Origin of the sequence: Streptomyces vastus, from assembly GCF_039532825.1 — a bacterium.
Taxonomy (GTDB): Bacteria; Actinomycetota; Actinomycetes; order Streptomycetales; family Streptomycetaceae; genus Streptomyces; species Streptomyces vastus.
Genome location: NZ_BAAASJ010000113.1, coordinates 171,193 through 228,863, shown reverse-complemented (window position 1 = coordinate 228,863; position 57,671 = coordinate 171,193). Strand labels below are relative to the sequence as shown.

Here is a 57,671-nt window from a genome sequence, read left to right as displayed (position 1 = left end):
TCCGCGCCGTCGAGCACCTCCGCCTGGTCTTCGCCGAACTTCACGCCGTCACCGTCCGCGACACGGTCTCCTTCCACAACGCGGGCGCCCACTTCGACGACGAGGGCCGCCACAGGGATCCGGCGGCCCCGGAAGCCGCAGCGAAAGGGATGCTGGACCAACTGGTGTGGTGGGGAAGGACGTTGAAAGAGGCGAAGGGGGCGCGGCCGTACGCGGGGTGACGAGTTTCCGCCCCTCGCGCCAGGGGATAGGCAAGTGCGCCTTGACAGTTCGGGATTGTCAAGGCGTACTTGCCTCATGGCTCTTCCAGACCTGGACGAACTCATCGCGGAAGTCGACCGCACCTGCGACACCGCACACCGGCCCGGCGGCGCAGCGGAGCAGCCCGACTGGCTCGCCCTGCTGACCGTGGCCGCGCAGCTTTCCGGCCAACTGCAGGCCCTGGCAGACGACTTGGTCGAGGACTATGTCGAGCACTGCCGGATGCACGGCTGCTCGTGGACCGACATCGGCGCCGCCCTGGGCGTCACCCGGCAGGCGGTGCAGCAGCGCTTTCACGCACCCCACAAGCGATACGCCCCCGAGACGATGACCGACGACCTTCGTGAGGCGATGACCCACGTCAAGCGGGCCGCGGTACAGCACCGCAACAACTACATAGGCACCGAGCACCTGTTGTGGGGCCTCACCGCGAAGCCCAACAACGCCACCCGGCTCCTCGATGCGTCCGGTGTCGCCCCCGACGTCGTGCACCGCTCGGTCGAGGCCCACTTGAGCATGGGCGCCTCACAAGCCGCCGAACGGATCGCCTGGACTCCCTACTCCCGCAAGGCCATCGCCCTGGCAGAAGAACAAGCGGGCTCCGCCCTCATCGACTGCGACCACCTGCTGACAGGCCTCAGTCGGGTCGGCCGCGGGGTGGCGGCGACGGTACTGACGGAGGCGGGCTTCACGATGGCGGCACGGGACGAAGGATAGTCAACGGGCTTGAAAACGCTGGACTGTTGGGCGCCGTTTTCCCATCCTCGTGGGGACACCCGTACTGACCGCCGTCCCCTCCTCGGAAGGTGACATTCGTGAAGTTCAGTTACGCGATGCTCCCCGACTATCCGCTCACGGAGTCACTGGAGTCCATCGCCCTCGCCGACGAACTCGGCTTCCACGCCTGCTATGCCGCCGACGAGACCTGGCACAAGGATCTGTGGCTGCTCTTCGCGGCGGCCGCCGGCCGGACCAGCCGAATCCGCCTGGGCCCGAGCGTCTCCCCGGTAACCCTCCGCGAACCGACCCTGATCGCGCAGGCCGTGGCCACACTCGACGAACTGTCCGACGGACGCGCGGAGGCCGTGCTCTCCAGCGGCAACTTCGGACTGCTGGCCCAGTACAAGATCGACTGGGCCCGCACCCGCCCGCTGTCCCGGGTCAAGGAAGCGCTGCATGTGGTGCGCACGCTGCTGGACGAGGGGGCGGTCTCGTACGACGGTGAATTCTTCTCGTACGAAGGGCTGTTCACGTTCGCGCGACCCGTCCAGCGCCGGGTGCCGCTGAAGCTCGGTGCGATGCGCGGGCCCAAGTCCTTCGAAGCGGCGGGGGAGTTGTCCGACGGCTGCCATCATGCGCTGAGCTACACCCGCGAGGCGTACGAGTACGCGGTGCGGCACATCCGGGCCGGAGCGGAGCGCGCGGGCAAGGACTGGCAGTCCCTGGACATCGGCGCCTGGGTCGTCTTCGCGACCGGCCCCGACTCCGCCGCCGCCAAGGACGCGGCGCGCAGCATGGTCGGCATCTACGCCTCCTCGATGCCCGAGGAACAGCTACGCCGCAACGGCGTCGACCCGGCCGAACTCAAACCGGTCATCGACGCCATCGCCGCCGGTGACCTGGCCCGCGGCATCGAGCTGACGACCCCGGAGCTCGCCGAACGCCTCTCCATCGCGGGCACCCCCGAGGAATGCCTGCAGAAAATCCAGCGAGAGATCGCCCCCACCGGCGTGAACCACATGATCTGCGCCATCACCGACCGCACCCTCGTCAAGGCCTTCACCGGCCGCGACCTCACGGACGTGGCTGACGTGAACACGCAGCTCCGCCTCATTCAGGAGCGGATCATGCCGGCGTTCGCGTGACCGGGCACGGTTGCCGAGCTGCTGATCCAGGCTCCCGGGACGGCTCACTCATAGGGGACGGAGTCGGTCTGGTTCGATTTCGCAGCCGAATGCCCCGCGCGATCATCACCGTGCTCCATGGACTCGTCCGTTTTGACCGGGAGGAGGCCGCACGGGCGGGAAAGAACAAGCGCCCCTCTGCGCATCACAACAGCCCATGAACATCCCTGCTCGGCGTCGTCAAGGCTGGAATTCCTGTCGATTTCTTATCAATAATCATGCGGCAGTTGGCATAAAAATTTACCAGCGGCTTCGCCTTGTCAACGAGTGATCGCGGGGGGAATGCTGATGCGTGGCAGAGCTTGAAAGTTATACGACCATCGCTTTTCGGGCAGAGGCGACGGGATGCAGTGGCTCGGCTTTCCGTAATATTTCGCTCGAAGTCGCTGCCGGACCTTGCCGTGCGGCCGCTGGGCCGGGAAAGGCGCATTACTCATGCTGAAAACTGGCCAACTATTTCGTTTGATGCGGGTCGCCACTCCCCTCTCTACCGATACGGAGGACTGAACCATGCGTATTCTCGTCGCCGGGGCCACCGGAGTGATCGGGCACCCCCTGGTGGGCGCGCTGCGGGCACGGGGCCACGAGGTGAGCGCGCTGGTACGCCAGGAATCGCGGGAGCGGACCCCGGAGGCGGACAGCATCGTGGTCGCGGACGCCCTCGACCGTGAGGCCCTGCTGGCGGCGGTGTCGGCCGCCCGGCCCGAGGTGGTCGTCCATCAGATGTCGGCGTTGCGGCTGCTGGGCGACGACCCCGTGGCGGCCTTCGCGCTGACCGCGCGGCTGCGTACCGAGGGCACCGCCAACCTCATCGAGGCGGCCCGGGCGGCCGGTGCGCGGCGGCTGGTCGCGCAGTCCATCGCCTTCGCCGCCGCCCCGGCCGGGGATCCGGTCCTCGACGAGGACGCGCCGCTGTACGTGGACGCCCCCGACCCGGGCTGGGCCGCCACCGTACGGGCCGTCGCGGAGCTGGAGCGGCTGGTTCTGGACAGCGGGCCGCTCGCCGGCGTGGTGCTGCGGTACGGCACGCTGTACGGCCCCGGCACCATGTATGCCCGTACTGGCGGGGCTGCCCAGGCAGTGCTGGCCGGACAGCTTCCGCTGCCCGGGGACGGCACCGGGATCACGTCGTACCTGCACGTAGAGGACGCCGTGGGGGCCACGGTCGCTGCCGTCGAATCGGAGGTCATCGGGGTGTTCCATGTGACGGACGACGACCCGGCCCCGGCCGCGCAGTGGCTGCCTCACTACGCCCAGGTGCTGGCCGGCCCGTCCCCTCGTACGATCCCGGCGGACCTCGCGCCCCGGCTGCTCGGCTGGTTCATGGCCCATCAGCTCACCGCGGCGCGCGGCGCGGCCAACGACCGGGCCCGTACGGCGCTGGGCTGGAAGCCGCTGCGGCCGAGCTGGCGCGACGGGCTGGGCCGGGAATGACCGGCCCCAGTCCGAGGCGGCACGCTCGCTGGCCCGTTCACTGCGACTGCCGCAACTGGCGAAGGATGCCAACCGCGCCTTCCGTTCGGTGCGATGTGACGGACGGTCAGCAGGTGGACCAGGCATTCAAGGAGGCCGAGTCGGCCCACGGTCCGGTCACCGTCCTGGTCGTTAACGCGGGCACCGCCCAGGACCGGCCGCTGGTACGGAGGCGCCGGACCGGGGCACTAAGGGCTGCTCCGACGGAATAAAACGGAATATATATATTGGAAGTGAAAATTGTGAACCCGATCACCACGTTACGCCCATCCGCCACCACCGTGGAGCAGTACCGCAAGGAGGACCTCTGGCGCGCCGGCACCATCCTGGACGACCTGGCGCGGTGGCGTGCCGAGACTCCCGACGCCCCCGCCCTTCTTGTGTCGGAGGCCGGCCGGGGCCTCCTACAGCTGAGCTACGCGCAGTACGCCGAGTATGTGGACCGCTTCGCCGGCGCATTGCACGCGCTGGGGGTGCGCAGCGGTCAGGTCGTCGCGATGCAGTTGCCGAACCTCTGGCAGGTCGGACCGCTGGTACTGGCCTGCGCCCGGCTCGGGGCCGTCGCCGCGCCGATCATGTGCGCGTTCCGCCCCCGTGAGCTGGAGCGGATGCTCCGCCGACTGGATGCCGTCGTCTGCGTGACCATCGATCGGTGGGACAACTTCGAGCACGCCGCAGCGCTGGCCGAGATGGCACCCCGGCTGCCCGCACTGCGCCACCGTGTGGTGCTCGGCGAGCGGACCGCGGACGGGGAAGTCGACTTCCGCGAGTACTTCGAGCACACAGAGCACGGCACCCTGCCGGATCCGTCCGTCGTGGACCCGGACCGGGTCTCCCTGGTGCTGTTCACCTCGGGTACCTCCGGCGAGCCGAAGGCCGTGCTGCACACCATGAACACCTGCTACGCCTGGTACGCCCCCGTCGCAGCCGCCGACGGCATCGGCCCCGACAGCCGCGTCTACTCACCGAACGCGGCGACGCACATCGTCGGCCTCACCATGGGCATCTTCATGCCGCTGCACCGCGGGGCCTGCGCGGTCGTGACGGACCGCTGGGAGCCGGAGGCCGTCATTCCCTTCCTGGCCGAGGCCCACGTCAGCTGGATAGTCATCGTCCCCGTCTTCCTCTCCACCCTGATCGACGCGATGGAACGCACCTCGCTGCGGCTGCCCACCGTGCGGCTCATCCGCGCGGGAGGCACCACGGTCCCGCAGCCGCTGCTCAGGCGGGTGACCGAGACCTTCGGAATCCCGCTGGACGTGGGGTGGGGTATGACTGAGGGCGCCAATGTCTTCACCCGCTCCGGAGAACACCCGGACCTGGCTGGACGCACCGTCGGGCGCCCCGCCCCGGGCCACGAGATCGACCTGCGGGCCGACCACCCGATCAGCGACGACCAACCCGGGCGTCTCTTCGTCCGCGGCCCTTCGCTGTGTCTGGCCACCTGGGGCCGGGACGACGGTCGACTGACCGTGCTCGCCGAGCACAACGACGGCTGGTACGACACCGGTGACCTCGCGGCACCGGACGGCCACGGCGGCATCCGGCTGCACGGCCGTGCCGAAGACCGGATCGGCGTCATCATGATCCCGGTCAGTGACGTCGAGTCGGCACTGCTGGACCACCCCGACGTACGGGATGTCGCCCTGGTCGGCTACCCGGACGGCCACGGCGGCGAGCTGGCCTGCGCGGTCGTCGTCCCGGGGGAGCGGACGCCCACCCTCGAGGGCCTGCGCGACTGGCTCGGCGGGCTCGGCATGAGCGAATGGTGCCTGCCATCCCGCCTGGAACTCCTGCCCGAACTGCCGCGCAACGAGACCGGCAAGGTGCGGAAAAACCTGCTCCGGGAGCGGCTTCAGCTCCGCTCAGCTGACTAAGAGGTTCGGGTCGCCCGGGAGAATCATCCCCGGGCGACTTGACTACCAGGCCCTGTTCCGACCCTACATAGGTCCGTATCCGTGAGAGGAACGTCGAGGCGGGGTCGACCAAGGTGACAGGGGAAATGCGTCCAGCCCTCCGGACTCGCCGTCAACTCCCGTAAGCTGATTTGGCTCATCGACAAGCGCCACCTGCACTGAAGCATCAGGCACCCCCTGACGGGAGACAGCAGCACGTGGACACCACCGGACCACGCACCGCCGAAAGCCTTGCCGCACGCTTCCACGACGTCGACTCGTCCGGCGTCCCCGACGACTTCATCGCCTATCTGCGGAAGATGGAGGAGAGCGAGAGCGGCCGCGCAGTGCGGGAAGTCACCTACCGCGCCCTGGAGGCCGCCGAGGGCAAGGGAGCGGACATCGGGTGCGGCGCCGGCCGCGCCGTCGCGGATCTCGTACGGCTCGGAAAGGACGCCGTGGGGGTCGACAGCAGCCAGGCCATGGTTGACGCGGCCCTGGCCAGGTTCCCGCACTGTCGCGTCGTCAGGGGCAGCGCCTTCGAGCTGCCGTTCGAGGACGGTGAACTGTCGTGGTACCGGTCCGAGCGGACCTTCCTCCACTTCGGCGATCCCGCCGAGGCACTGGCCGAGGCCCGCAGGGTGCTGAGGCCGGGCGGGACAATCGTTCTCGCGGATCCTGATCTCGGGTCGATGGTGCTGAGTTCGCGGATCTCGGAGACGACCGACGCGGTCAAGGACGCGTTCTGCTCAGCCGTCCCGAATCCCCACGCCGGCACCCGCAGCGCCTACCACCTCGCCGACGCGGGATTCACCGACATCGAGGTCGTTCCCGTCATGGCGGCCCTGAACGACCACGCGTCCGCGTTCGACGTGGTACTGGAGCCGGCCCTGACGGCGGCTCTCGCCCAAGGCGCCGTCAGCGAGGAGGCGGCGGCGCGCTGGAAGGACGACCTGAGCGATATCTCTCGCCGGAACGCCTTCACCGCGACGGCGACCTTCTTCGTCACCACGGCCCGCCTGGCGTCGTAGGGTTTGAACTGTTCGGTCGGGGGTGCATGCGAGGCCGGTTTAGCTCGATCGTGTGATGGTCGGCTCCTGGGCTTGCGGTGGCACCTGCCGTGAGGGCATCCGGCCACCGGCTCCAGGGTGACTCACCCCGGCACCCCTGGCGAGGTTGGAAAAGCTCAGTGTGAGGGGTCCTGTCGTCAACTGCTTGGTGAGCAGGGCGGTTTGGAAGGCGGTCCAGGTGGTGGGGTGGAGGTGGAGGGACGGGCCGGTGGGGTTCTTCACCTACGCGCCGCCCGCCGACGACACCCTGGCCAAGATGCGGAATGCCGAAGCGTTCAGGGATGCCATGGGGCGGACTATCGGCCGAGATCCGTACGGCCACGGATCGACCGCCGTCAGAGGCGAACGAGACCGGCGGGAGGCGACCGTCCTCGGTGCCATCGTTCTCTACTACGTCTCGGGATCCGTACTGACCGTGACCGTGGTCAGGCTCGTTCCCGGGCTGTGAGCGAGTCAGCAAGGTCATGGAGTACGCAGGGACGGACACCCGTGTGACGCCCGCGTCGCCCGACGTACGGCCGTCGCCCGGACGCAAGCCCGAAGCGACCGTACGTGTGAGGAGTGAGAATCGTTCTGCGAAGGTCTGCAAAGGAGATCGATCATGGCCATGCCCGACTGGCTCACCGTCCTGACCACGACGGACGCCCCGGAGAAGGCGGACGCGCTCGCGCGGGGCGCGGTCGCGGCGCGAGTCGCCGCCTGCGCGCAGGTCTCCGGGCCGGTGACGTCCGTCTACCGGTGGAAGGGCGAGATCGAGACCGCCTCCGAGTGGCAGGTGCTCTTCAAGACCACGGAAACGCGGTACGCGGAGCTGGAGGTGTATCTGCGCGAGGCGCACGACTACGACACGCCGGAGATCATCGCCACGCCGATCGTGCGGGGGAGCGCGGCGTATCTGGAGTGGCTGGAGCAGGAGACGGCGGGGTGAGCCGTCTGCCCTTCTTCGTGTACGGGACGCTGCGGCCCGGCGAGCCCAACCACGATCTCTTCCTCCTCGGGCGCACCGTTTCCGAGGTGCCCGGGCGGTTGGTGGGGGCGGTGCTGTACGAAGGGCCCGGTTATCCGTACGTCGTCGAGGAGCCCGGGGGCGTGGTGTGCGGCGAGCTGATCACTCCCTCGCCGCAGCGGTACGGCCAACTCCTGCTCGTCCTCGACCGGTTGGAGGACTACGCGCCGGGAGATCCAGCCAACCTGTACGAACGCGTGGCCCGGGAGGTGAGGGTCGGGGACGGTACGCGTGTCGAGACCGCCTGGGTGTACGTGGCCGCACCTGCCGTGGCAGCTCGACTTCGAGCGCGCGGCAAGCTCATCGAAGGCGGGGACTGGCGAGGGCGGGGCTGTTGACGTCGGGTTTCTCGCCCCGAGCCCACCGCTTCTCAAAAGTCCGCCCGTCACCGCTCAGTTCTGTGGCGCTCCTCGGTCTACACCCATGAAAGGCACACCAACCCCCGTACGACAAACAGGAGCCCGAGCCATGACCGCGACCACGCCCCAGACCATCGCCCAGTCCTCCCCCTCCTCGACCCGGTCCCTTTCCACACGGCCCGTATGGCTGGTCGGAGTCCTGGCCACCCTCGCCGGTGCCGTCGTCACCGAAGTGTTCGCGCTGATCGCTCGCGCCGTCGGCGTACCGATGGAGGCGGCCAGTCCAGGGGCCAAGGAGGCCGCGGAGATTCCGGTCGGCGGCTTCGCCGGAGGCGTGGTGTTCTGGTCGATCGCCGGGATCATCCTCGCGGTGGCCCTCGCCCGCTGGGCCAAGCGCCCCGCCCGTACGTTCGTGGTGGTCACCGTCGCGCTCACCGCCCTGTCCCTCGCCGGGCCGGCCGTGGCTCCGCACACCGCCACGTCCACGCAGGTCGTCCTGGCCGTGTCCCACGTGGTCGCCGCCGCCGTGATCATTCCCGTACTGGCCCGGCGACTTGCCCAGCACCGCCGGTGACGGAGGGGACGGCCCACCCGCCCGTAGTCGCACCCTCTGCTGATTCCGAGGGTGCGACTACGGGCGGGTGGGGTAGGGGCGCATGGACGCGTTTCAATCAGCCTTCGGGTGACCGGCGACCGGCCTTCAGGATCTGCTCGACGTTGAGGGTGACTTCGGCGCCGACTTCCTCAGGCAGGGTGACGACCTCCCCGGGGGAGTACGGGCGGTGGTTCTCGTACTCGTCCCCGGCGGGCTCGGTCAGCACGTGAAGGCGCTGGTGCTTGCGGTCGGCGATCACGTAGACCGGGATCTTGGCGCTTGCGTAGGCCTTCACCTTGTCGCGCAGGTCGGTTCGATAGTTGCTGGACGTGACTTCCAGGACCAGGCGGAAGCAGACGGGGTCGTAGCAGTTGTTCTCGACGTAATGGTCCTGGAAGTCGGCGTCCACCAGAGAGAGATCGGGGATCGCGTAGTCCTCGGTGCCGGTCGGCAGCCACAGGCAGATTCCCTGTACCACCCTCGACTCCGTCCCGTGGAGACCGGCGCCCAGGAAGGGCAACATGAGATCGGTCAGGGCTACGGCGTGCGGGCCGTCCGGTGGCCGGCTCACGAGGATCTGGCCTCCGATGATCTCGACGCGGTAGCCCGGATTGCGGTCCATGAGCCGGTTGGCCTCCGCGGTCAGAGGGCGGTGCTCATGGGGCCGCTCGACGGATGCTGCAGACATCACGTTCCTCCCGTGGGCTGGTGTCGAGAGCATCATCGTAGGCAGGCCGCAGGCACAGTGTCCCGTTCCGGCCCGTTCACCCGAAAGTGATCACCTGGTCCAGCGCCCTCGCATCCGGTCGAAGATGCAGTACAGCCACAGGCCCCGAGAAGCCCGTACCACCACGCTCCCGCAGTCTCCCACCGGCGGGAGGGAACGTGGGCCGGCGCGTCGTGTGCCCGTCGCTCAGGTTCTGTCTCAGGTCACCCGCACCGTGTACCAGCAAAGGGCCGTACGCCCGGCCTGCGACGGGCTGACGCGCCGGCCCACGGCCCCGACCCACCACGCACCTAAGGGGCGCGGGGCTGTGACATCAGCGGCTCCGTCGCGGGGCGCGAGCAACCACACACGAACCCGCGGCTTACGAACAACCGGGGGAAGCAACCCGGATCAACAGCACCCCCGGAGCCACCGGCAACACCACCCGCAGTGCCCCCGCCTCCCCGTCCCACTCCGCCGTACCAACCGACGCCGACGGATGCAGGACCTCCACCCGCACGCCGTCGCGGCCGGCGAGGTGCGGCAAGGGCAGCGTCCGTTCGCCTTCCCCACCCCTGCGCCACACCGACAGATACATCACCGCCGCATCCGGCACCCGCATCCCCAACGCCACCCACTCGTCCGTCCACCCCGGCAACCCGACCGGCCAGAACGGCAACGCCGACCGCAGGTCACCCCGGATCGACTTGTAGGTCGCCACAGCGTCCCGTACCAGCGACAGCTGCTCCGCCGACATCCGGTCAAGATGCCCCGACAGATGCACCCGCCCGAGCAACGCCGTACCCAACGTGAAGTTGATCTCGTCATCCGAGAACTCGGCCTGCGGATACGCCCACACCGCCCCTTGTTCCGGCGGCACAGCCGTCGGCGCCGCAGCCGCGATGGGGGGATAGCGGAGCAGATCCTGCTGGTCCGACGTGGACTGCAGCTGGGCGACGGCGAGGGAAGCGCCATCCATGCGCATACCGCCGGACGCGCAGTTCTCGATCACCAGCGACGGGTGGCGGTCCAGCACCGACGACAGCCAGGACAGCCACGCCCGCGTATGCGAGAGCAGCCCCGGCACGGACGTGGTGATGTTGTAGTCCAGCTTCAGATAGCCCACACCCCACTCGCCGACGATCCGGTCCACCGCCTCGTCGAGGTGGGCGCGGGCCGCAGTATGCGTCAGGTCCAGCTGGTGGCGGCCCTGTTCGGTGACCCGGGCACCGCCGTCGTGGCGCAGGAACGCCTCGTCCGGCAGCTCGCGCGCGACGGCGCTGCGGACGCCCACGACCTCCGGCTCCAGCCACAGCCCCGGCACCATCCCGCGCGAGCGGATACGGTCGAGCACCGCTCCGAGCCCCCCGCCGGGAAAGCGCCCGGAGGACGGCAGCCAGGCGCCGACGCTGTCCCACCAGCCCGCGGAGTCGTCGTACCAGCCGGCGTCGATGCAGAAGTACTCCGCCCCGGCCGAGGCCGCCGCGTCGATCAGCGGCAGCAGCTTCTCGGTGGTCGGGTCGCCCATCAACGTGTTCATGTAGTCGTTGAAGATGACGGGGAGCCGTTCGTGATCGGGGTGCGGACGGCGGACGAGTCTCCGGTACGTAGTCAGCGCGGCCAGCGCTCCGTCGAAGCAGGTGCCGAGGGCCAGCGCCCCCCACTCGCTGCTGAACTCCCCGCCGGGCTCCAGGACTTCACGCCAGCCGTGCTCGTCCGAGGCCGGCCCGCCGAGCGTCAGGTACGTGTGCCCGCCGGCTTCCCCCGCCTCCCAGGACCAGCTCGCCGCGGACTCGATCTGCCACAGCCAACTGCGTTCGTCCGTACGGTGGTTGAGGGCGCCCATCGCCAGGTGCCCGTCGGTGGGCCAGCTGCCCCGCCCGGCGAGGCGTACCGAGGCCCGGCTGTCGTGCTCGTGGACGTCCCGGCCGATGTCGGGCACGGACGCCCGCAGCGGCTCGGCGTACCAACGGCACTCGGCGAGCCAGTCGTTGCGCGCCCGGAACACGAGCAGGTCGTCGGGGGACGGCAGGGCGCCCAGCAGCAGACTGCTGACCGAGCGCAGGGTGACCGGCGCGGAGCCGTCGTTGCGGAGCCGTACCCGGGAGCGCAGCACAGATACCCCGTCGGGCGAGGCATACTCCGCGAAGACCACCAACTCGCTTGCCGGGTCGTGGAGTTCGACGATCAGACGATGCCAGCCGTCGTCGTACGCAGCCTCGTGCGCCCGGTACCTCAGCCGCTGTCCGAGCGCCGTCCCCGTGAACCGCGGCCCCGAGAATCCCGTGCCCTCACCGGCCGGCACGACGTCGACCAGTGGCAACGCGGCGTGGACCTCGGCATCCTCATCCTTCGGCTCCGGATCGCCGGGCCGCGCCACCCGCAGCAGCCGAGGCGAGATCCCGCCGACACCAGCGGCCCAAGCGGCACCGCTGGGCCCGCCGGTCTCATCTGCCCCACCAGCCCCGCCGAAATCGAAGTCGACGGTGAGATCCGAATGCCCCCAGCGATAGTGCCGTACGCCGTTGCCGTGCTCCTGCGTCACTCAATCCCCCCGCGACAGCCCTGATGACTCATGCCCTGATGCGCTGTTCCCGATGTCAACAAGTCAACCGCTACCTGTGCCACCCGGCCCCGAACTCTCCCGCACGATCAGCTCCGGCTCCGCACACGGCTCCTGCCCCGGAGCCGACGGATCCAGCAGACGATGCAGCAGGCCGAAACTCGTACGCCCGAGCCCCTCGAAGTCCAGCCGTACCGTGGTCAGCGCCGGAGCGAGATACGCGGACGCGGGCGTGTCGTCGAAGCCCACGACGCTCAGCTCGTCCGGCACCCGGCGCCCCGCCTCCCGTGCCGCCCGCAGCATCCCGAGCGCCAGGTCGTCGTTGCCGCACAGGACGGCGGTGGCGTCGGGGTGGCGATCCAGCAGCGTGCGCGCCGCCAGGTGACCGGAGCGCGGCGTCCAGCCGCCCTCGACCGGCGCGGGCGCGTCAACTCCCGCTTCCCGCAAGGCGTCCAGCCAGCCTTCCGTCCGCTGGGCCGTGCGTGCCGTGGACGACGGAAGTGCGAGGCAGTGCACGGTGCGATGGCCCAGGCCGAGCAGATGGCGGGTGGCGCGGGTGGCGGCGAGGCGGTCGTCGAGCCATACGTGCCGGGGGTCCGGGTCGTCGCCCGGTGGCCGCTCGACCAGCGCCGTCACCGGTACGTCCGCAGGCAGCAGCTCCAGCGCGCGGGCGCCCGCCGCGTCGAAGGCGATGACGATCATGGGCTCGCCCGGGCGTACCAGCCGGGCCCGCAACTCCTCGGCGTCCGGGGCCGCGTGCCGGTCGAGCACGCTGATCGACACCGCGAACCCCGCCGTGCGCGCGGCCTCCTCGATGCCACGCAGGGCCGTCGCGTTGCCGTACAGGGAGGTGTCGGAGGTGAGCACGGTCAGCGAGCGGACCGCCTTGCCGGCGAGTTCACGCGCGGCCCGGTTGGGCCGGTAGCCGAGTTCGCCGATCGCGGTCTGCACCCGCCGGCGGGTGGCTTCGGCGACGCGTTCGTTGCCGTTGATGACGCGCGAGACGGTCTGGTACGAGACGCCGGCCGCGCGGGCGACATCCCGGATGGTCGGCTCCTGAACGCTCCTCATGTGAACGGTCACTCCATGAATCAAGTGCTGTGACAGGTGTTGACAGATGGTACGGCTGCGGGAGAATCATGCGCTGATGTGACCGTTCACACAAGAGTCCGGGAGTCGTGAATTGACTCGGAGAACGCGCACCAGACGATGGGCCGCAACGGCCCTCACGCTCGCACTGATGGGAGGGGCCATGTCGGCGGCCCAGATGTCCACGGCCCAGGGGGCGGAACGGGCGGCCCCCCGCCTCTCCGTCGACCTCGCCGCCTCCGAGGGGCCGGTGATGCGCGGCGCGAACGGCGCGCTGTACGGGCTCAGCGACGACGGCGTGCCCAGCGACGCCGCGCTGGAACCCCTGAAGATCACCAGCATCTCGCAGAAGCCGGAGGGCGGTGCCCAGCACCCCAACGGCGACGCCATCACCGTCTCCAAGTCCTTCTTCCGCAACGGCGGCGGCGAGATCAACGTGATGATGCAGGACATCTACGCCAAGTGGCCGTACGAGGACCTCGGCATCGACGACTACCTCCCCAAGGTCGACAAGATCGTCAAGGAGGTGTCGGCCGCCCCGAACAGCGACCGCTTCGTCTACATCCCGTTCAACGAGCCCGACCAGATCTGGTACAACCTGGGCGTCTCCGACCAGGCGACGTACGAGAAGAACCGCGACCGGTTCTTCCAGGACTGGAAGACGGTGTACCAGCGGATCCGCGCGATCGACCCCGATGCCAGGATCGCGGGCCCGAACGAAGCCGCGTACCACACACGCCTGTTGACGGACTTCCTCGCCTTCGCCAAGCGCGAGAACGTACTGCCCCAGATCATGACCTGGCACGAGCTCGGCTCCGGATCGCTGCGGGACTTCCAGGGGCACTACGACAACTACCGGGCGATCGAGCGCGAGTTGGACATCGCACCGCTGAAGATCAACATCGATGAGTACGCCAACCGCCGCGACCTGTCCGTGCCGGGGCAACTCGTGCAGTGGGTCTCGATGTTCGAGCGGAACAAGGTGTATGCCAACCAGGCCTACTGGGACGCCGCCGGCAACATGGACGGCAACGTCGTGCGTACGAACATCCCCAACGGCGGCTGGTGGCTGTTCCGTTGGTACGCGGGTCTGACCGGCGACACCGTCGAGGTGACCCCGCCGCAGGCCAACACCATCGACACGCTCCAGGGTCTCGCCTCGTACGACACGAATCGCCGGCAGGCGCAGGTGGTGCTCGGCGGCGCGGCGGGCGACGCGGACGTCGTCGTCAAGAGCGTCGACCGGCGGGTCTTCGGCCGCTCGGTCACCGCGACCGTGGCGGAGGCGGCCTGGTCGGGGTACGAGGGCGGGCACCCGGCACCTCGGGTACTCAAGCGCGTGAAGCTGAACGTGGCCTCCGACGGCACGGTCACCGTTCCGCTCACCGGCATGCGGAAGATGTCGGCGTACCGCGTCGTCCTCACCCCGGCAGGGTCCGGCACGCCGGCCGCGCCGTCCGTCCCCTGGTCGGCGTCGTACGAGGCGGAGGACGCGGCGATCACCGGCGGCCAGGTCTACACCCAGGGCACGGTCTCCAACGCCAACGGGTACGCCGCCTCCGGCACCAAGGACGTCGGCTCGCTCAACACCGCCTCCAGCAAGGTGGACTTCACGGTCTCGGTGCCGCGCACGGGGACGTACGACCTGGGGATCCTGTACGGCAACCAGAGCGGGACGCCGTCCACCCAGAAGCTCTCCGTGGACGGCGGCACGACGACGACAGTGACGTATCCCTCCACGGAGAACTGGACGTACCGCGCCCTGAAGACCGTCCCCGTCTCCCTCACCGCGGGCAGCCACACGCTGACGCTGGCCAAGGACAGCAAGGAGGTGACGCTGGACCGCGTCGACCTGACGGCGAGCAGCACGCCTTCGGTGCAGTACGAGGCGACGCTCGCGGACATCTCGGGCAAGCCGGTGTACGACTACGGGAGTTCGGCCGGCACCGGAACGGGAACCCTGCGGCTCGGCTCCGGCGACAAGGCGGTCTTCGACGTGTACGCGCCGCGTGACGGCTACTACACGCTGACCTCGCGGGCCTCGGCGGCCGTGAAGCTGTCCCTGCACGGCCAGTCGGTGACTGCACCGCCCGACCGGGCGCTCCGGCTGTACCTGGTCGCGGGCAACAACCGTGTGACGGCGACCGGTTCGGGCGTCGGACTGCGCTCGCTGGACGTGTCGGGGACGGGCTCGTCCTCGGGCACGCTTGCATACGAGGGCGCCGACGCGACCCTGGCCGGGGGAGCACGCCTCGAGTCCTCGTCGTACGCCTCGGCGGGCTCGTACATCGGCTGGCTGGGCAACTCCGCGGCCAGTACGGCCCAGTTCACGGTCGACGCCCCCGAAGGGGGCCGCTACATCCTGCTCATCTCGTACGCCAACAACGACCGCCGCGACAACGGCCACGCCTACAACACGGACATCATGTCCCGCACGGCGGACGTCACGGTCGGCGGTACGACCAGGAAGGTGACCTTCAAGAACACCTGGAGCTGGGACGACTACTGGACGCTCGGCGTCCCGGTCGACCTGACGAAGGGCACGAACACGGTGACGTTCGGCAACGCGTCGGCTTGGGCACCGAACATCGACAGGGTCGAACTGGCGCCGGTGCTGGGCTAGTTGATGCGGTATCGCGCCCCTGAGGAGCCGTAGGCCGCTTAGGGGCGCGGGGCTGTGACATATGCGGCTCCGCCGCGATGGGGGTCCCCCCCGCTCGAGCGAAGTCGAGAGTGGGGGAGCGACCAGCCACGACGCACCCGCAGCTTCAAACCACCCTTCCGGCGGAGCGCTCAGGCCCGCTCCACACGTACCGCGCACGCCTTGAACTCCGGCATGCGGGAAGTCGGGTCGAGGGCAGGATTGGTCAGTGTGTTGGCCCGGCCCTCGCCCGGCCAGTGGAAGGGCATGAAGACCGTGTCCGGGCGGATGGAGGTGGTGATCCGCGCGGGTGCGGTCGCGCGTCCGCGCCGGGAGACGACGGCCAGGGCGTCGCCCTCCTTGGCACCCAGCCGCTCGGCGAGCCTCGGGTGCAGTTCCACGAAGGGGCCGGGGGCGGCGGCGTTCAGCTCGTCGACCCGACGCGTCTGGGCCCCGGACTGGTACTGGGCCACGACCCGCCCGGTGGTCAGAAGCACCGGGTACTCGTCATCGGGCTCCTCGGCGAGCGGCCGATGCGTCACGGTGACGAAGCGGCCGCGGCCGTCGGGGGTGGCGAAACGGTCGAGGAAGAGGCGGGGGGTGCCGGGGTGGGCGGCGGCTGCGGCCCCCGGCTCGGCGTCGCCCTGCCGGGCGCCTGCCGGGGCCGTTGGTCCGGCGTCGCCCGCAGGGTCGTCCGGCAGGAGGTCGAGCGCCGCGTCCTCGCCGTCCTGGGCCGCGGCGCTCGCGGTGCCGCTCGCGGTGCCGGGCAGTGGCTTTCGTGCCGGAGGTGCGGGGGCGTCGGCGCCCCCCTGCTGGGGCTCGGGAGCCTCCGCCGGGCACGGCCAGAACACCCCGTTCTCCTCCGCCAGGCGGCGGTACGTGATGCCCGAGTAGTCGGCGGGACCGCCCGCGCTCGCCCGGCGGAGCTCCTCGAAGACCTCCTCGGGGTCGGTCGGGAAGCCCTTCTCCACGCCCAGGCGGGCAGCCAGTTCGTGCATGACCTCCAGGTCGCTGCGGATGCCCTCCGGCGGAGTGATCGCCCGGCGGCGGAGCAGGACGCGGCCCTCCAGGTTCGTCAGCGTGCCCGTTTCCTCCGCCCACTGGGTGACCGGGAGGACCACGTCCGCCAGGGCTGCCGTCTCAGACAGCACCACGTCACAAACGGCCAGGAAATCAAGCGACTTGATGCGTTCCTCGATGTGCGCGGCACGCGGTGCCGACACCACCGGGTTCGAGGCCATGAGCAGCAGGGCGCGGATGTCCGTGCCGAGGGCGTCCAGCAACTCGTACGCGCTGCGTCCCGGACCCGGCAGTGAGTCCGGGTCCACGCCCCAGACGTCGGCCACATGGCGGCGGGCCGCCGGGTCGTCGAGCTTGCGGTAGCCGGGCAACTGGTCGGCCTTCTGGCCGTGTTCACGGCCGCCCTGCCCGTTGCCCTGCCCGGTCAGACAGCCGTAGCCGGACAGCGGACGCCCCGCGCGGCCCGTCGCCAGGCACAGGTTGATCCACGCGCCCACCGTGTCCGTACCCTTCGACTGCTGCTCGGGTCCGCGCGCGGTGAGCACCATCGCGGACTCCGGCTCACAGAACAGCCGTACCGTCTCCCGGAGTTGAGGCACGGACACGCCCGTGATCCGCTCCACGAGCTCCGGCCAGTGCGCCATGGCCGCGGCCCGCGCCTCCTCCCAGCCGCTCGTGCGCTCCTGGATGTACGCCTCGTCCGTACGCCCCTCCGCAACGACCAGGTGAAGCAGGCCGAGGGCCAGGGCGAGATCCGTACCGGGGCGGGGGGCGAGGTGCACGTCCGCCTGCTCGGCGGTGCGGGTGCGTCGCGGGTCGATGACGATCAGCTTGCCGCCGTTGGCCTTGAGCTCGGTGAGATAGCGCAGCGCGGGCGGCATCGTCTCGGCGAGGTTCGAGCCGACGAGGATGACGCAGCCGGTCTTCGGGATGTCCTCCAGCGGGAACGGCAGCCCCCGGTCCAGGCCGAACGCCTTGATTCCGCCGGCCGCCGCGGACGACATGCAGAAGCGTCCGTTGTAGTCGATCTGCGAGGTGCCGAGCACGACGCGGGCGAACTTCCCGAGCGTGTACGCCTTCTCGTTGGTCAGCCCGCCGCCGCCGAACACCCCGCACGCGTCCGGGCCATGCTCCGTACGCGTGCGGGACAGCGCCTCGGTGATCCGGCCGAGCGCTTCGTCCCAGGTGGCGGGCTCCAGGACACCGTTGTTGCGGACGAGGGGTGAGGTCAGGCGGACGCTCGATGACAGCACCGCGGGCGCGGTACGGCCCTTGCCGCACAGCGCGCCACGGTTCACCGGGAAGTCCGGCCGCTCGACCACCGCGACGCCCCCGTCCTGCTCGGGCGTGAGATTCATTCCGCACTGCAGGGCGCAGTACGGGCAGTGGGTGGGCGTCACGGTGTTCTGCATACCGTCCAGCGTGCGTCGCACGTGTTACGCACCGCAACGCCTCTCGTTACGCGGCAGGCACGGGGACCTCCCCGTGGGGGCTCAGGCGGCGTGAGGGGCTGGAAGCGCTGCACGTGAGGTTCCTGTCGTGTGCCTGTTCGGAAGCTGTCGATGTGCTGTCAGTCCAGCCATGTGACTTGTTTTGCCAGTGACGCGGACCACATTGAACGTTGAAGCTATTGGAGCCGCTACCGCGCACAGACGTTGTGCGGCCATGCACCTCCGCACGGTGTTCGACATTTCAACGCAAAGTAAGCGTTCAGTCGCCCGAGGCACCTTCTCCCCACACAGCCAGGAGGTCTGTGAAGCATGCCCCTGAGCCATCTGTCCCCCCAAGACAGGGCCCTGTTCTGGCAGTTCGGCCAAGGTCCTGAAGTCCCCGTCCCCGACCCCCTCGTCCACCACGCGGTCGAACGGCGGGCCGCCGCCGCGCCGCGCGCAGTCGCCGCCGAGCACCAGGGCGCGACGATCACGTACGGCGAGCTGAACCGTCGTGCCGACCGGCTCGCGGCCAGACTCGTACGGGAGGGCGTACGGCCCGGCGATCACGTCGGCCTCTTCGTACGCCGCTCCATCCCGATGCTCGTCGGACTGCTCGCCACGCTGAAGGCCGGCGCCGCGTACGTCCCGCAGGACATCGGCCTCACCCCCGCCGCCCAGTTGCGGCACGTCATCCGCACCGCCGGAACCCGGGTCGTCCTCACTCAGTCGGAGCACACGCTGCGGGTGCCTCTGCCTGACACCGGACACCGGCTGATCACGCTCGACGACGACGATCTCGCCAACCTCTCCGTGGAAGGGCCGGTCCGTCTCGAGCGGCCCTTACGCCCCGACGACGGGTGCTACGTCCTGTTCACCTCCGGCACGACCGGCAAGCCCAACGGCGTGAAGGTCACCCACCGCAACGTCGCGAACATCCTCCTCACCGAGCCCGGTGACCTGGGCATCCGCCCCGGCGACCGGGTCACCCAGCTCCTCAACATCGCCTTCGACATGGCCGCCTGGGAGATCCTCGGCTGCCTCGCCCACGGCGGCACGCTCGTCGTCCGCGGCAAGGACGTCGCGGCGGCGGCCCGTACGGCGGACGTGCTGATCGCGACGCCGACCGTGCTGTCCGGGATCGACCCGGCGGGCTGCCCCCGGGTGCGGACGGTGGCGGTCGCGGGGGAGCCGTGCCCGCGCCCGCTCGCGGACGCCTGGGCCCGGCGGTCCGCCTTCCACAACTCCTGCGGGCCCACGGAGACGACGATCGTCAACACGATGCGCCACCACCGCGTGGACGACCCACTGCTCACGATCGGCCGCCCCACCCCCAACAACACGGTGTACGTCCTCGACGAGCACCGGCGTGCGCTGCCCATCGGGGAGATCGGCGAGATGTGGGCCGGCGGTGACTGCGTGTCGGCGGGCTACCTGAACAACGAGGCGCTGAACGCCGAGCGGTACGCCCCCGACCCCTTCCTCGGCGGCGGACACCGGATGTTCCGTACTCGCGACCTCGGCCGCTGGACGCCCGACGGCGAACTCGAGCATCTCGGCCGTACCGACGACCAGGTCAAGGTCCGCGGCTTCCGCGTGGAACTCGACTCCGTCTCCTCGGTGCTGGAGTCGGTGGCGGGCTGTTCCCGCGCCGTCACACTCAAGCGGGACGCCCGCAGCCTGATCTCCTTCGTCTGCCCGGCCGACGTCGACCCGGACACGGCCCGGCGTGCGGTGGCCGACGCACTGCCGTACTACTGCGTACCGGCCACGGTCCTCCCGGTGGCCGCGCTGCCGGAGACGGACCGGGGCAAGGTCGACCGGGCGGCGCTGCTGCGGCTGGCGACGGAACGGGAGGAGGCCACGCGGGATGCCGGACGGGCGGCGACGGTTCGTGGCGAGGGGGCACCCCTGCTGCGGGTGTCGGCGGTGCGAGAGGGGGCGGCCTGATGACGTCGTCCGTGGAGACCTCGTCCGCTGAGGCCTCATCCGTCGAGGTGGGAGGCGCCGCGCACGCAGCGCCTCCCACCCCTCCCGCGGCTCTCGCCGAACTCCCTGCGCTCACGTCCGCGCCCCGTCGCCTCCTCAAGCACCCCCGCCTGATGCACTACAACCGCCTGGCGACCCTGGTGCTGCTCGCCAACCTCGGCTTTCTGGGGGCGAGTTGGGCCCCGAGCGCCCAAACCATCGGCTACGCGTCCCTCGCGAACCTCGCGCTCGCCGTGGTCGTACGCCAGCAATACGTCATCAACCTCTTCTTCCGGCTGGCGACCTGGGCTCCGACGAGCTGGCCGCTGAAGGTGCGGTGGACGCTCGGGAAGGTGTACCACTTCGGCGGACTGCACGTGGGCGGGGCGCTGGCCGGAGCGGTGTGGTTCCTCGCGGGGGCGGTCGTGGTGACCGTCAATGGCTCCAACGTGCCGCTCATCACGTCGAGTTGGGCACTTGTCGCCCTGCTCGTCGTCATCGTCGCCACCGCCCTGCCGCCCTTCCGCTCCCGCTTCCACGACCACTTCGAGAAGATCCACCGCTTCGGCGGCTGGAGCGCCCTCGCATTGTTCTGGACGCACACGCTGCTGGGCGCGCAGGGTCCGGTCGCCCTCGGGGTGCTGGCCGTGGTCACCTTCAGCGTCGCCCTGCCCTGGCTGCGGCTGCGCAAGGTGAACGTACGGATCGAACGGCCCTCCACGCACGTCGCGTTGGCCCGTTTCGACCACGGCGTGACCCCTTTCGCGGGGTCGTCCACCGCCATCAGCCGAAGCCCGCTCACCGAGTGGCACTCCTTCGCCAACGTGCCCTCACCCGGCGAACCCGGCTTCCGGCTGACCATCTCCCGCGCGGGCGACTGGACGGGCTCGTTCATCGACGACGCGCCCCCGAAAGTCTGGGTCAAGGGCATCACCACGGCCGGGGTCGCCAATATCGAGACCCTGTTCAGCAAGGTGATCTACGTCGCCACCGGCAGCGGTATCGGTCCCTGCCTGCCGCATCTGCTGGCCGCCGAGGTGCCCTCACGGCTCGTATGGGCGACGCGCGATCCCCGCAGGACCTATGGCGACGACCTGGTCGACGAGATCCTCGCCGTCCAGCCGAACGCGCTGGTCTGGGACACCGAACAGCACGGCAAACCGGACATGGTGCGGCTCGCGTACACCGCGTACCGCGACTTCGGTGCCGAAGCCGTCATCTGCATCTCCAACAAGAAGCTGACTTGGCAGGTCGTTCACGGTCTCGAGCGGCGCGGCATTCCCGCGTACGGCGCGATCTGGGACTCGTAACAGACCATCAGGAGAGAAGGAGAGTCGATGAACACCCTCAAGATCGAACGCCATGACCACGTGGTCACCGTACGACTCCACCGGCCGCACGTCCTGAACGCCCTCAGCAGCGAGCTGCTGGCCGAACTCCTCGACGTACTCCGCCCGTTGGACCGCGACCCGGACGTCGGCTGCTTCGTCGTCACCGGTTCGGAGAAGGTCTTCGCGGCCGGTGCCGACATCAAGGAGATGGCCGGGAAGTCGGCCGTGGACATGGCCGCGGAGGACTACTTCGCGGGCTGGGAGGAGTTCGCCGGATTCCGAACGCCGAAGATCGCGGCCGTCAACGGCTATGCGCTGGGCGGCGGTTGCGAACTCGCGATGATGTGCGACCTGATCATCGCGGGCGAGTCGGCGGTCTTCGGCCAGCCGGAGATCAAGCTCGGCGTGATCCCCGGCATCGGCGGCACTCAGCGGCTCACCCGCCTGGTCGGCCGTGCCAAGGCCATGGACCTGATCCTCACGGGCCGCACGATGGACGCCGGCGAGGCGGAGGCCTCGGGCCTGGTGTCGCGGGTGGTCCCGGACGACCGCGTCCTCACTGAGGCCACGGAAGCCGCCGCGACCGTCGCCTCCTACGGCCGCCCGGCCGTCACGGCGGCCCGCGAGTCGGTCGACCGGGCCCTGGAGACCGGCCTGCGTGACGGGCTTCTCTTCGAACGGCGCGTGTTCCATGCGCTGTTCGCGACGGAGGACCAGAGGGAGGGGATGAGCGCGTTCATGGAGAAGAGGGCGCCTGTTTTCAAGGGGCGTTGACGGGGTGAGTGGGGGCGGCGGACGGGGTTTCTCGTTCCGCCGCCCCTCCTCATGTGAGGGTCCTGAGCCCGCGCCCCGTAGGGGTCCGGCCAGGGGCGGATCAGGGCAGTGCCCGGATGTCCGCGGCACCCCCGGCCCGAGATCGTCGAAGCATGACGAAAACGGGGACGAGGAACACGGGGACGCGAAAGAGGCGCCGTACCCTCAAGCGGCTTCTGGTCACCCTTGGCGCGGTCGTGGCCGTTCTGCTCGCCGCGCTCGGCGGAGGGTTCGCGTGGCTGTGGACCAGCGCCGATACCAGCACGGTCGGCAAGGGCTCCTTCGGCAATGAGCTCGCCGTCCCACCGCTCGCCGAACCCAGCCGGGTCAAGGCGGACGGCACCAAGGTCTTCGATCTCGAAATGCGCGCGGGCGACAAGGAGTTCAGGCCCGGCAAGCAGACCAAAACCTGGGGATTCAACGGCGACCACCTCGGCCCCACCCTGCGTGCCGAACGCGGCGACAAGGTCGAGGTCAGGGTGCGTAACACGCTTGACGAGCCGTCGACCGTGCACTGGCACGGAATGCACCTCCCCGCGCGGATGGACGGCGGTCCCCACCAGATGGTGCGGCCGGGGGCCACGTGGACGCCGTACTGGAAGATCGACCAGCCCGCCGCCACCCTCTGGTACCACCCGCATCCCCACGGGCGGACCGAGCAGCACGTCCAGCGCGGCCTCGCCGGGATGTTCCTCCTCGACGACGACAAGTCCGCCGCCCTGCCGCTGCCGAAGAAGTACGGCGTCGACGATCTGCCCGTCATCGTGCAGGACGTCAAGTTCGACGGCGCCGAGTTCGATCACGGGCGCGGCCTGATGCAGAACGTCGGCTTCCTCGGCGACCGCACCATGGTCAACGGCACCCTCGACCCGCACCGAGAAGTACGTGACGAACTGGTGAGGCTGCGGCTGCTCAACGCCTCGACGGCCCGGACATACTCCTTCGGCTTCGACGACAACCGCCGCTACACACAGATAGCGACCGACGGCGGCCTCCTGGAACGCCCTGTGCAGACCGAGCGGCTTCAGCTCTCACCGGGGGAGCGCGCCGAGATCGTCGTACGGATGCGGGCCGGAGAGCGCACCACCCTGCGCAGCTTCCCGCAGGACAACTACGGGGACGCCTGGAACACCCGCTTCGGCGGGGCCGACGACTCCTTCGACATCCTGCAACTACGGGCCGCGGAGACGCTCCGCCCCTCGCCCGCACTGCCCCAGAAGCTGGGTGAACTGGAGGTGCCGGACGGTTCGGACGCCGTGCGCGCCCGGCACTTCGACCTGAAGAAGTCCGGGATCAACGGACGCAAGATGGCCATGGACCGAATAGACGAGACGGTCACCAGGGGCACCACCGAGACCTGGACCGTGCGCAACACCAACGGCATGCCGCACAACTTCCATGTCCACGATGTGCAGTTCCGCGTCCTCGAGGTGAACGGAAAGACCCCGCCGCCGCATCTGCGGGGCGCCAAGGACACCGTCTTCCTGCCGAACGGTACGACGATGAAGCTGGCGCTGCGCTTCGAGGGCTCGGCCGACCCGGACACCCCGTACATGTACCACTGCCATCTCCTCTACCACGAGGACGAGGGCATGATGGGCCAGTTCGCGGTGGTCAAGAAGGGCCAGCGGGCCGGGCAGCCGGACGCCGGTGGAGCCGATGGTGGAACTGACGCGCACGCGGGACATTGACGCGCCGCCATGACGACGGGGACTACTCGGACGACGGGGGCCCCTGAGGCGATGGGCTGCGGCTACGGGACGAGTGGGGCGATTGGGGGGAGAGGCGCCCCCACTACTCCGCCGCCGTGGCCAGGGCCCGCGACACCCCCGGCTCCTTCGGACCCAGGAACATGGGATCGGGCTCGAAAACCGCCTCCGTCGCCGCCTTGGTCCCCGCGAAGAGCTCCCGGACGGCGCCGTAGTACCAGGTTCCGTCACGTCGGTCGCCCTGTGCCGGCACGCCGTAGGACGTGACGCCCGCCTGCTGGCACAGGGCGACCGCACGGCGGATGTGGAAGCCCTGGCTGATGAGCACGGCCTCGTCGACGCCGAAGATCTTCTTGGCGCGGACGCAGGAGTCCCAGGTGTCGAAGCCGGCGTAGTCGCTGACGATGCGCCGGTCGGGGACGCCGCGCTCGGTGAGGTAGGTGCGCATGCTGTCCGGCTCGTCGTAGTCCTCGCGGCTGTTGTCGCCGGTGACCAGGACGACCTCGATACGGCCCGACCGGTACAGCTCGGCCGCCGCGTCCAGGCGGTGGGCGAGGTACGGGGAGGGCTCCGCGCCCCGCAGTCCGGCGCCGAACACCATCGCCACCTCGGTCCGCGGCACGTCACGGGTGGTCCGCAGCCGGTCGTCCGCCGCAAGGAACAGCCACGTCGAGGGGAGCAGCGCCAGTACGCACCCGAGCATCACCAGTTGCACGGCCCGCTGTCCGGCACGGGTGCGCGGCAGCCGCGGTCTCAGCAGCGTGAGGAGGCGCAGCAGCCGCGGTCGAAGCAGCCGCAGCTTGCCCGGCCTCAGGTGGCGCATGCGGTTTCCTCCCAGGTCAGTGGCCTCGTCGAAGGGGACGCAAGGATTGGTGATCCGGTTCTCCGCCGGCTCCCGGGCCACCTCACGCTCCTTTGCGCCCCACCGTGAACCCCCGGAAAACACCCGTCATTCCCGCGCAACGGGGCGGCAACGTCGTACCGCCACCATCAGTTCATGACGGCGTCGAACCCTTCTTGCGACGAGTCCACCACGCGCCCCGGTGGCCAGCACCTCCGGAGCGCTCACCTCGACAGTACGGCGCAACTCATGAACCGGATCAGCAGCCAGCTCGGCAGCCAGCTCAGCCTCGTCTCGCGCGACGGGACGCGGCGTTCCGCGGCGCCCGCGCTCGTCCTCGTGGGCCACGGCAGCCGTGACCCGCGGACGCTGAGCACCATCCGTGCCCTCATCGAGAAGGTACGCGAGCTGCGCCCCTCACTGCCCGTGCACCTCGGCCACATCGAGCTGAACGAGCCCCTGCTGCCCGACACGCTCGCCTCCCTCGGCACCGGTGACGCGGTCCTCGTACCGCTGCTGCTCAGCCGCGGCTACCACGTCAAGCAGGACATCCCCGAAGCGGCGGCCGCCTCGTCGGCGAACACCCGGGTCGCCGCGCCGCTCGGCCCGCACCCGCTGCTCGTGGAGACGTTGTACGCGCGGCTCGTCGAGGCCGGCTGGCGGACACGGATGAGCGAGACCGCCCGCCGCAGCAGCGGGATCGTGCTGGCCGCCGCCGGTTCCCGCGACCCCGACGCGGCCGTCGACACCCGCCGCACCGCCCAGCTGCTGGCCGAGCGCCTCGGGGTCCCCGTCGTCCCGGCGTACGCCTCCGCCGCCGCGCCCACCGTCCCGCACGCCGTCCGCACACTCGCCGCCCGTGGCCGCCACCGGGTCGCGATCGCCTCGTACTTCACCGCCCCCGGCCGCTTCTCCACCGAGTGTGCCGAGGCGGCCCCCTGGATAGCCGCGGCTCCGCTCGGCGCGCACCCGGCCATGGCCCGCCTGGTCCTGCACCGCTACGACCAGGCCGTCGCCGCCCCCGCAGCAGCCCTGGAGCGCAGGCTGGCCTCGGCCTGAGGGCAGGTCTTATACGGCCGCCGTGAACGGGCGTCCGCCTGAAAACGCCGGGCGAGGGGAGCGCCCCTATAGGGGCGCGGGGCTGTAGCAAATCTGCGGCTCCGCCGTATGGGCGCGACAAGCCACAAACGACCCGCACCCGCAAGCGATCAGAACCCGGCAGACGATTGGGCGCCCCGCACCCGGCAGCGCCCATTTGTCACCGCCGACGCTTAATGTCGAGACATGGAAGGCACCGCACCCGCACAGCCGTACGAGAACCACCTCCCGCCCTCTGGCTACGACCCGACGTCAGTCGACCGTTGGGCCGGCGAGCCCGACAAGCGCCCCGGCCGCACCGCCTTCCAGCGCGACCGCGCCCGCGTGCTGCACTCCGCCGCACTGCGCCGCCTCGCGGGCAAGACCCAGGTCGTCACCCCCGGCACCCTCCCCCACTCTCGGCTTCGCTCGAGCGGGGGGACCCCCATCGAGGCCTGGGACGCCAGCCCCCGTACGCGGCTGACGCACTCCCTGGAATGCGCCCAGGTTGGCCGCGAGCTGGGTGCCGCCCTCGGCTGCGACCCGGACCTCGTCGAGGCGGCCTGCCTCTCCCACGACCTGGGCCACCCGCCCTTCGGGCACAACGGCGAACAGGCCCTGAACGAGTTCGCAGAGGACTGCGGCGGCTTCGAGGGCAACGCGCAGTCACTGCGGCTGCTGACGCGCATCGAGCCCAAGCGCTTCCAAAGAAGCGAAGAAACAGGCGACCTCGTCAGCGTCGGCCTCAATCTCACCCGCGCGGCCCTCGACGCCGCCACCAAGTACCCCTGGCCGCGCGGCGCCCACCCCACCGACCCCGCGTCACGGAAGTTCGGGGTCTACGACGATGACCGGCCTGTCTTCGACTGGGTTCGCAAGGGCGCCCCCGACGACCGCACCTGCTTCGAGGCCCAGGTCATGGACTGGTCCGACGACGTGGCGTACTCCGTGCACGACGTCGAGGACGGACTGCACGCCAGCCATATCGACCCCGGCTGCCTGTACGCGGAGCCCGAGCGGCAGTCGGTCTTCGCGGTGGCGATCGGCCGGTACGTACCCGCTGACACCGACCCCGCCGAGCTGGCCGAGGCCCTCGACCGGCTGCTTGACCAGGAGTGGTGGCCGCACGGCTACGACGGATCGGCCGTCGCGCAGGCCCGTCTGAAGGACGCCACGAGCCAGCTCATCGGCCGTTTCTGCCTCGCCGCGGAGGGCGCCACCCGGGCGGCGTACGGCACGGGACGGCTCACGCGGTACGCCGCCGAGCTGGTCGTACCGAGAAGTGCCCGCCTGGAGTGCGCGGTCCTCAAGGCGGTCGCCGACCGGTACGTCATGCAGCGCGCCGAGCAGGAGCGACTGCGCGCCGACCAGCGGATCGTGGTCGCCGAACTCGCTGAGGCGCTCACGGCCCGCGCACCCGAAGGCCTGGACCCGCAGTTTCGCGCTCTGTTCGACGAGGCCCCGGACGACAGAGCCCGTAAGCGCGTGCTCGTCGACCAGATCGCCTCCCTGACCGACGCGTCTGCGCGATCTTTGCACGCGCGGCTGACGTTTTAAGCCCGTCCGGCGTTTGAGGACGAGGCCGTCAGGCCGATAACGGGGGGCCTGGGGCGGAGCCCCCAGTCTCGGGAAGGGGCGGGTTTGGGGAGAAAGCCAGCCGCAGGCGACACCCGACGTGACCCTCCGTGGCCTGATCGGGTCACTACCTCTTCCCGCACCACGCTGCGTGCGGGAGGCTCACATGTGGCGGCATATTTACGAGGAGGCATCAAGTGGTCGACGCGGATCAGACATTCGTCATCGTCGGAGGAGGGCTGGCCGGTGCGAAGGCGGCCGAGACGCTCCGGACGGAGGGCTTCACCGGCCGCGTCATACTGATCTGTGACGAGCGCGACCACCCCTACGAGCGCCCCCCGCTGTCCAAGGGCTATCTGCTCGGCAAGGAGGAGCGCGACAGCGTTTTCGTGCACGAGCCCGCCTGGTACGCGCGCAACGACATCGAGCTGCATCTCGGCCAGACCGTCGACGCGATCGACCCGGCCGCGAAGACGGTCCGCTTCGGCGACGACGGCACGCTCGTGCGCTACGACAAGCTGCTGCTCGCGACCGGCGCCGAGCCCCGCCGCCTCGACATCCCGGGGACCGGCCTGGCCGGCGTCCACCATCTGCGCCGCCTCGCCCACGCCGAGCGCCTCAAGGGCGTCCTCGCCGCCCTCGGCCGCGACAACGGCCACCTCGTCATCGCGGGTGCCGGCTGGATCGGCCTGGAGGTCGCGGCCGCGGCCCGCGAGTACGGCGCCGAGGTCACCGTCGTCGCGCCTCAGCCCACTCCGCTGTACGGGGTCTTCGGCCCCGAGATCGGGCAGATCTTCACCGATCTGCACGCCGAACGGGGCGTCCGTTTCCACTTCGGCACCCGGCTCACCGAGATCATCGGCCAGGATGGCATGGTCCTGGCCGCCCGCACGGAGGACGGCGAGGAACACCCCGCCCACGACGTGCTCGCCGCGATCGGCGCCGCCCCGCGCACCAGCCTCGCCGAGGCCGCGGGCCTCACCTTGGTCGACCGCTCGCAGGGCGGCGGCATCGCGGTCGACGAGCAGCTGCGCACCTCGGACCCCGACATCTACGCCGCCGGCGACGCGGCCGCCTTCCACCACGCCCTGTTCGACGTCCGGCTGCGCGTCGAACACTGGGCCAACGCCCTCAACGGCGGACCGGCGGCGGCCCGATCGATGCTCGGCCGCGAGCTGACGTACGACAGGGTGCCCTATTTCTTCTCCGATCAGTACGCCGTGGGGCTCGAGTACTCGGGCTGGGCGCCCCCAGGCTCGTACGACCAAGTGGTGATCCGGGGAGACGTGGGCAAGCGGCAGTTCATCGCCTTCTGGATGAAGGAGGGCCGGGTGCTCGCAGGGATGAACGTGAATGTGTGGGACGTCACGGAGCCGATTCAACAGCTGATCCGGTCAAAGGCTCAGGTGGGCATGGAGGCACTGGCGGACCCGCACGTTCCGCTGGACAGCCTGGTCTCGTGACCGTCGACGGTGCTCCACTGTCACACCACCCCCGTAGAATTCACGCGTGGCCGGAAGGATCAACGACGAGGACGTGAAGGCGGTTCGGGACGCGGTTCCGATCGACGCCGTGGTGTCCGAGTACCTCCAGCTGCGGAGCGCGGGCGGGGGCAACCTCAAGGGCCTGTGCCCGTTCCACGACGAGAAGTCGCCCTCCTTCCAGGTCAGTCCGAGCAAGGGGTTCTTCCACTGCTTCGGCTGCCAGGAGGGCGGCGACACCATCACGTTCGTGATGAAGATCGACCACCTCTCCTTCTCGGAGGCGGTCGAGCGCCTGGCCGCCCAGGCGGGCATCACGCTGCGGTACGAGGAGGGCGGCTACAACCCCTCCCACCAGCGCGGCGAGCGCATCCGCCTGGTCGAGGCCCACAAGATCGCCGCCCAGTTCTACGTCGAGCAGCTCGACACGAGTTCCGAGGCCGACACGGGCCGTAAGTTCCTCGCCGAGCGGGGCTTCGACCAGGCCGCCGCCGCACACTTCGGCGTCGGCTACAGCCCCCAGGGCTGGGACCACCTCACACGCTATCTGCGCGGCAAGGGCTTCACCGACAAGGAACTCCTCCTCTCCGGCCTCGCCCAGGAGGGCCGCCGCGGCCCCATCGACCGCTTCCGCGGCCGGCTGATGTGGCCGATCCGCGACATCGGCGGCGAGGTCGTCGGCTTCGGCGCACGGAAGCTGTACGAGGCGGACAACGGCCCCAAGTACCTCAACACCCCCGACACGGCGATCTACAAGAAGTCCCAGGTGCTGTATGGGATCGATCTCGCCAAGAGGGACATAGCCAAGACCAGCCGAGCGGTCGTGGTCGAGGGCTACACCGATGTGATGGCCTGTCACCTCGCCGGCGTCACCACCGCCATCGCGACCTGCGGCACGGCCTTCGGCGGCGAGCACATCAAGATCCTTCGCCGGCTCTTGATGGACAACGGCAGCGCGCGTGTCATCTTCACCTTCGACGGCGACGCGGCCGGCCAGAAGGCGGCCCTGCGCGCCTTCGAGGACGACCAGAAGTTCGCCGCCGAGACGTACATCGCCATCGCACCGGACGGCATGGACCCCTGCGAGCTGCGCCTGGCGAAGGGCGACGAGGCGGTCGCCGACCTCGTCGAACCCCGCACCCCTCTCTTCGAGTTCGCGCTCCGCCAGATCGTCGCGCGCTACGACCTCGAAACCCCCGCGGGCCGCGCCGCCGCTCTGGACGAGGCGGCGCCCATCGTGGCCCGCATCAAGAACAGCGGCGCCCAGCACGAGGTCGCCGTACAGCTCGCGGGCATGCTCGGCATCCTGGACACACAGTTCGTGGTCAAGCGCGTGGCCCAGCTCGCCCGTTGGGCCCGCGACCGAGGCGGCAGGGGTCCGGCGCCGACGCCCGGCCGCGCACCCCAGTACGACATGGCACCCCGCCAGACCCCCTCGGGTCCCGCCCTCAACCTCCGCAATCCCGTGTACGCCACCGAGCGCGAGCTGCTCAAGCTCGCCCTCCAGCGTCCCGAGCTGGTCTCCCCGGCCTTCGACGCGTACGGGATCGACGAGTTCACCGCCCCGCCGTACGCGGCCGTGCGCCAGGCGATCATGGATGCGGGCGGCGCGGAGTACGGCGTCCAGGACCCCCAGGAGTATCTGGTCCGGGTCCGCGAGGCAGCCCCCGACAACGCGGTCCGCGCCATGGTCACGGAGCTGGCCGTAGAGGCGATCATGCGCAAGACCGTCGACGAGCTGTACGCGGGCGATCAGCTGGTCATGGTGCGCCGCCGCGCCGTCGACCGTCGCATCCACGAGGTCCAGGGCACCCTCGCCCGCGCCAGCGCCCAGGGCGACCCGGCCCAGCTGGCCGCCGTACAGAACGAGTTGTGGGTGCTCCAGCAGTACGGCCAGGCCTTGCGCGAACGGGGCGCGGCAGCGCTCTGACCGGGCCTTGCGCCCTCGTTGTGACTCCGTCGTACGTGTGGGTAACCACCCGGTCACAGACCGGCTTCAAAAAGTCACCGCACGCCCCTCGTGGCGAGGATGTGTCGTACTCCACACTGGGTTCCGGTGCCTGAGTCCTCGGAGCGCGGCCGACCCGAACGCGACGGGTCCTCCATCCCCGCGGTTCCGCTCAACGTGTACGGGACGGATGGCGGCGCGGCCGCCGAGTCCGTTCGCGAAGTACCGCTGCCGTACGCCTCAGCAGCGATCACCCTGGAGGTCGCCCCCGTGCAGACCCAGACCCTGACCCAGACCGACAACACGACGGACGCGGAGGCTGACGTCATCACGGCGGTTCCGCAACAGAGCCGTGTCGCGCACCATCCCGAAACCGAGTCGGGGGGCCCGCCGCCCGATCTCGACGAACCGCCCGCCGGTGCCGTAGGGACAGCCGTCCCCACAGCCGCCGGTACGGCGGTCGAGACGGAGGCCCCCGAGCCGCCGCCCGTAGAGACGCTGCCGCCCCGTGGCCGTACCGCCGACACCAGTGGCCCTTCCTCGGACCTGTTCCGCCAGTACCTGCGGGAGATAGGCCGTATCCCCCTGCTCACCGCCGCCGAGGAGGTCGAGCTCGCGCGCCGCGTCGAGGCGGGCCTCTTCGCCGAGGAGAAGCTGGCACGCACCCCGGCTCCCGAGCTGGACAGCCAACTCGCCCTCGACCTCGACAAGTTGGTGGTCATGGGGCGGATGGCCAAGCGCCGCCTCATCGAGGCCAACCTGCGGCTCGTGGTCTCGGTGGCGAAGCGCTACGTGGGGCGCGGGCTCACCATGCTGGACCTCGTCCAGGAGGGAAACCTGGGCCTGATCAGGGCCGTCGAGAAATTCGACTACGCCCGCGGGTACAAGTTCTCGACATACGCGACCTGGTGGATCCGGCAGGCCATGTCCCGGGCCCTCGCCGACCAGGCCCGGACCATACGAGTCCCCGTCCACGTAGTCGAGTTGATCAACCGTGTCGTCCGCGTGCAGCGCCGCATGCTCCAGGAGCGCGGTTACGAGCCGACCCCCGAGGAGGTCGCCGGTCAGCTCGATCTGCCCAGCGAGCGGGTCAGCGAAGTCCTGCGCCTGGCGCAGGAGCCCGTGTCCCTGCACGCCCCCGTGGGCGAGGAGGACGACGTCGCGCTGGGCGACCTGATCGAGGACGGCGACGCGACGTCTCCGGTGGAGTCGGCGGCGTTCCTGCTCCTCCGGGAGCATCTGGAGGCGGTGCTGTCGACGCTGGGCGAGCGGGAACGCAAGGTCGTCCAACTCCGCTACGGCCTTGCGGACGGGCGTCCGCGCACGCTGGAGGAGATCGGCCGCATCTTCGGCGTCACGCGGGAGCGCATCCGCCAGATCGAGTCGAAGACGCTGAACAAGCTGCGGGACCATGCGTTCGCAGACCAGTTGCGGGGTTATCTGGACTGAGGCCCGCGGCGGAGCCGCTGATGGATGCAGTCGCCCCCGCCGCCCCTACCCGTCCCATCCCCGGGGGCCGGCCCAGCCCCGGACCCCCGCCAGGGGCTCCGCCCCCGGACCCCGCTGGGGGCTGCGCCCCCAGGCCCCCGATCGGCCTGAACGGCCTCGTCCTCAAGTGCCGGACGGGCTGATTGATGCGGACCTGCGCTGACAAAGTTCGGCCACGGAAAATCAGCCCCTCCGGCGTTTGAGGAGCGGGGGTCCGGCGGCTGGCCCCCGAAACGGGGTCCGGGGCGGAGCCCCGAGGGGGTACAAGGGCGCAGCCCCTGGCGGGGTCGAAGGGGCGCAGCCCCTGGAGATGGGACGGGTAGGGGCGGCGGGGGCGGGACAAACCCCCGCGCACCCCCGGCGGGAACCGTCACTCCACCTCCACCACCGCCTCCGCAAACTGCGCCTTGTACAGCCGCGCATACGCCCCACCCGCCCCCAACAACTCCTCGTGAGCCCCCTGCTCCACAATCGCCCCGTTCTCCATCACCAAAATCGTGTCCGCATCCCGAATCGTCGACAGCCGATGCGCGATCACAAACGACGTCCGCCCATGCGCCAGCTTCGCCATCGCCTTCTGGATCAGTACCTCGGTCCGGGTGTCGACCGAGCTCGTCGCCTCGTCCAGCACAAGGATCACCGGGTCGGACAGGAACGCCCGCGCGATCGTGATCAGTTGCTTCTCACCCGCGCTCACCCCCGACCCCTCGTCGTCGATCACGGTGTCGTAGCCATCCGGCAACGTACGGATGAAGCGGTCCGCATGAGCCGCCCGAGCCGCCTCCTCGATCTCCCCGCGCGTCACCTCGCGAGAGGCCCCGTACGCGATGTTCTCCGCGATCGTTCCCCCGAACAGCCACGTGTCCTGGAGCACCATCCCGATGCCGGCCCGAAGCTCGTCGCGGGACATCTTCGCGATGTCGACCCCGTCGAGCGTGATCCGCCCACCGGTGACCTCGTAGAACCGCATCAGCAGATTCACCAGTGTCGTCTTGCCCGCCCCCGTCGGACCCACGATGGCGACCGTGTTACCGGGTTCGACCTTCAGGGACAGGTCCTCGATGAGCGGCTTCTCGGGGTCGTAGCGGAAGGAGACGTTCTCCAGCGCGACCCGCCCCCGCAACTCCTCCGGCCGAACCCCGGACACGGGATCCGCCTCCTGCTCCTCCGCGTCGAGCAGCTCGAAGATGCGTTCCGCCGACGCGATCCCCGACTGCACGAGGTTCGCCATCGACGCGACCTGGGTGAGCGGCATCGAGAACTGCCGCGAGTACTGGATGAAGGCCTGCACATCACCGATCGACAGCGCGCCGGACGCGACGCGCAGCCCGCCGACCACCGCCACCAGCACATAGTTGAGGTTCGACACGAACATCATCAGCGGCTGCATGATCCCGCTGTTGAACTGCGCCTTGAACCCGGCCTCGTACAACTTCTCGTTCTGCTCCGCGAACTGCGCCGCCGACTCGTCCTGCCGCCCGAAGACCTTGACGAGCGTGTGCCCGGTGTACATCTCCTCGATGTGCGCGTTGAGCTTGCCGGTGGACCGCCACTGCTGCACGAAGTGCGGCTGCGAGCGCTTGCCGACCCATCTGGCGACGACGTACGACAGGGGCACCGTCACCAGCGCGACCAGCGCCAGCAGCGGCGACACCCAGAACATCATCGCCAGTACGCCGACGATGGTGAGCAGCGAGTTGACGAGCTGCCCCAGCGACTGCTGAAGCGTCTGACCGATGTTGTCGATGTCGTTGGTCGCCCGGCTGAGCACCTCACCGCGCTGCCGCTGGTCGAAGTACGACAGCGGCAGCCGCGACAGCTTCGTCTGCACGTCCTCCCGCATCCGGTACACGGTCATGTTGACGGCCCGGTTGACCAGCCGCGTCGCCACGGCCATCAGCAGCCCGGCCGCCGCGAACGCCAGCAGCGCGAACCCCAGCACCTCACCGACCGCCGTGAAGTCGATGCCCTTGCCCGGCGTGAAATCCGTACCGGAGAGCATGTCGGCCATACCGCCGTCACCACGCTCCCGCATGGACTCCAGCACCTCGGCCTTCGTGGCGCCCTCGGGCATCCCCCGTCCGACGACCCCCGCGAAGACCAGGTCGGTCGCCCGCCCGAGGATCCACGGACCCAGCACAGACAGGCCCACACTCAGGACGACGGCGAGCAACATCCCGTACATCGTGGCCCGTTCGGGCCTGAACTGCGCGAGCAGCCGTTTCCCGGATCCCTTGAAGTCCATCGACTGCTGGTCGGGGCCGCCCCCGGCCATCATCCGCCCCATGGGCCCGGCCATCAGGCTGCCTCCGCTTCCGTCAGCTGGGAGAGCACGATCTCCCGGTAGCACTCGTTGTCCGCCATCAGTTCGTGGTGGCGGCCCGTCCCCACGACCCGCCCCTCGTCGAGTACGACGATCCGGTCGGCGTCGCGGATGGTCGACACGCGTTGCGCGACGATCACGACGGTCGCCTCGGCGGTCTCCCGCGCCAGCGCCGTACGCAGGGCCGCGTCCGTCGCGTAGTCGAGCGCGGAGAATGAGTCGTCGAAGAGGTAGATCTCCGGGCGCTGTACGAGGGTCCGGGCGATGGCGAGGCGCTGCCGCTGACCGCCCGACACATTTGTGCCGCCCTGCGCGATGGGGGAGTCGAGCCCGTTCTCCAGCCGCTGCACGAAGTCCTTGGCCTGCGCCACCTCCAGTGCGTGCCACAGCTCCTCGTCGGTCGCGTCCGGATTCCCGTACCGCAGGTTCGTGGCCACCGTGCCCGCGAAGAGATACGGCTTCTGCGGTACGAGGCCCACGGTCCGCGCGAGCAGCCGCGGCTCGAGTGTCCGTACGTCCACGCCGTCGACGAGGACCTCACCGTCCGTGGCGTCGAAAAGGCGCGGGACCAGCCCGAGAAGCGTCGACTTGCCGCTGCCGGTCGACCCGATCACCGCGGTCGTCTCACCGGGCCGCGCCACCAGGTCGATGGACTTCAGCACCGGTTCCTCGGCACCGGGGTAACGGAAACCGGCCCCGCGGACCTCCAGATGACCGTGCCGCCGCAGTTCCCGTACCGGAGACGCCGGAGGCACCACACTGCTCTCCGTGTCCAGGACCTCCTGGATGCGCTCGGCGCAGACCTCGGCGCGCGGCACCATCATGAACATGAAGGTGGCCATCATCACGGCCATCACGATCTGCATCAGATAGGCGAGGAACGCGGTCAGTGCCCCGATCTGCATCCCGCCGCTGTCGATCCGGTGCGCGCCGAACCACACCACCGCGATCGACGAGACGTTCACCACCGTCATGACGATCGGGAACATCAGCGCCAGGATCCGCCCGGTGCCCAGCGACACCTCGGTGAGGTCGACGTTGGCCTTACGGAAGCGCTCCTCCTCGTACGGGTCCCGGACGAAGGCGCGGATGACGCGGTTGCCGGTGATCTGCTCGCGCAGCACCCGGTTCACGTTGTCGAGCCGCTCCTGCATGGTGCGGAACAGCGGGCGCAGCCGCCGCACGATCAACGTCACGCTGATGCCGAGGACGGGCACCACGGCGACGAGCACTCCGGACAGCTGTACGTCCAGACCGAGCGCCATGACGATGCCGCCCACGCACATGATGGGAGCCGACACCATCAGCGTGAACGTCATCAGGGCCAGCATCTGCACCTGCTGCACATCGTTCGTGGTGCGGGTGATCAGCGACGGCGCCCCGAAGTGGCCGACCTCACGCGCGGAGAACGACTGCACCCGGTCGAAGACGCCGGCCCGGATGTCCCGGCCGACCGCCGAGGCCGTACGGGCGCCGTAGTAGACGGCGCCGATGTTGCAGACGACCTGCGCCAGCGAGACGCCGATCATCACCGCGCCGAAGGACAGGATGTGGCCCGTGTCGCCCTTCACGACACCGTCGTCGATGATGTCCGCGTTCAGGGTGGGCAGATAGAGGGTGGCGCAGGTCTGGAGGAACTGCAGCAGCACCAATAAGGCGATGGCCTTCTTGTACGGCCTGAGATGGGCACGCAGGAGTCGTATGAGCACGCTGGTCTCTCGGAGTCGGCGACAGGGGTGAGTGGTGACGCACCACGCCTCATCGTCGAACATTCCACCGGCGTTACCCCAACCAATTAAGCCGACAGCGTTTCAAGAACCTCCCAAAGCGTCCGGAACACCCGACTCCGGCGACCAACGGTGATCGTTCCGGGCTGCGCGGCCGTCGGTCGGGGTGCCGGTTCAGAGCACGACGGCGCCCGGGTGGGTCTGGTCCCGTACCGACGTGTACTGCTGCCGCACCGCCGCCCCCACCGCCACCTCGTCGCCGGGGTCCAGGATCTGCGCGGTCGCACCCTGCCAGACGGGCGGCTGCCGGGGATCCAAGGTGCCCTGCGAGGCGCCGAGCGCCCAGGCGGCCTGCCGCGCCGCGCCGATCGCCGCGTAGTCGGCGGACTGCGGCACCACGACCTGCACACCGAGCAGCGAGGGCGCGCAGGCCTGCACGGCCGGCAGCTCGGCGGCCGGACCCAGCAGAAAGATCCGCCGCACCTCGACGCCCCGACGGCGCAGTACGTCCAGCGCGTCCGCGAGCCCGCACAGCATGCCCTCGAACGCGGCCCGCGCCAGATGCTCTGGACGCATCGACTCCCGCCGCAGCCCCGCCAGTGTCCCCGCCACATGCGGCAGTGCGGGCGTCCGCTCACCTTCCAGGTAGGGCAGCAGTACGAGTCCATGGGCGCCCGGCGTCGACTTCATCGCCAGGTCCGACAGGCTCTCCAGGTCGGGCAGCCCGAGGAGTTCGGCACTCCCGCGCAGCACCCGTACGGCATTCAGTGTGGTGACGACCGGCAGATGCATGCCCGTCGCGTCCGCGAGCGAGGTGATCATCCCGGACGGATCGACCAGCGCCTCGTGGTGTACGGCCATCACGGACCCGGAGGCGCCGAGCGACACCACCGCGTCACCGAGCCCGATGCCCAGGCCGAACGCCGCTGCCATCGTCTCGCCCGTTCCCGCCGAGATCAGCAGCCCCTCGGGCGTCGTCCCCGCGGCCTCCGCCGGACCGAGCACATCGGGCAGCAGCGCCTGATGCCCCAGTGCCAACTCGACCAGATCGGGCCGGTACGCACCGTTCACCGCGCACCAGTACCCCGTACTGGAGGCATCGCCCCGGTCCGTGGTCCGCCGGGCCGGTCTGCCGAGCAGCTGCCACACCAGCCAGTCGTGCGCCTGCATGAGCATGGCCGTCCGCAGCGCGGCATCCGGCTCGTTCTTGACCATCCAGCGCAGCTTCGTCACCGGCTGCGCCGCCCCCGGCACGGTGCCCACGGCCTGCGCCCACGCCTCCCGACCACCGAGCGCGTCGACCAGTTCGGCGGCGCAGACCTGCGCCCGCTTGTCCCCGCCGACCAGCGCCGGGCGCACCGTGTTGCCCTGCGTGTCCAGCGGAATGAGCGCGTTCTGCTGCGCGGAGACGCCGATGGCCTGCACACCTTCGAGCAGCCCGCCACCCGCCGCCTCACCCAGGGACAGCAGCCAGGCCTGCGGGTCGACATCCGAAGGCCGACCGCCCTCGGCGCCGTCGAGCGGATGCGGAGCGTACCCCTGCCTGAGCACGGCTCCGCTGTCCGCGTCGCAGACGACGATGCGAGTGAAATCGGGCGAACTGTCCAGCCCGGCGACTATCCCCATGGCGGAAATTCTGCCGTACCGCCGGAGCCCACCGCGCCGCTCTGCCGGAAGCGCTCGTACCGCTTGTGCCCTGACCTGCTGTGTGTTGCCGGTACTGAGTCGTCCACGTGGCGCAGCGCACTCCGTTCGGCTGCCCCGTGCGGTACCGCGCCCCTAGGAGGCCACAGGCCTCCTAGGGGCGGGGAACTGCGCCACCAGCCCCCAAGCCCCCACCGGCCCGGCAGCCGAATCACTGCACCTTCAGCGGAGCGCCTACGTGTTGCTGGTACCCCAGTCGTCGTGAGCCGCCGCGCCGTTCGTGTTGCGCTCGCGCAGATGCCGTACGCGCTCGGCCACCGAGTCCGGAACGCGGTCACCGACCCGCTCGCTCACCACGTGGTAGGCCTTGCCCGCGAACTGCCGGCTCTGCTGGGCGGCCGACTCCGCGGTGTTGCGCACCGCGGGGTTCTGGGCGATCTCCCGCGCGGACTTCTTCAACTGCTCGTAACGCTCGCGCCCGGCTCGTGTGCCCAGGACGTACCCCAGGGCCAGTCCGGCAACGAACGTCAGTCGATAGCGCATGACGGCCACCCTTCCCTTGAGTCGGCATCGGTCACGGGGGAGGAACCGATTGGCGAAGCACCCCCCTGCTTGCGCTAATGTATGTGTCGCAGCGAGCGCCCGCCCTCTGGCGAATACCCAGGGAGGTACGTTCGATGCAGCGAGACAATCCTCCGTAGCTCAATTGGCAGAGCAGCCGGCTGTTAACCGGCAGGTTACTGGTTCGAGTCCAGTCGGGGGAGCTCGGTCTTCCGTAGCTCAATTGGCAGAGCAGCCGGCTGTTAACCGGCAGGTTACTGGTTCGAGTCCAGTCGGGAGAGCAACGGAAGAGGACCCCTCAGGGGTCCTTTTTCATGTCCGGCGGAACCGCGCAGCCTGCGGCGCTGTCCTCATGGTCGTGCGTAGCCGACCATCCGAAGCAGGAGATCGTATGAGCGGCTATGCTGCGGCAGACGGCGCGCACAAATGTGCGCGACGCGCCGTAGACGGGGCGGTAGCTCAGCCGGTTAGAGCAGCGGACTCATAATCCGTCGGCCGTGGGTTCGAGTCCCACCCGCCCCACCAGGCGCTACGCGTGAAGAAGCCGCGTGACCTGCGCGCCTCTGGATCGTAAGCGATCAAGACTGTGGGCTCCGGGTGTGGCACCCGGAGCCCACAGTCTTTTTGCCCCATTTGGCGGGTGGGGTGAGGAACGATTGAGGAAACCCGTCACCCCCGCTGTGGAACCGCCCTGTCAGGCGGCGCTCTGACCGCCGCCCTCGACGACACGGAGGGGCTGCCTGCGGCCACCGCGGGGCACGATCGCGACGGCGGCTTCGGCGGCCGCTCGGGACAGAGCCGGGACGACGCTCGTATACGTGTCAGCGGTGAGCGTGATCGTGGAGTGGCCGAGCATCTCCTGGACCACCTTCAGATCGGTTCCGGCAGTGAGCGCGAGGGTGGCGGCCTCGTGGCGGAGATCGTGGAGACGGATGGGCGGCAGGCCGGCGTCCTTGGCGAGGCGGCGGAAACGGCGGCTGATCCACTCCGGGTGGTAGGTGGAACCGTCCTCCTCGGTGGTGAAGACGCGGCCGGTCTCGATCCACTTGCCCTTGGCGGTGAGGGCTTTGCGCTCCTGGTCCTGTCTTGCCTTCCACTCCACGAGCAAGGTGCGGGTGGTCTCGTCGAGGACGATGGTGCGCTCGCTGTCGGCCTTCGGGGTGTCGGTGTAGGGCTCGTACGAGACGGCCACGATCTGCTGGGTGATGTTGATGAGACCTTGATCGAGGTCGACCTCGGCCCAGGGGATCGCTGTGGCCTCGCCGCGGCGCAGGCCGCGGAAGGTGATGAGGTGCCAGAGCGGGAAGAGCCGGTCGTCGGCGACGTGGTCCAGGAAGCGGCCGACCTGCTCGGGCGTCCACACCATGACGGGGGAGGGGACGGTGCCGGTGCGCTGCCACTCGGCGACACGGGTGTCGGTCCACGTCAGGGCCTTCGGCCGCTTGGTGGAGGGCATGGAGACGAGCTGTGCCCAGTTGGTGGTGATCAGCCGCTGACGTACGGCGTCGGTGAGGGCGCTGGAGAGCGTGGCGCGGATGCGGTGTTGTGGGGATGTTCGTGTCCTTGCGGTGGGAGGTGCCCACGACCGCTTCCTTGTACTTCGAGGAGGCGCGGTGCCACTCGGCCTTGAGACGAGCGCGGAAGGCGCGGATCTCAGCCCGCTTCTTGTAGCCCCCGTGCGGCCTTGGAGCGGCCCTCCAGCGGGTGCGGGCTTCATCGCGCAGGGTCTTGAGCTGGAGGGCACGGAGCCGGTCGGCTTGCCGCTTCTCGTTGGCCTCGCGGATCGCGCGGAACATGGCGTCGATGTGCTGAGTGCGGAGCTCGGTGAGCTTGATGCCGCCGAGGTGCGGGATGAGGTGGTTCTCGATGTGTCCGCGGTAGACGGTGGTGGTGGAACGCTTGAGACCGGCCTGGGCCTCCAGCCAGCGGCGCAGGTACTGCTCCACGGTCTCGTTGTTCGTGACCTGGATGCCTTCGGAGGACTCGTTGAACAGCCGGATGCCCTCGGCCTTGGCCTCTGCTCGCGACTTGAAGCCGCCACGACGGACACGGAGGGGGTCCCGGCCTGGCTGCGGGATGGAGAAGTAGAAGTACCAGTAGCCGTGCGAGTGCTGCTTGAGCTTCGGGCAACGGTCGCCCAGCGCGCCGATGACCGGTGTGCCGTCGTCGTTGAGGATCGGCTTGCCCGCGCGGTCGACACGTGGCCCCTTGCAGGTGCAGCGCTTGTACGTGGTGACGCTCATGGATGCGTCGAGCCCCCTTCTCATGCCAAAAGGTGCCGGAGCCTAACGGCCTTGTCCGCGCGGTGCCAGGGACTTTAGGCTCCGGCCGGAGCGTGCGGGGGAGACGAGGAGCACCTCTATGTACGTTCAGGACACGGCAGTTGCGTGCTGGACGGTGATGAGCCGGTGATGCGGGACGAGCTTCTGTCACTGCCCGTGACGGTTGACGTCGAGACGGCGGGCCGGGCGTTCGGGTTGGGGCGGACGGTGGCGTACCGGCTTGTGCGCGATGGTGAGTTTCCGGTGCCGGTGATGCGGGTGGGGAACAAGTACCGGGTTTGTTCCGCGGAGTTGTGGCGGGCGCTCGGGGTTTCGCCCGAGTCTGGGTGATGCCGCGGCTCGCTCGGCCCCAGGCCGCCGCTGGGCGTCACGGTGCTCGGTTCGTCAGCCGTTTTCGCCACGCTGTTTTCCGTGCGCCCGCTCAGCGACGGCCGGGTCGGCTGAGTCCGACATCAGTTCCGCGACGCGAAGGGTGCACTCCCACAGCGTCATCTGGCCCTTGATCACTACCAGGTACGACTCCTGGTCGGCGAGACGGTACACCTGGCGCCGTTCCTCGATGATCCCTTTGGTCGGCGTGTATGTGTGGAGGACGGCGCGGAGTTCCTCCAGCGCCTGGTCCTTCGTCTCACGCCCCCGGCAGATGACTCCGCCCTCGTACATGCCCCGGCCGGACTCGAAGTACTGCACGATCACAGCCCAGTTACCCACGCTTGCTCCCCCTCGGCACCGGCGACGCACGCCAGTCAGCCACAGCCCTACCGCCTGGGCAAGGGATCCAGGAAACGGCAACATGCCGCCGCTCACCCCGACGCTGGCTCCACGAGCCCTTTTCCAAAGGGTGAGTTGGTACATGCCGAGGTGCCGGAACTCTCCAGTAGCCGATCGTCTCGTTGTACAGTCCGCCGTGCAGCAGCTGACCTCGGTTCACAACCGAGTCTCAGATGTAGGGGTGACAATGCTACGTGTTGGCATACCCTGTGCGTGGGAAGCAGGGGGATTTTGGGCTGGAGAGTACATGAGGGCGTACGGGCATGAGACGGACGGCGTCACCGCCGTCCCCGAGGAGGCCACCTACCTGGCGGCGGTAGCCAAGCTTCTCCTCGAGGAGGACAAGACACTCACCGAGGCCACGGCGTGGATGACGCAGAACGCGGGACCGACGGTGTCGGGGCGGCCGTGGTCGCCGACCACCCTGCGCCGCCGTCTGCGGAATCCGGCGATCACCGGCCTGAGGGAGAACGCCGAGGGCGAACTGGTCCCAGGGCCGGCCGAGCCGCTGATCGACCGCGAGACGTTCGACGCGCTGCAGGAGCTGTTCCGGGAGAACCAGAAGAGCCAGGGCAGCAAGTCCAAGCACGTGCACTACCTGTCCGGCGGCCCGGCCACCTGCGCCTTGTGCAAGCAGCCGCTGGTGGCCCGGTCCACAGCGAACGGCGGGCGCGGATACGTCTGCGAGAGCGAGGGCTGCGGCAAGGTACGGATCTCCGCCGAGCCGCTGGACGAGTACATCGGCGAGCGGGTCGTGGCCCGGCTGGCGAGCCCGGCGCAGCTCAAGCGGCTCGCCGCGATCCGCGACCGGTTCGCCGCGGAGGCTCGGGAGGCGGAGCGGTTCCAGAAGGAACTGCGGGTCCACAAAGAGGAGTTGGCGCAGGCGTATGGAGGCAAGGAGCTGAACCTGAGCGAGTTCCGGGCGGCGAAGGCCGCGCTGGAGAAGCGGCGCAGTGAGGCGATGGCCGCCGTGCGCCGGGGCAAGGCCCTCGAGGAGCTGCCGGAGTTGACCCCGCAGGGCGTCGAGAGCTGGTGGACCGAGACGGCAGGCCGTGAGCAGCGGCGGAACCTGGTGCAGTTGACCGTGCGGGAGGTGCGCGTGGGGCCGGCGACGGTGCGCGGGTCGCGGAAGTTCGACGAGGCCCGGTTCGAGATCTTCTGGCGGTAGCGGGCTGAGTGCGCTTCGGCATGGCTGCCTACCCTTTCGGCAACTGCTCCCGCACAGGTCATTCAGCGCGCGGAGTGGCTGGAGCACCGGCCCTACGCCTCCTCGTGTGTTCCGTCCGGAGGCGTAGGGCCGTGGTGACCATGAGCCGGATGGCGGGCGGCGGGGCGGAAATCCTCACTGATTGGCGCAGGCGGTCGTCGAGAAGAGCGCTGGCCGCGGCTTGCACCACAGGGGCGACCAGCGGTGGGAAGCGGTCGGAGAGCAGGTTCCGAGTCGCCTCCATGAGCGTCCGCCCTTCGGGACTCGGCGCCATGTGGTGGCGCTCGAAGTCGTCCATCCAGCGGGCCAGCTCGAGGTAGGAGGCCGGGACGGCCTTGATGCCCATCCGTTCCGCCAGGTCGAAGTAGAAGGCGTGGGCCGAGATCTTCTCTCTCGCCGTGGTGCGCCGTATGCCGTGGTGATCGATCCAGCGCATCGGCGTGACGCAGAATGCCCCCAGGACGTACACGAACTCGTCGTTGCCAACGGGGAGGCGTTCGTGGAGCCGGTTCAGCCGGGCCACCGCGTCGCGACCGGCCGGATCCTCCAGGCCGTGCTCGATCAGGGTGTACATCAGCGTGCCGGTGGCCTTGGCGCGTACGGCCGGCTGGCTGGTCAGCTTCCCGGTGCCCGCCAGTACGCGGGCGATGCTGGGAATCCCGAACACGCGGTAGAAGCCGAGGTTCAGACCCAGCTTCAGGTCTTTCGGGCAGTCGGCCAACGCCAGCCGCTGATAGGCCGCGTGCGGGTGCTCGGAGCGGCTGGCCGGCGTACGTCGCGCTACGTCTGTGCTGGTCATGTGCTGGTTACCTCCGCCAGAACCCGGCGCACGAGCGGACCGTCCAGGTGGCGGGCGACCGTGACGAGGTGTTGCCGCTCCGCGTGCGGGGGCACGTCGATCCCGGGCGGTTGCTCGCAGGGACGTCGCGGGACCTGCCCGGACTCCAGCGCCAGCAGCGCGCCGTGCAGGGCGGCCGCCGCGGCCACGGCATCCTGCTCGGGTGACGCAAGGCCCTCGGCTTCGCCGAGACGCTTCGCGGTGTCGACGACGTCCTGGGAGGTCCAGGGGCGGAGCGCGAGTTGCTCATCGCGGATCTCCCCGACCCGTCCGAGGGCATGGAAGTCCCAGCTGGATCCTGTCGGCGGGCTGGTCAGGACGACGCCCGGATCGGCTCGCGTGACCGTACGCCACAGCGTCTCGAGCGCGCGGAAGTCGCGGCGCCGCTGACGACGCAGCCGTACGGCACCGGCCAACCAGCCACTGGCGATGATCAGGCAGCCCAGGGAGGACGACGCGGGCCCGACGGCGGTGCTGAGCGCATCGAGTGCGGAGGTGCCGAGGGCTCTACCGCTCACAGCGATGATCTTGAACAGGCTGTATCCGGAACAGACGAAGCAGCCGACCGCGAGGCGGAGCAGGTTCGCATGGACGACCGGGTCTTTGTAGTCCTTGGACCGTCGCCACGACACGTACCCCATGGACCACAAGGCGACAGTGAATCCGGCCAGGTAGACGAGCAGGTAGGCGAAGACGATGGGCCTGTCGGCGAAGGTGGTGTCGAACGTCAGCGGCACCTCTCCGTCCGGCAGGTCTGCGGAGAAGAACAAGGCCGCCATGAGAACGACCACCGCAGCGTACGGAGGCATGACGCGTTGTAGCGCAGCCCGGACCCTTGCCGGTGGGGCCGCTTCACTGCTGCCGTTTCCCGCTGCGGAGGTCGGTGACCAGAGCAGCACCAGGACGAGGAAGAACGCGCAGCAGATGATGACCGAGCTGTAGACGACCAGCGTCGCGAGGTTGGAGATGCCGCTGGCCCGCCCGATCCATCGGTAGATGTCCGGTGCGGCGGATATGAAGCCGGTCCCGACCGCGAAGGCGGCGCCGGCCATGAGCAGCAGGCCGGGTATTCGTTCACGGGTCCAGGCCAGCGTCTTGTACGCGGCCAGCACGTACATGAGGGTGCCGACGGAGAGGTAGGTCGCTGTGAACGGCGCCTCCATCTCAGACATGACGCCCCTCCCGGTGGACGAGGGAGGGTGCGATGTGCGGAGCGGATCCCTCGTCGGGTGCGAGGTTCAGTTCGAGGTACAGCACCCGGCCGATCGTCTCGGCCTCGTGCTCGGCGGGATCGTCGTAGTGGGAGCGTCCCAGCACGCGGCGTACGACATCGGGGGCGATGGTCGTGGCCCGAGGCTGGTGGCCCAGCAGAAGGTGGGCGAGTTCGTGGCACTTCACCAGGTTTTGGTGGGCGGGACTCGTGTGCCGTGGGTAGTAGATGCGGTCCTGCGTCAGGTACCGCTCGTACAGGCCGGACGGCTCACCCGGCTGTAACTCGCGCTCGATGAACAGCAGCTCGCGGCCGGTCTGAGCCTCGTAGGCAGTGACCAGCTGGTCGAGCGTCGGGTGCGCGGGTAACCCGAACTTCTTCAGCAGAGCCCTGACTCTGCGTCTCTCATTTCGCATGCCCACGCTGTGGTCCTCCTCTCCGGGCAGCTCCCATGAGGTCGTTATGGGTGCACTGCCTTGCTCGTTCATCGGGGCCTCCCGCGTCCGTCCTTGGGATGGAAGCCGACAGCCCGGCGCAGTTGGTCCACCAGGGCGCCGACTGTCTCCCGCATGTCCAGGGGCAGTTCGGCGACGCCCTCGGCTATGGATCGGACCTGTTCGTCGCCGAGGAGCAGCGCATCGGCCTCCGCGGCGGTGCCGGCTGCACGGTGGCTGCGACTGAGCGGTTCGCCACGGCGCTGTTGCTCGATGGCCCGTAGGTCTTCGTCGACGGCCTGCACATAGGCGTCGTCGTCGGGCAGGAAGAAGTACTCGACGCGTACGCCGTACAGACGCTGTGCCAAGGCGACGGCCCGGTCCGCCCTCGGGACGGAGCGGCCGTTGAGCAGGTTGCTGACCTGACTGACGGACATGCCGATCTCGTCCGCGATCTCCCGCTCCCGGTAGGGCCTTCCTTGCTCGGCGGGGTAGATGACCTGGTTCAGGCGCTTGAAGCGCCGCCCGAAGCGCTGGGCCGCGTCGAAGTCCTCGGAGCCGCTTGCGTCGCTGCGGTCCGCGCGGACCGCACGGTCTTCCCGCTGATCCTCGCCGTCTGCCGCGCCCTGCCCCTGCTGTGGTGACGACATGTCTGCGGATCTTAAGGGGAGTTGAGGATCTTCGAGTGAAAAAGGCGCAAGAAATTGGAACTCGAGGCGTGCATAGCGTGCAAACTGGACGATCTTCCGGGTGGGCATGGGAAATAGTTGACAGCGGAACGTGTTGCCCACAGGATCATCACGCATCCTTCACGTTCGCCTCCGCAGCGTAAGGCGGGTCGGAGTCGTGCGGCCGCTTTGGCCGCCTCCTGAACGTGGGGGCGCGGCGCCACTCTGGTCGCGTGGCGCCCTACTGACGATGTCTGTCACCAGAGGGGTCTCTCGATGGCTGCCGCCGACAACTCTTTCGTTTGGTCATCCGGATTGCCTTGCCTCGCGCGCTCCGCATTCACGGAGCGGGGGTCGGGCCTGCACTCCCTGCAGATACCGCCGCCGGACAGATTCAGGATGGAGGGCACTGGAACACAGAGGGTCATTGCGTGCGACGGAGGAGCGGCATGAAGGGGTACGTCTCATCGGACATGGAGGGGGCGGCGGACGAGGTGGGTCACACCAGGGCGCGAGAACACGAACCGACACAGGAGTACGCCTGGCGAGACCTGGAGATTCTGAAGGCCCTCATGGGGGCGGACGTCGACTTGGATGCAGGTTTCCTGGAGCGCACATGTGTTGAAGGAGAAAGCTGCTGGCCTGATAATCAATCTCAATAACACTTGACGCTCAAGATCGATTGACCATAGTATTTAGTTATCACCTCACAGGAACCCCTCCTGCGAGACCAAGGCTGCAAGGAGTCAGCGACATGAACGTCACCGAGGCGAACATCCAGGTCATCGCGATCCCGCTCGCGGACATCGAGCCCAACCCGGATCAGCCCCGCAAGTTCTTCGACGAGGCCAAGCTGGAGGAGCTGGCTGCCCAGTTCCGCTCGGTCGGCCAGCTTCAGCCGATCGTGGTCCGGCCGGCCGGCGACAAGTTCCAGATCGTGATGGGCGAGCGCCGCTGGCGGGCGATGCACCTGGTGGAGGACGCCACCACGATCGAGGCCAAGGTCGTCTCGAGCGTCGACGACGAGAACGCGTTCATCATGGGGATCTCCGAGAACATCGGCCGCGCGGACATGACGCTGATGGAGGAGGCGCAGGCGTACGCGGACCTGGTCGGGTTCGGGTACGCGGCGGAGCGCATCGCGGAGATGTTCGGCAAGACCACCGACTACGTGAGGTGGCGCATGGACCTGCTCAACCTCACCACGGACATCGCGGAGCTGGTCGCCGAGGGCAAGATCAAGGCCGACTTCGCCTGGTACCTCTCCAAGCTCTCGCCGGCGAACCAGAAGGTGGCGGTCACCCGGTACATGAAGGGCGACTTCAAGACGGAGACCGACGCCTCGACGTTCGCGCAGGCCCTGCGGATGAAGGAGAACCAGGAGGGATTCTTCTCCGAGAAGGAGCTGTCGGAGAAGGAAGAGAAGTCGAAGGAGCGGAAGCAGGCCAAGTCCAAGGTGGACCAGGTGGAGCGAGCCGGCGCCCTGATCGAGGAGCTGGCGAAGCTGACGCCCACCGAGCTGGCCGAGCTGTTCGAGGGCGAGGTTGGCAAGCACCTGGAAGCCGTGGAGCGCGTACGAAAGGCGGCGGCCGACGCGGCGAAGAAGCTACGCAAGGCCAAGGCGATGTCCGAGGCGAAGCAGCTGACGGTGCGGCCGGAGCTGGAGGTCGAGCCTGAGGGTGGGGAGGAGCCCGGCGAGGCTGACATCGCCGCGGTCGCGGCGGAGGAGCCTTCGGAGGTTGAGCTCGAAGCCGCGGCCTGAGTTGGCGCGCGGGAGTGTGGTAGCGGTCGGGAGTCCGAGCGGGACCCCGGCCGCTCTTCCGTGTCGTGGGTCGCCGTCGCGCCTCGGTGGCTACGGGGTGGGTGAGGTGAATGTAGGGCGGGAGTGGGGCGTCTGCGGTACCTGCCCCACCAGTGAGCTAGATATGTATCGGACTTGAAGGACGCCGCATAGTGAAATAGAATTTTATCGACACCTTTGCAAGTTCATGCAGGGTGGCGAGTCACGACAGGAGGAGCATGTTCGAACTGTTCACGCAGAGATACCAGGGCTTCGAGCCCTCGATGGGAGTACCCGTGCGCATCACTCTGGGTGCGCCGCGGTGGACGTTGCCGTACCCGCTGGAGCATCAGGTGCGGGAGGCGGCGCCGAGTCGCGAGTACTTCGGGGCCGCGCGGCCGGTGTACGAGGCGGCGTATCTTGCTCAACTCGACTGGCATGGGGCCGAGTTCTTCGCCTCGCGCTTTCAGGAGATCGCCGTGGCGGCCGGTGATTCGCGGCTGGTCCTGCTGTGCTTTGAGGATCTGGCGCAGTCGGAGCAGTGGTGCCATCGGAGGATGTTCGCCGCCTGGTGGCAGGAGAAGACGGGAGCGAAGGTGCGGGAGCTCGGGCCGCTGGGACCGGAGTACGAACAGGGGGCGCTGCTGTGAGTGAGAGTCAAAGGCCCAACTGGGTGGAGATGAGCCGCGAGGACTTCGAGGCGCCGCCGGATCCGAAGCCGGCGCCACCTGGCCAGATGGAGCTGTTCGAGCCCGGGCCGGGAAAGGTGAAGGCGAAGTCGAAACCGCCCGAGGAGTGCCCGGCGGGGACCTTGAGCCTGCTCGACCTCTCGGGCGTGGACGAGTAGTCCTGATCGCCCCTGGGGTGTCGGGGCTTTGAGTATGTGGTGGGCGCGGAACCGCGTCCACTACATATGTTGTGACAGTCATTCGTCTGATACGGTTCTTCCGTGGCGGGGTGATCTTCCGATCGAGCCCCGCCGTGCGTCGGTGGTGCACCTGGCAGCACGCCCCGCCTCCGGTGGGGAGGAGCCCGTTCGAGTCGGGCCCGGCGCTCGAGGACGCGTCCGCACAGGTATGTGATGCGGAGCCGATCAGCCAAGGAACCATCCCCCCTCCAGGCGTCCCCCGCGCCTCCTGGTTCCCCGGCGGTCCGGCACGGCAGGACCAGCCCCCTGCCCCTCCGGGCCCGCGTCCTTCTCGGTCAACTCGGCGCAGGGGAGGCAGCGTTGTTTCACGGCTCGATCCCTGCGGACCTTCGTGCGGTCATCCACGAGCACACCGCCACCTGGCAGGGCCAGGCCGAGGACATCTACGTCGGCTGCTCCGGCAACTTCACCATCGAACGCGTGCTGCACGACTCCGGGTTCCGGCTCCACGGCTGCGACGTGCAGCTGTACTCGTCGGCGATCGGCTGGTACCTGGCCGGGCAGGAACTGCCGATCACGATCCGCCCCGAGTCGGCCGGCGAACTCGACTGGCTGGCCCCGTACATGGACGGTCGGGCGGGAACGCTCGCGGTGGTGCTCCTCGGCTCCCGCTTCTTCCAGTGGCTCGGGCGCGGTGACCATCCGTACTACGGGCGGATGCTGGCCGCGTACCGGCAGCAGTTCCCCGAGCTGCACGCGAAGACGGTCGCGAAGATCGAGGCGCTGCCGCTGCGGCTGGCCTCGTACGCGCCGATGGACGTGAACCAGTGGCTCGCCGAGCAGGTCCCGGCCGATGCACCGGTGGTCGCCTTCCCTCCGTTCTACGCGGGGGACTACGAGGGCCAGTTCGCGGCGCTGGACAAGCACTTGGAGTGGCCGGCACCGGAGTACCCGACGCTGGACGACGCGGCGAAGCAGACGCTGATCGAGCGGATCACCGACCGGCCGCACTGGGTGCTCGGGCTGCACTTCGACGTCGAGGAGCTGGCCGGGCATCTGCGCGGTCAGGTGCAGACGGCCAACCGCGGGCTGCCGATCAACGTGTACTCGTCGGTGCCGCGTTCGCGGATCGTGCGGCCCCACCAGCGCTTGGAGCCGGTGCGCGCTCCGCGTCTCGTACCGGGGCAGCGGCTCGGCGGGACGCTGACGCTGGCCCCGTTGTCGATGGGCCAGTTCGCGACGCTGCGCTCGCAGTACATGAACCACAACATCCGCCCGGGCACCCCGACGATGGCGCTCGCGGTCCTGGTCGACGGGGTCGTGGTGGGTGCGTTCGCGTTCTCGATGCCGAAGTACGACCCGCACAACGTCTACCTGCTCTCCGACTTCCCGGTCGCGCCGACGTCGTACGGGCGGCTGGCGAAGCTCGTGCTGTACGCGGCGCTGTCGACCGAGGCGCAGTTTCTGGCGCAGCGGGCCATGAACACTCGCCTGACCAGGCTGAACACGACGGCGTTCACGCAGCGGCCGGTGTCGATGAAGTACCGCGGGCTGCTGCGCCTGAACTCCCGTAAGGACTCCACCGATCCCGCCTACCGCTACCAGCTCGACTACGGCTCGGAGTTGGGCCGCTGGTCGCTGGCCGAGGGGTTCGCCGAGTGGAGCCGCAAGCACGGACGCGCCGAAGGGCTCAACGAACCCCAGGAGGACACGGCCCGGTGACCCAGCTCAGCAAGCCCCGCATCGTCGAGGGCGACCCGCGCGACCTGACGCTGCTCGACCTGAACGCCCGCTTCATGCGGCACGAGCAGTTCCAGCGCCTGGTGGCGAACATCCGCGAGGACGGGCACCTGACGTCGACGCCGTTGGTGTGGAACGACGCCGACTCCGGCCGCCGCATCGTCCTGTCCGGCAACCACCGTACGAAGGCCGCCATCGAGGCCGGGCTGGCGACGATCTTCTGGCTGGAGGTCACCGACCCGCTGCCCCGCCAGAAGCAGATCGCGCTGCAGCTGTCCCACAACGCGATCAGCGGCGAGGACGATCCGGCCACCCTGAAGGCGCTGTACGAGGAGTTGGAGGACGTCTCCATGCGCCTGTACTCCGGGCTGGACGACAAGACGCTCGAGCTCCTGGAGGAGGTGAGTGTGCCGAGCCTCGCGGAGGCGAACCTGGACTTCGCGACCGTGCAGATCGTGTTCCTGCCGGATGAGAAGGAGGCCGCGGAGAAGGCCCTGGAGGCGGCGCGGAAGGCGGCCTCGGCCGATGCCCGTTGGGTGGCGCGTATCGAGCAGTACGAGGGCGTGTTGGACACCCTGGATACGACGAAGGGTGCGCACAACATCGGGAACGTTGCTGCGGCGTTCGCGATCATCCTCGCCGTTGTCGAACGGCATCTCGGTGAGCTGGCGGAGGGCTGGTACGACCCGGAGGAGCAGACGGCGAAGCGCAAGGGCAGTGCTCCGATCGAGACGGTGCTCGCCACGCGCACTATGCCGGCGGACGCCGCGGCGGTCGTCCAGCGGGCCATCGACCGCATGGAGCGGGACGGCGACATCGAGGCTGGGCAGCGGTGGAGGGCGCTGGAGTTGTGGGCTGCCGACTACTTGGCGGGTGCGCAGTGACGGCGGTGTCGGAGGCGGACGAGGAGCTGTACCGCAAGTTGCTCAGCGAGCGGTACGGATCCCTGGAACAACTGGAAGCCGAGCGCTTCCCCGTGGTGGCCGCAGGCGCGGGTGAGGAGCAGTGGCGCCGCCAGGTCCGCGAGATCGCCGCACGCTATGGCTGGCGGCTGCAGTACCACACGGCGGACTCCCGCCGTTCCGATCCCGGCTGGCCGGACGAGGTCTTCGGCCACCTCGGCCAACGCCGCACGCTCTTCGTCGAGTTCAAGACCGACACCGGCCGGATCCGCCCGGCACAGCGCGAGTGGCTGGCGCATCTGGCCGCCAGCGGATTCGAGGTCGCCGTGTGGCGGCCTCGCGATCTGCCCACTGTGCTGGAGGTGCTCGGCCCCGCCCGGCAGCGGGCCGCCCTTCCCCCGAACTTCCGGAGACCCACCCCATGACCGCCCCGCACACCGACGAACTGAACCGGCTCCACGCCGAGATCGACCACCTGACCACCGTCCACCGCACCGCCGCCGGCCTGGCCCGGGCCCTGACCGAGCACCTCGCGGGCCAGCCGTTCCGCCTCGCCGACCAGCTGGCCCGCCTCCTCGAGGGCGAGTTGGAGCCCGATCACGTACGAGAAGGGAACCAGCCGTGAACCTGGCCAAGGACTCCTCATCATGGGAGCGCACCGTCTCTGTGACACCGCTGCCCGACTCCGTACGCCGCAAGGCCGCCCTCCAGGTAGCTGCCCGCGCCACCGGCCGGGGTCGGGCTCAGCGCCGCGCCGATTGCACCAACCTGCTGGCGCACCTCGGGCTTCTCGACCCAAGCCTGCGCCGCACGTCGAGCTGAACCGAAGGCGTCCCGGCATCGGGAGGGGCGGGAGGACGGAGAGAGCAGGCAGGAGAGCACCGATCGGATGGCGGACAGCGCCGAGGCATGGGAGCGGCAGCCGGGCGAATCGGCCGCCGCGTGGGAGGCGTTTGCCTGCTACCGCGACCTCGGGTTGTCCCGCAGCATCGGCAAGGTCGCCGAACGGCTCGCCAAGTCCCGCACGCTCATTGAGCGTTGGTCGACGGCCCACCGCTGGGTACTGCGCGCCGAAGCGTGGGACCGCGAGCAGGACCGCCTCTGGCGCGCGGAACGCCAACACGCCTCCCGCGAAGTGGCCCGCCGACACGCCCGCCTCGCCTCCGCCGCCCAGTCGAAGATCGTCGCCCAGCTCCAGCAACTCGACCCGTCGCGGCTCAGCCCGTCGGACGTGATCCGCTGGCTGGAGGTGACGATCCGCATCGAGCGCCAGGCGTACGGCATGGACCTGGCCGAGGTCGCCTCCGCCACCCGCGGGGGCGCGGCTGACGCGGCAGACGTGACCGGGCTGACAGACGAGGAACGTCGAGCCCGCATGGAACAGCTACGCCGCGAACTCGAGGCCCGCATCGGCACCTTGGGCGGCGACCAGCAGTGACCGCCGACTCCTTCACCGCTCTGCCTGACCCGGACGGCATGTCCGACGCCCAGCTGCACGCCGAAATCACCGCCCTACTCGAAGCCGACACCGCATCGGCCCGCCGCTGGTCCTGCAACCGCCCCGACTGCGACGGCCTGCCCCACGAGGAATGGCTGCACCACCACGCCCGCGCCACGCAGCGCCTCCCTGAAGGCGACTGGACAGCGTGGATGATGCTCACCGGCCGCGGCTGGGGCAAAACGAAGTCAGCCGCGGAGGCCGTACGCGCCTGGTCGGCCACCCCCGGCACGATGATCGCGGTCGTCGCGAAGAACGCCACCCTGGTCAAGGAGATCTGCTTCGAATCCCCCAAGTCCGGCCTCCTGGCAGTCATCCCGCCCGAGGACATCCGCCGCTACAGCCCCGGCAACGGCCTGACCACCCTCCGCCTGAAGAACGGCTCGGCGATCTACGGCTTCGGCGCCGAGACCCCCGACAACCTCCGCGGCTTCGCCTTCGACAAGGGCTGGCTCGACGAGTACGCGGCCTGGAACCGCCACACCGCCCAATCGGTGTACGACATGCTGTGGTTCTGCCTGCGCGAGGCACCGTCCCCGCAGGTCGTCATCTCCACCACCCCCAAGCCGCTGCCGCACGTCAAGCGCCTCGTGGAACGCGGCCGCCGCACCGGCTCCACCGTAGTCCTCACGACAGGCCGTACCGAGGACAACCGGGCCAACCTCTCGGCCGCCGCCCTCGCCGAACTCGACTCCGAGTACGGCGGCACCCGCCTCGGCCGCCAGGAACTCGACGGCGTCCTCCTCGAAGACGTCGAGGGCGCCCTGTGGAAGCAGTGGATGTTCGAGGTCGAGGGCTTCCGCATCGCGCGCACCGCGGTCCCACCACTCGACCGCCTGGTCGTCGCAGTCGACCCGGCGGTCACGACGACGGACGACGCGGACCTAACCGCCTTCACGGTGGCCGGCCGTTCGTTCCCACTGGAGCAGATGTACGGCGATCGCCGCCCGCGCGGCTACGTCCTCCACGCCGAACAGGACAGGTACACGCCGACGGCAGCGATGCGACGAGCTGCTGCGCTGTACCACGAGCACCAGGCGGACTGCGTGGTCATCGAATCCAACAACGGAGGCGACTACCTTCCCGCGCTCCTGGCTGAGGTTGACCCGGCGGTACCGTGCCGCGTTGTCCACGCCACCCGCGGTAAGAGGGCCCGCGCGGCCCCGGTCGCAATGCTGTACGAACAGTCCCGGATCAGCCACGCTGGCCCGCCCCGCAGGTTCGCAGTCCTCGAGGAGCAGATGACGACCTACGTCGGGGCCCTTGAAACCGAGGAGAAGTCTCCGGACTTGCTCGACTCCTGCGTCTGGGCGCTTACAGACCTCTTGCTCGATGCTGGGGCACCCGATGCTCCGGCCTCCACGGCGGACAGTCGGCTAAAGGGGCGCCGATGACCATGTCCGTGAATAGCCTGCTCGGAGCACTGACGATTTCCAACCTCACGATGAAGCCGACAGGTGGAGGGCAAGCAAGACTTTGACGGCGTCGGTCGCGCGCGGCGAGATGGCACGGTCGACTGTAGTTAGAGGTGAGGGAGGTACGTACCTGCCCAAATCAGTCTGAGCTGCAATCGAGGTTGTCTGCGAAGAAGGGCTCACCAGCTGCGAAGGCGTCAACCTTGCTATCTTTTACGGAGAACTGGATGACTCTTCCTTCGAATTTCGACGCGCTGGGCTCGAAGAGGAGTTCCTCGTTGCCGTTGTCAACCGAGGTGGTCGTGATTTCTGCTCCGTAGGTCTGCAGCAAGGTTGATCGCGGACTGCCCCGGTGGATCCCAGAGGCTGTCGAAATCGACGTTGATGCGGCCGACGACACTCGGATTGCGACCAGTTCATCTCGCGAGAATCGCAGGAACAGTCCTTTCGGTCCACCCATCACTGGAAGGTCCCTACAAGGCCGCCCAAATGACTCTGGCTGATCAGGTATTCCTGGAATCCGCGCCCCAAGTGCCTTCTCCGCTTGGGCTCGACTCATTCCGAGCTTCAAGGGGCCCATACCGTTGACCGTGATGCGCTGGCGATTCAATTCAACTCGCCCAGGAGTTGACTGCCCCTCTTCCCTCTGAATGGCCATCTTAATTCTGCCCACTACAGTTCTCGCGAGAGTATCATTTCGATGAAGCATCGTATGGAAACACGTATCCTTCTGCGGATCCTTTGCCTCACACTCAACAGTGGCTACCCGACTACCGTTGGTGGCGGATTCTACGCTCACAACCTTGTCCCCTATTTCGATCCCAGCAACGGCGAATATGCCAAAGAGTCTAAAATCCGCCTTTCCCGCGAGCGGGTAAACATTTGGACCACCTTTCGACGGCCATGGCGCGAGATTGGTAATTTCCGAGTTCTTGTTGGCTAGCCCCTCAACTGCTTTGCTTTGACGTGCGATCTTGGAGGGCACGCCTCTGCAGATAGCTGGCTGCTTCTTGCCGCTACGCTGTTTCTCATCGCACTCCTCGAATTGTGTCTCTGCCGCCTGGCATTCGATTGGGTGGCGCTGGTCGAGGTTCCGGTTTAGCGTACACTCGGCCAACCAGGATCCTTTGTATGGTGTACCGAGGGTGACAACGGCGGAGATGTTATGTCCCACGCGACCGCCTCTATCACTTGCGGCCCATTGTGTAGCAAGGCCACCCATGGAGTGGGCCACCACAATCACCTTGCGATCGGCTAGATTTCTTAGGCAAGAAATCGTGCTGGCCAGCCTGTGGCCTATAGCCTTATCTGTCACCCAGCGATTACTGAACCTCCGATAGTCGAATGTAAACGCAGTGGTGGATCCTGTCTGCGAGACCAGATCAATGAGTGTCTTATTGGATCTTTCAACCTTCGCTTCGCCTCCAGTCCACATGGCCGGCCCAGAGTTGAAACCGTGCACGAACAGCACAGGGGTTACCCCCTTGGTGAACTGCTTTCCTGCCGCCTGTGCCGTCCCGCACACTTTGGCTGGACGGGATGGCAGCGTCGCATAAGCACCGGCGGCGGACAGGGGCGTAGCAATAGCCACGGCTATGGCTTCAGAGAATAGAACTGCTGCAATCCGCCTGGCTGTAGAGCTGAGAAAGTCAGCCATTGTCCGCCCTCGCTGCCACTTGTAACCGCGGTCGACGTCGGGTTTCCGTGTAGGCCCGTATCGATGTGCCGTTCCTCATGGTGTCAGCCGTCTTTATTCGGGGCCCCCGCAGGAAGGGGCAAATACTGCCCAGTCGCTCTCACCGGCGATGAAGGTGTCGACGACGCCGTTGTTCATCCCGAACCTGATTACTTTGCCCGCAAACTCCGGCGCGGCTGGTGCGAAAATGAGCTCTTCGCCGCCGTATTCCGGAATAGTGGATGTGATCTCTCCCGGGTATGTATTGAGTACATCGTCTCGAGTGCTGTCAATATGGATGCCTGAAAGCGTCGAGATGGTCGTTGCCGGCCGGTGGACGTAGATTGCGACGAGGCGGTCAGACTCGAAGCGTAGGAGGAGCCCCTCCGGTCCTCCCTCCACGCTGAAGTCGGTGCAGATTCTTCTGCCCTCTCTTCCAGGGATCGGTGCGCCGATTGCTTTCGCAGCCTCGTCGCGGCTCATGCCCAACTCCAGGGGGCCCATTCCATTTACCGTCATGTGCTGGCGATTCAGGTCAACCCGGCCGCGATCCTCCGATTCCCCATCTGCCCCATGCGGGACAAAACGGCCGTCCTCCCATGTCCAGGTCACATGGCGGAGTATCGAGGGTCCGTCCGCGTGGCTGTCTTGAGGTCCGTAAAACCTGAGGTCAGCGGCAAGGAGACGATCCTTGATCGTTAGAGATTTCGGCTGATATTGCGGCGCCAACTCCTGGACATCGAAGGTTGGTGTACGGCCTATCTCGCTGCCGTCATCGGTGCGATAGACACGTAGTTCTTGCATGAAGAAGTTGCTCGGTTGCGGAGAGCAGTAAAAGAGCACAGCAGTCACATTGCCAAGGCGTGACAGGCGGCCTTGGGCGGTTCGCTGAACCTCGACCTCCCATCGGTCATACCCGCCGCCTAGGATGCTTCCTTTCGCAACACCTTTTCCATTGCGCAAAGTCACCCTGACCGGTTTGTCGACCACGTCATCGCAGGTGAGGCTATAAGCGCGGTTCTTCCAGTCAATCAATTTCGGTGCCGAAGGTTTCGGGTGCGCCTTCGCCACCAGGAAGTCACCGCTCACTCCAGCGCCTTGGGATCTTGACTGCGCGGGGACGGAAGCCCTGACCTCCGTCGATGCACCTGCAGCAAAAACTAAGGCGGCGAGAATGCATGAGATGCGTCGCCGGTGGCTTACCGCCATGCCGAACACGTCCTCTCCTCTGAGAGGGCCCTTACTTGAGATCGAGCACCATCGCAGCCCGCGAAGGGTGGTTGGTCAGCGTGGGGCACCCTTCAAAAACGCCCGAGTTTCCGGGCTGAGGGAGCTCAAGGGTTACTAAGCCGAGCGTCTCCCCACACACCATAGCAGTAGGTATCTATGATCTCGGAAGAGTCGTAGGAGACTTTGAGTGTTATCCGGAGCTTGCCCGAAACATTGAGGGCGATCTCGCTTGACTCTCCGACTTTCATGCGCTCCTCATGCAGCCTTTCCCCGTCTGCGAAAACTTCGAAATTCAGCGCGGATTCACTTGGAGAGTCGTCTCGCAAACCAATGGTTGCATCGAAGCTCTGCCACCTGCGGCCCAAATTATACTCAGCGTCCCCATAGGGCACAGAGCTCTTATCAGCCCGCATGGCTATACTCTGCGAATATTGTTCACCGTTGATCTCTGCAGATCCGTTCTCCACGCCGTACTCTGAGCTAAGCGGGTCAGTTTCGCTCAGGTACTGTTCTTGAGACCCTTGGTTCACGGCTGACGCTCCCGTAACGGACGGAGCCGAAAAGAAGAATCCCACTGTTGTCAGTAGCGTGATGGCCGTGATCCGTCTTTTCATCTTCATTGCCCCACTTTCTTCAACGTATTGGTCAAGGGGCA

The 57,671-nt window shown here is 68.5% G+C and carries 50 protein-coding genes, 4 tRNA genes and 1 pseudogene (1 of these 55 running past the window's edge); 36 read left to right on the top strand and 19 right to left on the bottom strand.

What is annotated here, in order from left to right; genetic code table 11:
- The 10 genes from ABD357_RS35870 to ABD357_RS35820 form a co-directional block, all read left to right on the top strand.
- Window positions 1-221, top strand: the end of a protein-coding gene (locus ABD357_RS35870; RefSeq protein ID WP_344395437.1) for an NADPH-dependent FMN reductase. Its footprint begins 388 nt before the window's first position; 221 of the gene's 609 nt are visible here — the last part of the coding sequence; its start codon lies beyond the left edge, outside the window; it ends in the stop codon at window positions 219-221.
- A 76-nt stretch (window positions 222-297) separates the two neighbouring features.
- Window positions 298-978, top strand: coding sequence for a Clp protease N-terminal domain-containing protein (locus ABD357_RS35865; protein ID WP_344395436.1), 681 nt, complete (start codon window positions 298-300; stop codon window positions 976-978).
- Window positions 979-1,076: 98 nt separating this feature from the next.
- Window positions 1,077-2,126, top strand: a complete 1,050-nt coding sequence (locus ABD357_RS35860) for an LLM class flavin-dependent oxidoreductase (RefSeq protein WP_344395435.1) — start codon at window positions 1,077-1,079, stop codon at window positions 2,124-2,126.
- A 549-nt stretch (window positions 2,127-2,675) separates the two neighbouring features.
- Window positions 2,676-3,599 (top strand): NAD-dependent epimerase/dehydratase family protein, encoded by a 924-nt coding sequence (locus tag ABD357_RS35855; RefSeq protein WP_344395434.1) that lies wholly within the window; start codon window positions 2,676-2,678, stop codon window positions 3,597-3,599.
- Window positions 3,600-3,871: 272 nt separating this feature from the next.
- The gene (locus ABD357_RS35845) at window positions 3,872-5,515 is read left to right on the top strand and encodes an AMP-binding protein (protein WP_344395433.1); all 1,644 of its coding nucleotides are present in this window, start codon (window positions 3,872-3,874) and stop codon (window positions 5,513-5,515) included.
- 236 nt (window positions 5,516-5,751) lie between these two features.
- A complete protein-coding gene (locus ABD357_RS35840; RefSeq protein WP_344395432.1) occupies window positions 5,752-6,564 on the top strand; it encodes a methyltransferase domain-containing protein in 813 nt (270 codons plus the stop codon).
- Between the two features lie 295 nt (window positions 6,565-6,859).
- On the top strand, window positions 6,860-7,051 hold the full coding sequence (locus ABD357_RS35835) for a hypothetical protein (RefSeq protein WP_344395520.1): 192 nt from the start codon (window positions 6,860-6,862) through the stop codon (window positions 7,049-7,051).
- A gap of 153 nt (window positions 7,052-7,204) precedes the next feature.
- Window positions 7,205-7,531, top strand: coding sequence for a divalent-cation tolerance protein CutA (gene cutA, locus ABD357_RS35830; protein WP_344395431.1), 327 nt, complete (start codon window positions 7,205-7,207; stop codon window positions 7,529-7,531).
- Window positions 7,528-7,947 (top strand): gamma-glutamylcyclotransferase family protein, encoded by a 420-nt coding sequence (locus tag ABD357_RS35825; protein ID WP_344395430.1) that lies wholly within the window; start codon window positions 7,528-7,530, stop codon window positions 7,945-7,947. The genes cutA and ABD357_RS35825 overlap by 4 nt, the downstream gene beginning before the upstream one ends.
- A gap of 130 nt (window positions 7,948-8,077) precedes the next feature.
- On the top strand, window positions 8,078-8,542 hold the full coding sequence (locus ABD357_RS35820; RefSeq protein ID WP_344395429.1) for a DUF6069 family protein: 465 nt from the start codon (window positions 8,078-8,080) through the stop codon (window positions 8,540-8,542).
- A gap of 97 nt (window positions 8,543-8,639) precedes the next feature.
- On the opposite strand, the gene ABD357_RS35815 is transcribed toward ABD357_RS35820, so the two are convergent.
- From ABD357_RS35815 to ABD357_RS35805, 3 genes are all read right to left on the bottom strand, one after another.
- Window positions 8,640-9,251, bottom strand: a complete 612-nt coding sequence (locus ABD357_RS35815; protein WP_344395428.1) for a Uma2 family endonuclease — start codon at window positions 9,249-9,251, stop codon at window positions 8,640-8,642.
- Between the two features lie 400 nt (window positions 9,252-9,651).
- Entirely contained in the window at window positions 9,652-11,814 is a 2,163-nt protein-coding gene (locus ABD357_RS35810; RefSeq protein WP_425585148.1) for a glycoside hydrolase family 36 protein, read from the bottom strand.
- A gap of 63 nt (window positions 11,815-11,877) precedes the next feature.
- A complete protein-coding gene (locus ABD357_RS35805; protein ID WP_344395427.1) occupies window positions 11,878-12,903 on the bottom strand; it encodes a LacI family DNA-binding transcriptional regulator in 1,026 nt (341 codons plus the stop codon).
- 169 nt (window positions 12,904-13,072) lie between these two features.
- Between ABD357_RS35805 and ABD357_RS35800 the strand changes: the two genes are divergently transcribed.
- Window positions 13,073-15,544 carry a CBM35 domain-containing protein gene (locus tag ABD357_RS35800; RefSeq protein WP_425585147.1) on the top strand — a complete coding sequence of 824 codons (2,472 nt, stop codon included), beginning with the start codon at window positions 13,073-13,075 and terminating at the stop codon, window positions 15,542-15,544.
- A 170-nt stretch (window positions 15,545-15,714) separates the two neighbouring features.
- On the opposite strand, the gene ABD357_RS35795 is transcribed toward ABD357_RS35800, so the two are convergent.
- A complete protein-coding gene (locus ABD357_RS35795) occupies window positions 15,715-17,994 on the bottom strand; it encodes a molybdopterin oxidoreductase family protein (protein ID WP_344395426.1) in 2,280 nt (759 codons plus the stop codon).
- Between the two features lie 348 nt (window positions 17,995-18,342).
- On the opposite strand from ABD357_RS35795, the gene ABD357_RS35790 reads away from it, so the two are divergent.
- The 4 genes from ABD357_RS35790 to ABD357_RS35775 all read left to right on the top strand — a co-directional run bounded on the left by ABD357_RS35790 (window position 18,343) and on the right by ABD357_RS35775 (window position 23,815).
- Window positions 18,343-19,962, top strand: a complete 1,620-nt coding sequence (locus tag ABD357_RS35790; protein ID WP_344395425.1) for an amino acid adenylation domain-containing protein — start codon at window positions 18,343-18,345, stop codon at window positions 19,960-19,962.
- Window positions 19,962-21,290, top strand: coding sequence for a ferredoxin reductase domain-containing protein (locus ABD357_RS35785; protein ID WP_344395424.1), 1,329 nt, complete (start codon window positions 19,962-19,964; stop codon window positions 21,288-21,290). The genes ABD357_RS35790 and ABD357_RS35785 overlap by 1 nt, the downstream gene beginning before the upstream one ends.
- Window positions 21,291-21,317: 27 nt before the next feature.
- Window positions 21,318-22,085 (top strand): enoyl-CoA hydratase-related protein, encoded by a 768-nt coding sequence (locus tag ABD357_RS35780; protein WP_344395423.1) that lies wholly within the window; start codon window positions 21,318-21,320, stop codon window positions 22,083-22,085.
- A 152-nt stretch (window positions 22,086-22,237) separates the two neighbouring features.
- On the top strand, window positions 22,238-23,815 hold the full coding sequence (locus ABD357_RS35775) for a multicopper oxidase family protein (RefSeq protein WP_344395422.1): 1,578 nt from the start codon (window positions 22,238-22,240) through the stop codon (window positions 23,813-23,815).
- A gap of 103 nt (window positions 23,816-23,918) precedes the next feature.
- Here the strand turns inward: ABD357_RS35775 and ABD357_RS35770 are convergent, their stop codons facing one another.
- A complete protein-coding gene (locus ABD357_RS35770; RefSeq protein WP_425585160.1) occupies window positions 23,919-24,656 on the bottom strand; it encodes a SanA/YdcF family protein in 738 nt (245 codons plus the stop codon).
- Between the two features lie 174 nt (window positions 24,657-24,830).
- Between ABD357_RS35770 and ABD357_RS35765 the strand changes: the two genes are divergently transcribed.
- The 5 genes from ABD357_RS35765 to ABD357_RS35745 all read left to right on the top strand — a co-directional run bounded on the left by ABD357_RS35765 (window position 24,831) and on the right by ABD357_RS35745 (window position 32,204).
- Window positions 24,831-25,733, top strand: a complete 903-nt coding sequence (locus ABD357_RS35765; RefSeq protein ID WP_425585145.1) for a sirohydrochlorin chelatase — start codon at window positions 24,831-24,833, stop codon at window positions 25,731-25,733.
- Window positions 25,734-25,958: 225 nt separating this feature from the next.
- On the top strand, window positions 25,959-27,308 hold the full coding sequence (locus ABD357_RS35760) for a deoxyguanosinetriphosphate triphosphohydrolase (protein ID WP_344395420.1): 1,350 nt from the start codon (window positions 25,959-25,961) through the stop codon (window positions 27,306-27,308).
- A 215-nt stretch (window positions 27,309-27,523) separates the two neighbouring features.
- Window positions 27,524-28,789 carry an NAD(P)/FAD-dependent oxidoreductase gene (locus tag ABD357_RS35755; protein ID WP_344395419.1) on the top strand — a complete coding sequence of 422 codons (1,266 nt, stop codon included), beginning with the start codon at window positions 27,524-27,526 and terminating at the stop codon, window positions 28,787-28,789.
- Between the two features lie 46 nt (window positions 28,790-28,835).
- A complete protein-coding gene (dnaG, locus tag ABD357_RS35750; protein ID WP_344395418.1) occupies window positions 28,836-30,737 on the top strand; it encodes a DNA primase in 1,902 nt (633 codons plus the stop codon).
- A 126-nt stretch (window positions 30,738-30,863) separates the two neighbouring features.
- Complete coding sequence (locus tag ABD357_RS35745; protein ID WP_344395417.1) at window positions 30,864-32,204, top strand: RNA polymerase sigma factor; 1,341 nt, start codon at window positions 30,864-30,866, stop codon at window positions 32,202-32,204.
- A gap of 409 nt (window positions 32,205-32,613) precedes the next feature.
- Here the strand turns inward: ABD357_RS35745 and ABD357_RS35740 are convergent, their stop codons facing one another.
- The 4 genes from ABD357_RS35740 to ABD357_RS35725 all read right to left on the bottom strand — a co-directional run bounded on the left by ABD357_RS35740 (window position 32,614) and on the right by ABD357_RS35725 (window position 38,480).
- Window positions 32,614-34,542 carry an ABC transporter ATP-binding protein gene (locus ABD357_RS35740; protein WP_344395416.1) on the bottom strand — a complete coding sequence of 643 codons (1,929 nt, stop codon included), beginning with the start codon at window positions 34,540-34,542 and terminating at the stop codon, window positions 32,614-32,616.
- Entirely contained in the window at window positions 34,542-36,275 is a 1,734-nt protein-coding gene (locus tag ABD357_RS35735) for an ABC transporter ATP-binding protein (protein WP_344395415.1), read from the bottom strand. The genes ABD357_RS35740 and ABD357_RS35735 overlap by 1 nt, the downstream gene beginning before the upstream one ends.
- A 192-nt stretch (window positions 36,276-36,467) precedes the next feature.
- A complete protein-coding gene (locus ABD357_RS35730; RefSeq protein ID WP_344395414.1) occupies window positions 36,468-37,919 on the bottom strand; it encodes an FGGY family carbohydrate kinase in 1,452 nt (483 codons plus the stop codon).
- A 252-nt stretch (window positions 37,920-38,171) separates the two neighbouring features.
- A complete protein-coding gene (locus ABD357_RS35725; protein ID WP_033320955.1) occupies window positions 38,172-38,480 on the bottom strand; it encodes a hypothetical protein in 309 nt (102 codons plus the stop codon).
- Window positions 38,481-38,628: 148 nt separating this feature from the next.
- Here ABD357_RS35725 and ABD357_RS35720 point away from each other — a divergent pair.
- From ABD357_RS35720 to ABD357_RS35710, 3 genes are all read left to right on the top strand, one after another.
- A tRNA-Asn gene (locus ABD357_RS35720) sits at window positions 38,629-38,701 on the top strand.
- A 5-nt stretch (window positions 38,702-38,706) separates the two neighbouring features.
- Window positions 38,707-38,779 (top strand) — tRNA-Asn (locus tag ABD357_RS35715).
- Window positions 38,780-38,946: 167 nt separating this feature from the next.
- Window positions 38,947-39,023 (top strand) — tRNA-Ile (locus tag ABD357_RS35710).
- 169 nt (window positions 39,024-39,192) lie between these two features.
- Here ABD357_RS35710 and ABD357_RS35705 read toward each other — a convergent pair.
- Both ABD357_RS35705 and ABD357_RS44945 read right to left on the bottom strand, forming a co-directional pair.
- Complete coding sequence (locus ABD357_RS35705) at window positions 39,193-39,954, bottom strand: site-specific integrase (protein ID WP_344395413.1); 762 nt, start codon at window positions 39,952-39,954, stop codon at window positions 39,193-39,195.
- 406 nt (window positions 39,955-40,360) lie between these two features.
- Window positions 40,361-40,741 (bottom strand): annotated as a pseudogene (locus tag ABD357_RS44945) (hypothetical protein); the annotation flags it as partial.
- 144 nt (window positions 40,742-40,885) lie between these two features.
- Here ABD357_RS44945 and ABD357_RS35695 point away from each other — a divergent pair.
- A complete protein-coding gene (locus ABD357_RS35695; protein ID WP_344395411.1) occupies window positions 40,886-41,110 on the top strand; it encodes a hypothetical protein in 225 nt (74 codons plus the stop codon).
- A 54-nt stretch (window positions 41,111-41,164) separates the two neighbouring features.
- On the opposite strand, the gene ABD357_RS35690 is transcribed toward ABD357_RS35695, so the two are convergent.
- Window positions 41,165-41,491 (bottom strand): hypothetical protein, encoded by a 327-nt coding sequence (locus ABD357_RS35690; protein ID WP_344395410.1) that lies wholly within the window; start codon window positions 41,489-41,491, stop codon window positions 41,165-41,167.
- 307 nt (window positions 41,492-41,798) lie between these two features.
- On the opposite strand from ABD357_RS35690, the gene ABD357_RS35685 reads away from it, so the two are divergent.
- Complete coding sequence (locus ABD357_RS35685; protein WP_344395409.1) at window positions 41,799-42,719, top strand: recombinase family protein; 921 nt, start codon at window positions 41,799-41,801, stop codon at window positions 42,717-42,719.
- Between the two features lie 58 nt (window positions 42,720-42,777).
- Here the strand turns inward: ABD357_RS35685 and ABD357_RS35680 are convergent, their stop codons facing one another.
- The 4 genes from ABD357_RS35680 to ABD357_RS35665 all read right to left on the bottom strand — a co-directional run bounded on the left by ABD357_RS35680 (window position 42,778) and on the right by ABD357_RS35665 (window position 45,890).
- Window positions 42,778-43,557: an oxygenase MpaB family protein gene (locus ABD357_RS35680; protein ID WP_344395408.1), complete on the bottom strand. Its 780-nt coding sequence runs from the start codon at window positions 43,555-43,557 to the stop codon at window positions 42,778-42,780.
- Window positions 43,554-44,768: an MAB_1171c family putative transporter gene (locus ABD357_RS35675; RefSeq protein ID WP_344395407.1), complete on the bottom strand. Its 1,215-nt coding sequence runs from the start codon at window positions 44,766-44,768 to the stop codon at window positions 43,554-43,556. The genes ABD357_RS35680 and ABD357_RS35675 overlap by 4 nt, the downstream gene beginning before the upstream one ends.
- Window positions 44,761-45,222 (bottom strand): ImmA/IrrE family metallo-endopeptidase, encoded by a 462-nt coding sequence (locus ABD357_RS35670; protein ID WP_344395406.1) that lies wholly within the window; start codon window positions 45,220-45,222, stop codon window positions 44,761-44,763. The genes ABD357_RS35675 and ABD357_RS35670 overlap by 8 nt, the downstream gene beginning before the upstream one ends.
- Window positions 45,223-45,290: 68 nt before the next feature.
- Window positions 45,291-45,890, bottom strand: coding sequence for a helix-turn-helix domain-containing protein (locus tag ABD357_RS35665; RefSeq protein WP_344395405.1), 600 nt, complete (start codon window positions 45,888-45,890; stop codon window positions 45,291-45,293).
- A gap of 772 nt (window positions 45,891-46,662) precedes the next feature.
- Here ABD357_RS35665 and ABD357_RS35660 point away from each other — a divergent pair.
- The 11 genes from ABD357_RS35660 to ABD357_RS35610 all read left to right on the top strand — a co-directional run bounded on the left by ABD357_RS35660 (window position 46,663) and on the right by ABD357_RS35610 (window position 54,090).
- A complete protein-coding gene (locus tag ABD357_RS35660) occupies window positions 46,663-47,670 on the top strand; it encodes a ParB/RepB/Spo0J family partition protein (RefSeq protein ID WP_344395404.1) in 1,008 nt (335 codons plus the stop codon).
- Window positions 47,671-47,927: 257 nt separating this feature from the next.
- Window positions 47,928-48,338, top strand: a complete 411-nt coding sequence (locus tag ABD357_RS35655; RefSeq protein WP_344395403.1) for a hypothetical protein — start codon at window positions 47,928-47,930, stop codon at window positions 48,336-48,338.
- Entirely contained in the window at window positions 48,335-48,535 is a 201-nt protein-coding gene (locus ABD357_RS35650; protein ID WP_344395402.1) for a hypothetical protein, read from the top strand. The genes ABD357_RS35655 and ABD357_RS35650 overlap by 4 nt, the downstream gene beginning before the upstream one ends.
- Before the next feature lie 136 nt (window positions 48,536-48,671).
- A tRNA-Arg gene (locus ABD357_RS35645) sits at window positions 48,672-48,743 on the top strand.
- Window positions 48,744-48,916: 173 nt separating this feature from the next.
- Window positions 48,917-50,278: a putative antirestriction adenine methyltransferase gene (locus tag ABD357_RS35640; protein WP_344395401.1), complete on the top strand. Its 1,362-nt coding sequence runs from the start codon at window positions 48,917-48,919 to the stop codon at window positions 50,276-50,278.
- The gene (locus ABD357_RS35635; protein WP_344395400.1) at window positions 50,275-51,180 is read left to right on the top strand and encodes a ParB/Srx family N-terminal domain-containing protein; all 906 of its coding nucleotides are present in this window, start codon (window positions 50,275-50,277) and stop codon (window positions 51,178-51,180) included. The genes ABD357_RS35640 and ABD357_RS35635 overlap by 4 nt, the downstream gene beginning before the upstream one ends.
- A 5-nt stretch (window positions 51,181-51,185) precedes the next feature.
- Entirely contained in the window at window positions 51,186-51,623 is a 438-nt protein-coding gene (locus tag ABD357_RS35630) for a VRR-NUC domain-containing protein (protein ID WP_344395399.1), read from the top strand.
- A complete protein-coding gene (locus ABD357_RS35625; protein ID WP_344395398.1) occupies window positions 51,620-51,823 on the top strand; it encodes a hypothetical protein in 204 nt (67 codons plus the stop codon). Before ABD357_RS35630 ends, ABD357_RS35625 begins: the two co-directional genes overlap by 4 nt.
- The gene (locus ABD357_RS35620; protein WP_344395397.1) at window positions 51,820-52,020 is read left to right on the top strand and encodes a hypothetical protein; all 201 of its coding nucleotides are present in this window, start codon (window positions 51,820-51,822) and stop codon (window positions 52,018-52,020) included. Before ABD357_RS35625 ends, ABD357_RS35620 begins: the two co-directional genes overlap by 4 nt.
- A gap of 67 nt (window positions 52,021-52,087) precedes the next feature.
- On the top strand, window positions 52,088-52,636 hold the full coding sequence (locus ABD357_RS35615; RefSeq protein ID WP_344395396.1) for a hypothetical protein: 549 nt from the start codon (window positions 52,088-52,090) through the stop codon (window positions 52,634-52,636).
- Entirely contained in the window at window positions 52,633-54,090 is a 1,458-nt protein-coding gene (locus ABD357_RS35610) for a phage terminase large subunit family protein (protein WP_344395395.1), read from the top strand. The genes ABD357_RS35615 and ABD357_RS35610 overlap by 4 nt, the downstream gene beginning before the upstream one ends.
- Before the next feature lie 160 nt (window positions 54,091-54,250).
- Here the strand turns inward: ABD357_RS35610 and ABD357_RS35605 are convergent, their stop codons facing one another.
- The 3 genes from ABD357_RS35605 to ABD357_RS35595 form a co-directional block, all read right to left on the bottom strand.
- The gene (locus tag ABD357_RS35605; protein ID WP_344395394.1) at window positions 54,251-55,768 is read right to left on the bottom strand and encodes an esterase/lipase family protein; all 1,518 of its coding nucleotides are present in this window, start codon (window positions 55,766-55,768) and stop codon (window positions 54,251-54,253) included.
- A gap of 93 nt (window positions 55,769-55,861) precedes the next feature.
- The gene (locus ABD357_RS35600) at window positions 55,862-56,875 is read right to left on the bottom strand and encodes a hypothetical protein (RefSeq protein ID WP_344395393.1); all 1,014 of its coding nucleotides are present in this window, start codon (window positions 56,873-56,875) and stop codon (window positions 55,862-55,864) included.
- 245 nt (window positions 56,876-57,120) lie between these two features.
- Window positions 57,121-57,636: an NPCBM/NEW2 domain-containing protein gene (locus ABD357_RS35595; RefSeq protein WP_344395392.1), complete on the bottom strand. Its 516-nt coding sequence runs from the start codon at window positions 57,634-57,636 to the stop codon at window positions 57,121-57,123.
- Between the last annotated feature and the right edge of the window lie 35 nt (window positions 57,637-57,671).

Coding starts and splice junctions, on each gene's coding strand:
- ABD357_RS35785 (WP_344395424.1), top strand. CDS start 19,962: ATGACGTCGTCCGTGGAGACCTCGTCCGCTGAGGCCTCATCCGTCGAG.
- ABD357_RS35705 (WP_344395413.1), bottom strand. CDS start 39,954: ATGCCCTCCACCAAGCGGCCGAAGGCCCTGACGTGGACCGACACCCGT.
- ABD357_RS35595 (WP_344395392.1), bottom strand. CDS start 57,636: ATGAAGATGAAAAGACGGATCACGGCCATCACGCTACTGACAACAGTG.
- ABD357_RS35760 (WP_344395420.1), top strand. CDS start 25,959: ATGGAAGGCACCGCACCCGCACAGCCGTACGAGAACCACCTCCCGCCC.
- ABD357_RS35605 (WP_344395394.1), bottom strand. CDS start 55,768: ATGGCTGACTTTCTCAGCTCTACAGCCAGGCGGATTGCAGCAGTTCTA.
- ABD357_RS35665 (WP_344395405.1), bottom strand. CDS start 45,890: ATGTCGTCACCACAGCAGGGGCAGGGCGCGGCAGACGGCGAGGATCAG.
- ABD357_RS35835 (WP_344395520.1), top strand. CDS start 6,860: ATGCGGAATGCCGAAGCGTTCAGGGATGCCATGGGGCGGACTATCGGC.
- ABD357_RS35805 (WP_344395427.1), bottom strand. CDS start 12,903: ATGAGGAGCGTTCAGGAGCCGACCATCCGGGATGTCGCCCGCGCGGCC.
- ABD357_RS35765 (WP_425585145.1), top strand. CDS start 24,831: ATGACGGCGTCGAACCCTTCTTGCGACGAGTCCACCACGCGCCCCGGT.
- ABD357_RS35660 (WP_344395404.1), top strand. CDS start 46,663: ATGAACGTCACCGAGGCGAACATCCAGGTCATCGCGATCCCGCTCGCG.
- ABD357_RS35615 (WP_344395396.1), top strand. CDS start 52,088: ATGGCGGACAGCGCCGAGGCATGGGAGCGGCAGCCGGGCGAATCGGCC.
- ABD357_RS35740 (WP_344395416.1), bottom strand. CDS start 34,542: ATGGCCGGGCCCATGGGGCGGATGATGGCCGGGGGCGGCCCCGACCAG.
- ABD357_RS35795 (WP_344395426.1), bottom strand. CDS start 17,994: ATGCAGAACACCGTGACGCCCACCCACTGCCCGTACTGCGCCCTGCAG.
- ABD357_RS35670 (WP_344395406.1), bottom strand. CDS start 45,222: ATGCGAAATGAGAGACGCAGAGTCAGGGCTCTGCTGAAGAAGTTCGGG.
- ABD357_RS35655 (WP_344395403.1), top strand. CDS start 47,928: ATGTTCGAACTGTTCACGCAGAGATACCAGGGCTTCGAGCCCTCGATG.
- ABD357_RS35780 (WP_344395423.1), top strand. CDS start 21,318: ATGAACACCCTCAAGATCGAACGCCATGACCACGTGGTCACCGTACGA.
- ABD357_RS35725 (WP_033320955.1), bottom strand. CDS start 38,480: ATGCGCTATCGACTGACGTTCGTTGCCGGACTGGCCCTGGGGTACGTC.
- ABD357_RS35680 (WP_344395408.1), bottom strand. CDS start 43,557: ATGACCAGCACAGACGTAGCGCGACGTACGCCGGCCAGCCGCTCCGAG.
- ABD357_RS35815 (WP_344395428.1), bottom strand. CDS start 9,251: ATGTCTGCAGCATCCGTCGAGCGGCCCCATGAGCACCGCCCTCTGACC.
- ABD357_RS35775 (WP_344395422.1), top strand. CDS start 22,238: ATGACGAAAACGGGGACGAGGAACACGGGGACGCGAAAGAGGCGCCGT.
- ABD357_RS35730 (WP_344395414.1), bottom strand. CDS start 37,919: ATGGGGATAGTCGCCGGGCTGGACAGTTCGCCCGATTTCACTCGCATC.
- ABD357_RS35865 (WP_344395436.1), top strand. CDS start 298: ATGGCTCTTCCAGACCTGGACGAACTCATCGCGGAAGTCGACCGCACC.
- ABD357_RS35790 (WP_344395425.1), top strand. CDS start 18,343: ATGCCCCTGAGCCATCTGTCCCCCCAAGACAGGGCCCTGTTCTGGCAG.
- ABD357_RS35770 (WP_425585160.1), bottom strand. CDS start 24,656: ATGCGCCACCTGAGGCCGGGCAAGCTGCGGCTGCTTCGACCGCGGCTG.
- ABD357_RS35800 (WP_425585147.1), top strand. CDS start 13,073: ATGGGAGGGGCCATGTCGGCGGCCCAGATGTCCACGGCCCAGGGGGCG.
- ABD357_RS35675 (WP_344395407.1), bottom strand. CDS start 44,768: ATGTCTGAGATGGAGGCGCCGTTCACAGCGACCTACCTCTCCGTCGGC.
- ABD357_RS35625 (WP_344395398.1), top strand. CDS start 51,620: ATGACCGCCCCGCACACCGACGAACTGAACCGGCTCCACGCCGAGATC.
- ABD357_RS35855 (WP_344395434.1), top strand. CDS start 2,676: ATGCGTATTCTCGTCGCCGGGGCCACCGGAGTGATCGGGCACCCCCTG.
- cutA (WP_344395431.1), top strand. CDS start 7,205: ATGGCCATGCCCGACTGGCTCACCGTCCTGACCACGACGGACGCCCCG.
- ABD357_RS35685 (WP_344395409.1), top strand. CDS start 41,799: ATGAGGGCGTACGGGCATGAGACGGACGGCGTCACCGCCGTCCCCGAG.
- ABD357_RS35820 (WP_344395429.1), top strand. CDS start 8,078: ATGACCGCGACCACGCCCCAGACCATCGCCCAGTCCTCCCCCTCCTCG.